Origin of the sequence: Pseudomonas sp. NPDC087346 (genome assembly GCF_044744235.1) — a bacterium.
Classification (GTDB): domain Bacteria; phylum Pseudomonadota; class Gammaproteobacteria; order Pseudomonadales; family Pseudomonadaceae; genus Aquipseudomonas.
In genome coordinates, this window is record NZ_JBIUXX010000002.1 from 61,863 (window position 1) to 119,533 (window position 57,671).

General features: G+C 60.3%; 21 protein-coding genes (1 of these 21 only partly in view). 11 read left to right on the forward strand and 10 right to left on the reverse strand.

The window, feature by feature from the left end; genetic code table 11:
- Positions 1-101: 101 nt before the first annotated feature.
- Positions 102-2,366 (reverse strand): catalase/peroxidase HPI, encoded by a 2,265-nt coding sequence (katG, locus tag ACIOZM_RS01695; protein WP_401208770.1) that lies wholly within the window; start codon positions 2,364-2,366, stop codon positions 102-104.
- A 277-nt stretch (positions 2,367-2,643) separates the two neighbouring features.
- Between katG and ACIOZM_RS01700 the strand changes: the two genes are divergently transcribed.
- The gene (locus tag ACIOZM_RS01700; RefSeq protein ID WP_401208773.1) at positions 2,644-3,060 is read left to right on the forward strand and encodes a hypothetical protein; all 417 of its coding nucleotides are present in this window, start codon (positions 2,644-2,646) and stop codon (positions 3,058-3,060) included.
- 343 nt (positions 3,061-3,403) lie between these two features.
- Positions 3,404-3,526, forward strand: a complete 123-nt coding sequence (locus ACIOZM_RS01705; protein WP_401208776.1) for a hypothetical protein — start codon at positions 3,404-3,406, stop codon at positions 3,524-3,526.
- Positions 3,527-3,582: 56 nt separating this feature from the next.
- Here ACIOZM_RS01705 and ACIOZM_RS01710 read toward each other — a convergent pair whose 3' ends face one another.
- From ACIOZM_RS01710 to ACIOZM_RS01745, 8 genes are all read right to left on the reverse strand, one after another.
- Positions 3,583-5,814, reverse strand: coding sequence for an LTA synthase family protein (locus tag ACIOZM_RS01710; RefSeq protein WP_401208778.1), 2,232 nt, complete (start codon positions 5,812-5,814; stop codon positions 3,583-3,585).
- 206 nt (positions 5,815-6,020) lie between these two features.
- The gene (locus ACIOZM_RS01715; RefSeq protein ID WP_401208781.1) at positions 6,021-6,527 is read right to left on the reverse strand and encodes a hypothetical protein; all 507 of its coding nucleotides are present in this window, start codon (positions 6,525-6,527) and stop codon (positions 6,021-6,023) included.
- Between the two features lie 120 nt (positions 6,528-6,647).
- Positions 6,648-6,845, reverse strand: a complete 198-nt coding sequence (locus ACIOZM_RS01720) for a helix-turn-helix transcriptional regulator (RefSeq protein ID WP_401208783.1) — start codon at positions 6,843-6,845, stop codon at positions 6,648-6,650.
- Positions 6,842-7,219 carry a hypothetical protein gene (locus ACIOZM_RS01725; RefSeq protein WP_401208786.1) on the reverse strand — a complete coding sequence of 126 codons (378 nt, stop codon included), beginning with the start codon at positions 7,217-7,219 and terminating at the stop codon, positions 6,842-6,844. Before ACIOZM_RS01725 ends, ACIOZM_RS01720 begins: the two co-directional genes overlap by 4 nt.
- A 153-nt stretch (positions 7,220-7,372) precedes the next feature.
- Positions 7,373-7,852, reverse strand: a complete 480-nt coding sequence (locus tag ACIOZM_RS01730) for a copper chaperone PCu(A)C (RefSeq protein ID WP_401208788.1) — start codon at positions 7,850-7,852, stop codon at positions 7,373-7,375.
- A complete protein-coding gene (locus tag ACIOZM_RS01735; RefSeq protein ID WP_401208791.1) occupies positions 7,852-8,457 on the reverse strand; it encodes an SCO family protein in 606 nt (201 codons plus the stop codon). The genes ACIOZM_RS01730 and ACIOZM_RS01735 overlap by 1 nt, the downstream gene beginning before the upstream one ends.
- Before the next feature lie 157 nt (positions 8,458-8,614).
- On the reverse strand, positions 8,615-10,027 hold the full coding sequence (locus ACIOZM_RS01740; RefSeq protein ID WP_401208794.1) for an efflux transporter outer membrane subunit: 1,413 nt from the start codon (positions 10,025-10,027) through the stop codon (positions 8,615-8,617).
- A gap of 76 nt (positions 10,028-10,103) precedes the next feature.
- Complete coding sequence (locus ACIOZM_RS01745) at positions 10,104-10,898, reverse strand: helix-turn-helix transcriptional regulator (RefSeq protein WP_401208796.1); 795 nt, start codon at positions 10,896-10,898, stop codon at positions 10,104-10,106.
- A gap of 477 nt (positions 10,899-11,375) precedes the next feature.
- On the opposite strand from ACIOZM_RS01745, the gene ACIOZM_RS01750 reads away from it, so the two are divergent.
- From ACIOZM_RS01750 to ACIOZM_RS01770, 5 genes are all read left to right on the forward strand, one after another.
- Positions 11,376-17,789: an amino acid adenylation domain-containing protein gene (locus ACIOZM_RS01750; RefSeq protein ID WP_401208799.1), complete on the forward strand. Its 6,414-nt coding sequence runs from the start codon at positions 11,376-11,378 to the stop codon at positions 17,787-17,789.
- A 161-nt stretch (positions 17,790-17,950) separates the two neighbouring features.
- Complete coding sequence (locus tag ACIOZM_RS01755; RefSeq protein WP_401208800.1) at positions 17,951-30,973, forward strand: amino acid adenylation domain-containing protein; 13,023 nt, start codon at positions 17,951-17,953, stop codon at positions 30,971-30,973.
- Positions 30,970-48,807 carry a non-ribosomal peptide synthase/polyketide synthase gene (locus ACIOZM_RS01760; protein ID WP_401208802.1) on the forward strand — a complete coding sequence of 5,946 codons (17,838 nt, stop codon included), beginning with the start codon at positions 30,970-30,972 and terminating at the stop codon, positions 48,805-48,807. The genes ACIOZM_RS01755 and ACIOZM_RS01760 overlap by 4 nt, the downstream gene beginning before the upstream one ends.
- 66 nt (positions 48,808-48,873) lie before the next feature.
- Positions 48,874-50,022 carry a macrolide transporter subunit MacA gene (gene macA / locus ACIOZM_RS01765; protein ID WP_401208805.1) on the forward strand — a complete coding sequence of 383 codons (1,149 nt, stop codon included), beginning with the start codon at positions 48,874-48,876 and terminating at the stop codon, positions 50,020-50,022.
- 2 nt (positions 50,023-50,024) lie between these two features.
- Positions 50,025-51,983 carry a MacB family efflux pump subunit gene (locus ACIOZM_RS01770; RefSeq protein WP_401208807.1) on the forward strand — a complete coding sequence of 653 codons (1,959 nt, stop codon included), beginning with the start codon at positions 50,025-50,027 and terminating at the stop codon, positions 51,981-51,983.
- A gap of 546 nt (positions 51,984-52,529) precedes the next feature.
- On the opposite strand, the gene ACIOZM_RS01775 is transcribed toward ACIOZM_RS01770, so the two are convergent.
- Positions 52,530-53,297: a helix-turn-helix transcriptional regulator gene (locus ACIOZM_RS01775; RefSeq protein ID WP_401208810.1), complete on the reverse strand. Its 768-nt coding sequence runs from the start codon at positions 53,295-53,297 to the stop codon at positions 52,530-52,532.
- A gap of 251 nt (positions 53,298-53,548) precedes the next feature.
- On the opposite strand from ACIOZM_RS01775, the gene ACIOZM_RS01780 reads away from it, so the two are divergent.
- The 4 genes from ACIOZM_RS01780 to ACIOZM_RS01795 form a co-directional block, all read left to right on the forward strand.
- Entirely contained in the window at positions 53,549-54,484 is a 936-nt protein-coding gene (locus tag ACIOZM_RS01780; RefSeq protein WP_401208813.1) for a Gfo/Idh/MocA family protein, read from the forward strand.
- A gap of 686 nt (positions 54,485-55,170) precedes the next feature.
- Positions 55,171-56,202 (forward strand): isopenicillin N synthase family dioxygenase, encoded by a 1,032-nt coding sequence (locus ACIOZM_RS01785; RefSeq protein ID WP_401208816.1) that lies wholly within the window; start codon positions 55,171-55,173, stop codon positions 56,200-56,202.
- Between the two features lie 27 nt (positions 56,203-56,229).
- On the forward strand, positions 56,230-57,039 hold the full coding sequence (locus ACIOZM_RS01790) for a MetQ/NlpA family ABC transporter substrate-binding protein (RefSeq protein ID WP_401208819.1): 810 nt from the start codon (positions 56,230-56,232) through the stop codon (positions 57,037-57,039).
- Positions 57,036-57,671 carry the 5' portion of a methionine ABC transporter ATP-binding protein gene (locus ACIOZM_RS01795; RefSeq protein WP_401208821.1) on the forward strand. Its footprint extends 165 nt past the window's final position, so 636 of the gene's 801 nt are visible here — the first part of the coding sequence; it begins with the start codon at positions 57,036-57,038; its stop codon lies beyond the right edge, outside the window. The genes ACIOZM_RS01790 and ACIOZM_RS01795 overlap by 4 nt, the downstream gene beginning before the upstream one ends.

Below are 57,671 nucleotides of genomic sequence, written 5' to 3' on the forward strand. Positions count from 1 at the left end.
TTTAAAAAATCTTGTTGCAGCGGCGCCCCGTTGATTTTTTTTTATTTTTATTTAAATAAAAAAAGATCGCAGCGTGCCGCAGCTCCTACAGTTGTTTTGCTTTACTTCAGGTCGAACCGGTCCAGGTTCATTACTTTCGTCCACGCGGCGACGAAGTCCTTCACGAACTGTTCCTTCGCATCAGAACTGGCATACACCTCGGCCACGGCCCTTAGTTGCGCGTTGGAACCGAACACCAGATCAACCCGTGTCGCCGTCCATTTTGTGTTACCGGTTTTACGGTCACGCCCCTCGAACTCGTCTGCATCCCTTGTAGTCGGTTTCCACTCCACACCCATGTCCAGCAGATTGGTGAAGAAGTCATTGGTCAGCGCTTCAGTCTGGCTGGTGAACACGCCGTGGCGGGTTTGCCCGACGTTGGTGTTCAACACGCGCAGGCCACCTAGCAGCACGGTCATTTCCGGAGCGGTGAGGGTCAGCAGTTGTGCCTTGTCGATCAATAGCGCCTCGGCGGAAACCGTGTATTTGCCTTTGCTGTAGTTGCGGAAGCCGTCGGCGATGGGTTCGAGGAAGCCGAACGACTCGACATCGGTCTGCTCTTGCGTCGCATCGGCACGCCCTGGTGAAAACGGCACCGTCACCGAATGCCCGGCATTTTTCGCTGCCTGTTCAACCCCGGCGTTGCCCGCGAGCACGATCAGGTCGGCCAGCGAGACTTTCTTGCCGCCACTGTTGAACTCGTTCTGGATGCCTTCCAGTGCTGTCAGCACTTTAGCCAGTTGCTCAGGCTGGTTGGCTTCCCAGGATTTCTGCGGTGCCAGACGCAGACGTCCGCCATTGGCGCCGCCGCGTTTGTCGGAGCCACGGAAAGTCGAGGCTGCCGCCCAGGCAGTGGATACCAGCTGCGATACCGACAACCCCGAGGCAAGGATTTTGCTCTTCAGCGCCGCAGCGTCGTTGGCGTCGATCAGCGGGTGGCTGACGTCGGGGATCGGGTCTTGCCACAGCAATTCTTCGTTCGGCAGCTCCGGTCCGAGATAACGCGACAAAGGCCCCATGTCACGGTGGATCAGTTTGTACCAGGCGCGGGCGAAGGCATCGGCGAGTTGATCGGGATTGGCCAGAAAGCGCCGTGAGATCTGTTCATAGGCCGGATCAAAACGTAGCGCCAGATCGGAGGTAAGCATGGTCGGTGAGAGTTTTTTGCTCGGATCGTGAGCATGCGGAACGGTGCCGGCGCCGCCGCCGTTTTTCGGTATCCATTGATGCGCACCGGCCGGGCTCTTGGTCAGTTCCCACTCGAAGCCGAACAGGTTTTCCAGGTAGTTGTTGCTCCACCGGGTTGGTGTGGTGGTCCAGGTCACTTCCAGGCCGCTGGTAATGGTGTCAGCACCTTTACCGGTACCGAAGGCGTTTCTCCAGCCCAGGCCTTGTTCTTCGAGGCCGGCAGCTTCCGGCTCAGGGCCGACATTATCGGCAGGGCCGGCGCCGTGGGTTTTGCCAAAAGCGTGGCCGCCAGCGATCAGCGCCACGGTTTCTTCATCGTTCATCGCCATGCGGCCAAAGGTTTCGCGGATGTCCTTGGCGGAGGCGACCGGGTCCGGGTGGCCTTCAGGGCCTTCCGGGTTCACATAAATCAGGCCCATCTGCACGGCGGCGAGCGGGTTTTCCAGATTGCGTTCGCCGTTGTCGGTGCGGCTCTGTTCATGGCCGTGCTCTGCGGGTTCGGCCACCAGTGTGCCGTCGCCGGGGTCCTGCATGATTTTCTGTTCTTTGCCGTAACGGGTCTCGCCACCCAGCCATTCGGTTTCCGAGCCCCAGTAGACATCTTCATCCGGTTCCCAGACATCGGCGCGACCGCCGGAGAAACCGAAGGTCTTGAAGCCCATCGACTCCAGCGCCACGTTGCCGGTGAGGACAATCAGGTCGGCCCAGGAAATATTGCGCCCGTATTTCTGTTTGATCGGCCACAGCAGGCGCCGGGCCTTGTCGAGGCTGACGTTGTCCGGCCAGCTATTGAGCGGGGCAAAACGTTGCTGGCCGGAGCCGGCGCCACCACGACCATCGCCAGTGCGGTAAGTCCCGGCGCTGTGCCAGGCCATACGAATGAAGAGGGGGCCGTAGTGGCCGAAGTCTGCCGGCCACCAGTCCTGCGACTGGGTCATCAGCGCGGTGATGTCCTGTTTCAGCGCCTGGAAGTCGAGGCTCTTGAAGGCTTTGGCGTAGTCGAAGTCCTTGCCCAGCGGATCGGACTTGGGCGAATGCTGGCTGAGGATCTTCAGATTGAGTTGATTCGGCCACCAGTCGCGGTTCGTCGTGCCGCCACCGGCAGCATGATTGAACGGGCATTTCGATTCATTTGCCATGTTCGGGTCCTTATCAGGTCTGTGCGGCCGGCTCGTGCCGACTTCGGACTTGTAAGGCTAGACCCGACTTGGCAAGTCAGCTAATAGGCCGACTATTGGGCGCTGATAGAGGCAGTCTTTTCCTGATGTTATCGCTTTAGGAATTAAAAAGAAGTTTTTTACCGCTACAGGATCTAAAAAACTGTCACTTATGACAGTTGGTGTTACTCGGTTATTAGCTTAATTTTACAACGCTGTTATCAGGAAACTAATTGAATTTAACTTTGGAGTATTGATTATGGAAATGCAAGAATTCTTGGAGCTTGCAAGAAATGATGAGACCACTGGAACCTTTACCGCTGAGGTTGATGGGCGTCAATTTCTTGATGCCACAACCGTCACTTTTTACCACCACGAAAAAGCCTTCATTGTTCACGCTAGTGATAACACTGGAGGCGGGGTTGTTTTTGATTTTCCCGCTGACACAGTCGGTGACGAAACTCACACCGTACACTTCCCTGCGAGTATGCTATTGCTTAAATGGTACGCCAAATTCAAGCCTGAACATGAGGACTACTCTGAGATTAATGACTTGCGGGCAGGCTCCGCAAAATTTTATCTTAGCGATGATAGAAAACATGTTTATGGGGAAATTGATTTTGTTCTGTGGCGTGAACGACGAGTGACAGGGAAGTTTGATCTTGTCAGGAAATGATCCAGTGTCGAGGTTTTGTTATATTCCGTTTTTTACGGGGTGAACTTCCTAGCTGCAGTCTTGGCTTGTTATCAGGATTACTGGTTGATGAGTTGGCAGGAAAGTTGTGGGCTGTCGAAGCTCAACCGCTGCTTCAGCGGTTGAGCGGCCGAACGTGTGGTCAGGTGCTCGGCCGGGACGAGCCTTTGGGCGTTTCCAGATATTCCAAGGGGCTCGGGCTTCGGTTGTCGGGTTCTAATCAATCTAAAAAACTGTCATGCATGTCAGTGGCGACAGGTGTTGTGTTCGCCTGGTTTGCATGGGCAGGTGCGTACTTTTCTCAGCAAAAAAAGGAAGAAGAATCATGTCAATTGAAACGGTTCATCATGGTTCGGATGTTCATCGAGCGGGAGTAAAAAGAACTGTTGATTTTGGTTTGAGCGAAGGCAGGAAAGTAACAGGCTCTTTTGATATCAAGAAAAATTAGTCAGTAACAAACTGAATAAGGACGTAACTGTTGAATACGTCCTCATCATAAAAAGCTCAACTTGACTGAGCGGTGTCGTCATCCGGCACCTCATCCAGCAGACCTTCCTGCCCCGGCAGTTCAGTAATCACGCTGAAATCCGTCACCTCAACTGCGCCCAGCCCATACCCCAGCAAGTGGAAGGAAAAGGCTTTGCGCTGTTGCGGGTTGTCGAAGCTGAAATCCATCTCCAGCGGCTGATCGGCCGTTGCGACCATTTCCGTCGGCAGACCGAGTTGCACGTCCTGCTCGAACTCCTTGGCCTTGAGCTGGATGTACGCGGCTTGTTGCGGATCGACCGAGCGCACAGTCAGGCGCACGCGGGTATGCGAGCCCTTGGGCATTTCCAGATACTGCGCACCGATCAGGTTGTCGGCCCAGTCATCCTTGATCTGCGCTTGCAGCGGGATGATGTTGGTGCTGCCGAACTGGTATTGATGATTCAGCGGCGAGCGCAGCAGCGACAGATCCAGCGCATTGGCGCGGGCGGCGATCTGCCGGGCGCGCTGGCCGGTGACATTGCCTTTGTAGGTCGCGCTTTCGGCGATGAATCCTTCGCTGGCGTAATAACGGCAGCGACGCGGCATGTCGCACTCGGCGAGGATGCCCCGGCCATCGTGATAGCGCAGCTTGCCGTTGGTGTACGACATGATCTCGCGGCCCGAGTCGTAATCGCGAAACAGCGAACGGCCACTGAGCGCGGAGGGCACCGGCAAGTCGAAGTAGTCGAGGATCGACGCGCTCAGATCGACGTGGCCGTAGACCCCGGCGTTCAAACGCGGCAATTGTTCCTGCTCGGGCGCCAGCGTCAAATTGAAACCCCAGGAGGAAGCGAGGCGCACGCCGTCGATGCCGTGTGATTCGTCTGAGGTGATCACCACCAGTGTGTCTTTGAGTACGCCTTGACGCTCAAGTCCACTGAGGAATTGGTCCAGCGCATCGTCCAGGTAACCGACTGCCGCCTGTTTCGGCGTTTCGTAACGTTCCAGATAATCTTCCGGCGCCGAGTACGGCTGGTGCGTGCCGACGGTCAGCAGAGTCAGCATCCATGGCTGCTTGTGCTTTTTCAGTTGGCCGACATAGTCCAGCGCACCTTCGAAGAACGCCTTGTCATCCTTGCCCCACGGGAATTCCAGATAGTTGGCGTTGGTGAACCATTCCAGGCCATGGGTCGCATCAAAACCGATGTGCGGCATGATCTTGTCTTTGGCCATGAAACGCAGGCCGGCACCTTGCAGGTAGTGCGTGGCGAAACCGTTTTTGCGCAATTGCGCCGGCAGACAAGCCTGATTGCGTTCGTGCTGGGTCAGCATCTCCACGCCTTTGGGCGTGCCGTTGTTCAGTTTGTCGTAATCGCCGCAAAGCATCGCGTACAGACCGCGGATGGTCTGGTGGGTATGCAGCACGTAATCCGGGGTATTCATGCCGCGCTCGGCCCAACGGCTGAGGTTGGGCATCAGGTTTTCCTGATAATGGCTGCCGATGGCCTCCCGATTGGCGCCGATGTACGCGCCGGGAATGCCTTCAAGGGTGATGATCAACACATTGCGCGCCTGGCCCGGTGCGGCCAGCAGTTTGTGTCCGCTCAGGTCGACATCGGTCAGGCCGGCCATGGCTGGCGCTTCTTCGACGACGTCGCCATCAAGCCATTCCTCGGCTTGCATCTGCATATCGGCGACCTGAGTCGCCAGCAACTGATGCGGCAAGTTGTACAGACGCCATGCATCGGCGTCGTTCGGCCAGAGGTTTTGCCCGCCCCAGTGCGCGACAAACAGTACAACCGGTACGCTCCAGGCTGCGCGGGGCAGGGCCGGGACGGGTTGGGTGCGGTTGGCGAAACGGGTCAGCAGCCACAACATCAGTGACAGCAGCAAGGCAATGGCCAGCGCCGGATGGGCAAAGCCGCCTCCGGTCGAATTCTCCACAAACTGCGGGTCAATCAGGTAATGCAGATCGGAAGGGTTTGGCAACCTGCCAACGGCGCTCACCAATTCTGCCGTCGCCACCGCCAACAGGCCCCAGAACAACAGCACCGGCAGCGCCAGCCACAGTGGGCGACGATGCAAAAGCACCACCAGTGCCGAACCAATAGCCAGATCCGACACATAACCCAGTGGCGACGACCAGCCGAGTACCGCGCGCAGGCAAACGGGTACGATCAACACCAGGAAAATCAGGGAAAAGAGGCGGGCATGAGGATGCCGCAACGCGTGTAAAAGAACGCTCACAAAAAAAGACCTTCCAGCCATTAAAACGTCATAAAAGTGTGCGCGATGATACCAAGGCTGGGCTGTCTGATCGCCCTTTTAAACACATAGCTGCTCTGGTATCGGCTTCGTGGGCAGATTGGCTGAGAGCGGGGCTGGTACTCGTGTCAGGCGTAATGTGGCGGGGCGGCGGGGTCATCCCGCCGGGGGATTTATTGTTTCAGGCTGTTTAAAGGTCCGTGCTGCAATCAACGCTTGCGCGACAACACCTGACGCACACGCTCTCTGGACATCGCCGAATCATTGGTTTGGGGTTGTTGCCGAGGTTTGTCTGGATTGGCGGCCAATTGTTTCTTGCGCTTGGCAATCTGTCGCCACTGATAGCCGAAATAACCGGCGGCGACGAAGAAACCCAACGCACCTGAAAGTAAACCGACGACATTCCACAGCACGAAAGTGATCAGCAACGTTTTCCAGTTGAACGGCGACAGAGGCAACGGCTTCGCAGGTTTGGCGTGTTCTTCCGGTACTTGTTCCGCGATGGGTTGCGCCTGATGCACGGCATTCAGATCGAAGCGCAGTGCGACGTTCATGCCGGGCATTTGCACATCGAGCCGGTTACCATCGACCGAATGCACGCGAATCTCGCGATCAATGACCGACACCGAACTGAAACTGATCTGGGTTTCGGTACGGCTATCGCCGTTCACGACGGTGAACACGGTGGGTTGATCGCCATTGTTGACGTCGCGCATGTCGATTCCTTGAGTAAATGCCTGACGCCGCTCCGACGTGCAGAAAAAATCCGTAAGCGGCAAATGCTACTGAGTGACCACCACCCTGTCCAGAAAGCTGCAGTCCAAAGGGACAGAGATTCAGCCCAGCCCATCATCAAAAATCCTCTCAATCGACAACTCAAACGCCCGGGCAATCTGAAAAGCCAGCGGCAGGCTTGGGTCGTAGCGTTCGTTTTCGATGGCATTGATCGTCTGGCGCGACACGTTCAGGCGTTCGGCCAGATCGACTTGCGACCACTTACGCTCGGCGCGCAGTTCCTTGAGGCGGTTTTTCATTGGTAGCGACGCTTGGCGATGTTCAGGCCGATCATCCACATCAGGCCCATCACCGGCCACACCCACAACCACGGGACGTGCGGGGCGGCGTTGACGCTTTCGAGAAAACCGTAGCTGAAGGTCAGCAATGCTGAAGCGGCAAAGGCAAAGCCGAGGGCTTCGTACTGAATACGCAGGTACATTTCGTCCAGGCGACGCATGTCGCGCACGATGGCCCAGCAGAACAGGCAAACCGGAATCATCGGCGTCAGCACAATCAGCGTGCGCAGAAAGATGTTGGCATCCGGCAGATACTGCAACGCGAACTGCGAGGCCAGTAGCACCAACATGTACAGCGCCATTGCGGCGGCCATTTCGCGATTGAAATTCTTCATTCTTTACTTCCTATGTAAAAGACGCTTTACATAGTCGTTTAAGCGTCTGCGCATGTAAAGCAAGCTTTCCATTTTTTTTGCTGCCCGAAAACGCAACGGGGCGGCATGATCACCGATCATGCCGCCCCGCAGGTATTACCGATCAGTCAGCGATCAATGCATTTTGCTGTGATCATGACCTTCCATGTTGGTCAGCGAGCGCACGGCTGCCTTCACTTCAATGGTCTGTTTCTCGCCCTTGGCGTCTTCCACGGTCAGGGTCAGCGGCACGCTTTCGCCTTCTTTCAGTTGACCGGTCAGGCCCATCAGCATCACGTGATAGCCGTTCGGATCGAAGCTGACAGCCTTGCCGGCCGGCAGGTCCACGGATTTAACCGGGCCCATGCTCATCACTTCGTTCTTCATGGTCATTTCGTGGATCTGTACGTCCTTGGCCACTGGCGAGGCAACGCTGAGCAGTTTGCTGTCGCTGTCGGCGGTGACGGTCATGAACGCGCCGCTGGCGGACTGGGCTGGCACGGTGGCACGGACCCAGGCGTCGTCGACTTTGGTCTGCGCCGATACCTGGAACGCCAGGCCCAGCAGCGACAGGCCGAACACGGCGCGTTTGATGTTGTTCAGAACGGGGTGCATCAGCAAACCTCCATAACAGTAAGCAAATCTTCCGTGCATTCTTCTGCCGAAAGCGATGTGGACAGACCCATGCGCAACCCACCACGGGAGTCGTAGACGTAACTGGTGGAGGTGTGGGAGATGGTGTAGGTGTCGCCGGCCGGGACTTTCTCGTAGAACACGTCGAATTCCTTGGCCGTGGCCTTGGTTTCTTCGAGTGTGCCGTACAGCGCGACGAAGCTCGGGTCGAAGGCTTTCATGTAGGCATCGAGGATTTGCGGCGTGTCGCGTTCAGGGTCGAGGGTGATGAAAATCACCTGAAGGCGGTCGCCGTCCTTGCCCATCAGCTTCTTGATTTTCGCCGCGCGGGCGAGGGTGGTCGGACAGACCGCCGGGCATTGAGTGAAGCCGAAGAAGATCATCGGCATCATGCCGCGAAAGCTCGACAGCGACATGGTCTCGCCGTCAGTGTTCTTCAGTTTGAAGGTGCGTCCGAGGATCTTGTCGCTGAGATCCTTGCCGTACTTGTACGACAGTTCGCCGCGGGTGTCGCAGCCGGCGAGCAGGCCGAGCCCGAGCACACCCATTCCTGCAAGCACCTTGCGGCGAGTCAACAAAGCCGTCATCTGATACCGCCCTTTGGAGCCCGTCAGTCGGCAGGACTGGCGGGCGGGTTAACCGTAAAAGCGGCGCATGATACCAAACTGAACCGGCGAGTCGGTTTTCGATCGGCTGACAGGGTGTCGCAGGGCGACAAAAGGTGTAAGAAAAAGTGACGAGGAATCACAGAGCTTTTGCTTCTGCGGCACTCCAGCCCCCGCCCAGCGCGGTGTACAGGTTCACTTCGGCGACCAGTTGCGCCAGCCGGTCAGTGATCAGGCCCTGTTGCGAGCTAAACAGCGAACGTTGGGCGTCGAGGAACACCAGACTGCTGTCGACGCCGCTCTGATAACGGTGTTGCGCCATGTCGTAATAGTCCTGCGTGGCTTGCACCAGATCGCGCTGCGCCTGCAGTTGTTGCTGATAGGTGCTGCGCGCCGCCAGTCCGTCGGAGACTTCCTGAAACGCCGTCTGAATCGATTTTTCGTAATCGGCGACCAGAATGTCTTTCTGCAACTTCGAATAATCCAGACTCGCCCGCAGGCTGCCGGCATTGAAAATCGGCAGGTTGATTTGCGGCTGGAAGGTCCACGCGCCGGAGCCACCCTTGAACAGCCCGGACAGATCGCGGCTGGAGGTGCCGGCATTGGCGGTCAGGCTGACACTGGGGAAAAACGCCGCCCGCGCCGCGCCGATGTTGGCGTTGGCGGCCTTGAGTTTGTATTCGGCTTCGAGAATGTCCGGACGCCGTTGCAGCAGATCCGACGGCAGCCCGGCCGGTACTTGTTGCACCAGATCGCTGGCCAGCGGGCGCCCCGGCAGAGCCTCGGAAACCGGCGCACCGACCAACAAGGTCAGGCCGTTGAGATCCTGCGCGACCTGGCGCTGATAGCGGGCGAGGCTGGCGCGCGTGCTGTCGACACTGGTCTGCGCCTGAATCTGATCCAGCGCCGACGACTTGCCGGCCTCGCGGTTGCGCGTGGTCAGGTGCAGGCTGCGTTCGTCGGCGCTGAGGGTCTGGCGGGTCAGTTCGAGTAGCTCCTGATCGGCGCGCCAGGTCAGGTAGGCATTGGCGACGTTGGCCACCAGACTCAACTCGGCGCTGCGCCGGGCCTCTTCGGTCGACAGCCAGGTCAGCAGCGCCTGCTCGCTGAGGCTGCGTACCCGACCGAAAAAATCCAGCTCATAAGCGCTGACGCCAAGGTTGACCCCATAAGTCGAGTTGATCATCGCTTTGCTGCGGGTCACGCTGGCCGGCATCCGTTGACGCGATTCGCTGGCATTGGCGGACACGGCGGGCAGCAGATCGGCACGCTGGATGCGGTATTGCGCCTGAAACGCCTCGACATTCAACGCCGCCACACGCAAGTCGCGATTGTTCACCAGTGCACTTTCGATCAACTGTTGCAGCGCCGGATCGTTGAACAGCGTGCGCCAGTCTGCGCTCATGGTCGCGGCCTGGCTCGGCGCCGGGTAAACCGAGCCATGCGGATACTGCGCGGCACTCGGAGAGGCGGGGCGCTGGTACTCGGGAATCAGGGAGCAACCGCCTAATAGCACTGCCATGGACAGAAGAGACATACGCAAGGCGGGCATCAACGACCTCGTTAATAAAGAAGGGCCTGATGTCACTCAGGAGCTTGCAACAAGTTATTTGTGTGTTCCAGCCGGTTCAGGCGCCGGCCATCCATTTCGCCAGACCGTGCCGGCCACTGACTCCGAGCTTGGCGGTCGCGCGTTTGAGGTAGGTCTCGATCGAGCTATTCTTCACCCGCAGTTTCAATGCCATTTGCGGCACTGTGCCGCCCGTCAGCAAACCGAGGCAGACTTCCTTTTCCCGCGCCGATAAAACAATTCCACCCAACGCCAGGCGTTCATCAAACACCTGCTGCAACGGTGCCTGCTCCATATCTGTCGAAAGCGGGCGCGGTTGTCTGGCATCGGTTTGCCGGCTGATCTGCGCATGCCGTTCGATCAGCGGCAGCAGGGTGTCGGAGAGGCTTTTGAGGAACGACAACTCCGGCAAGGAAAACACCCGATGCGTATGAGGTCGGTAAAACGAGATAACGCAGCGACGGTTCGAGGTGCGCGACACCAGATTGCATTGATGGGCGCTGTGCAGCGGGTGTCGGGGCCGGGGTGGGGCTTTGAGTTGAATCAGCAGCGAGTCATTCATCTCGATCATTTTTTCCAGCAGCGGATGATCGTCAGGACGCTCCAGCGGATTGGGCGGCGGAAAGGCCTGCGGTAGACCGGCGCTGCCCAGCGGTTTGATCTCGACGACGCTGGCCTGCCGTTCGTCCAGCGTCCACTCGCTGAGATCGACGCGGTTGACCGGCACCAGCGTGTCGACCAACTGGAACATGTTGGAGGCGAAATGATCGTCGCCAGTGCTTGCGATCAATTCCCCGAGTTGCCAGTAAAAGTGCGGGTTTTCCATGTTGCGAATGCTGCCGGTCAGATTCATGTCCTTGTCATCCTTGATTTAGAGTCTTCGCCGAGTCGTCCGCCGTATATGCAAAAGCCGCTCACGCAACCATTTCTCCTTGAACAGGTTTGGAGCGGGATTTAAGCCTATGGATTTGTCCTGCGTCTGTAGGGGAAATCAGGGACACAAAGTGCCAGCATTTCTGAAAGTTGGCGCTGGGATATTGGCGGGGTTTATTAAACAAACAGCGTCACGCATGACTGAGTGGTCACGCCGAAGCCCCGTAAACCGGGAATTGATGTTCTTCGAGTGTTCAACACGCGGGTAAATGGCGGCGCTGGCGTGTGGCGTATTTCCTACAAACTTTTCAGATTTTCCTCTCCGAACTTTTAGATCTGGCCCGCAAGGTTCAGGTTGGTGACGTGTGCGAGCACGTGGGTTGTCCGGGTTTCAGGTGTCACGTCGGCAAAGGGGCCGATGCTTGAATACCCGCCAAAACCACATGAGAAGGATCTTATGCAGCCTACTTCTGCGAACGCGGCGGGCGAACTGTCCGTGACTTCCGAGACGTTCCCCCTGACCGCCGCCCAACGCGATATCTGGTTTGATCAATTGAGCAAGGGCGACTCACCCTTGTACAACATTGGTGGTTATGTCGAGCTAAAGGGTGCGTTGGACGCGGAAACGATGGCCGCAGCACTCGAAATTCTGGTGGCCAGGCACGATGCGTTGCGCACGGTGCTGTTGCCTGGTGCCGGCGCGGATGGCTTGCCGTTGCAGCGGTTTGCCGAGTCACTGCCGGTGTTGATGCCGTATTACGATTTTTCCACCTACGCCAATCCCCAGGCAGCAGCTCAGACACTGGTCGAACAGCAGATGGCGCAGGCGTATGCGCTGGAGGGGCAACCGCTGTTCCGTTTTTGCCTGATCCGGCTCAGTCACCAACGTTACTGGCTTGCCGCTCAGGCCCATCACCTGATCATCGATGGCTGGGGTTTCGGCCTGCTGTTCAAGGCTGTGGGGGAGATTTACAGCGCGCTCGGCGAGGGACAGCCGCCGGAGCGGTCGGCGCCGTCCTATGTCGATTTCATCGATGATGGTCAGCGTTACCGCGACTCGCCGCGTTATGCGCAGGACCGGGCGTACTGGCTGGACAAATACCGCAGCGTGCCTGAACCCTTGCTGACCGCGCGCTATCGGGTGAACACCGAGCAGGATGTGGCACCGAGTCGCGTGCATATCCAGGCGTTTCCCGCGATGTTGCATGAGCGCATGAAACACGCTGCCAGTGAGCTTCGCGGCTCGGCGTTCCATGTGCTGCTGGCGGCGCTGCATGTGTATTTCAGCCGAACCTTGCAGCGTGACGAATGGATCGTCGGCTTGCCGATTCTCAATCGCTCCGGGGCCCGCTTCAAGACCATGTTTGGCTTGTTTACTCAGGTCAGCGCGATGCACATGCGCTATGGCCGCAGCGTGTCGTTCGCGGAGCTGATCAAGGCCATCGGCGATGACTTGAAGCAGGATTTTCGTCATCAACGGTATCCCCTGAGCGAGATGAACCGGGCGCTCGGGCTATTGGGCGAAGGTCGTTCGCAGCTGTTCGAACTGTCGGTCTCTTATGAGCAGGACGACCATGACTATCGCTACGGCGAGGCGCCCGGGCATGTGGTCAAAGTCTCCAATCAACATGAAGCGACCCCGCTGGCGATTCATTTGCGCAGCAATCGATTCAATGACAAGGCATGGCTGCATCTGGTCTATTCCCCGGAGTATTTCGAGGCAAACGAAGTCGAAGCGTTCGTCCAGCGTTTGCTGTTGATACTCGAGCAGGGCCTGGAAAACATCGATTTGCCAGTGGCCGATTTCAGCGTTGGCACTCCGGCAGAGGCCGCGCTGTTGCAGCAGTGGAATGCCACCCGCGTCGATTATCCGCAGGGGCAGACGATTCATCAGCGTATCGAAGTCCAGGCGTGCGAGCGGCCGGATGCAGTGGCGGCGATCTCTCAGGGGCGACGGCTGACCTATGCCGAGTTGAATCGGCAAGCCAACGCCTTGGCGCATCATCTGATCGGTCTTGGTGTGCGCCCGGATGATCGCGTGGCCATCGTCGCCCGTCGCGGGCTGGAGACGCTGGTCGGGCTGTTGGCGATTCTCAAGGCCGGCGCCGGTTATGTGCCGATTGACCCGGCGCACCCGGCCGAACGCTTGAGCTATCTGCTCGGCGACAGCGCGCCAGTGGCGGTGCTGACGCAAAGCGCTGTACGCGGGCAGTTGCCGTCGCTGCAAGTGCCCGTGATCGAACTGGATCAGCGCACATCGCCGACGACTGATTTCGGTAATCCGCAAGTACCCGGACTGACAGCGTCGAATCTGGCTTATGTGATTTACACCTCAGGCTCCACCGGTTTGCCCAAGGGCGTAATGGTTGAGCACCGCACGCTGTGCAACCTCGTCGATTGGCACTGCGATGCTTTCGATCTGCGCGCCGGCTCGCAGACTTCAAGCCTCGCCGGATTCGGTTTCGATGCCATGGCCTGGGAAGTCTGGCCAGCGCTGTGCGTGGGCGCCACGTTGCATTTGGCGCCCGCCAGTGACGGTAACGAAGATGTCGATGCGCTACTCGACTGGTGGCGCGCGCAGCCGCTTGAGGTGAGTTTTCTGCCGACGCCGATTGCCGAATATGCCTTCAGCAAGAACCTTGAGCATCCGACCCTGCGCACGCTGTTGATTGGCGGTGATCGCTTGCGCCAGTTCACCCGCGCGCAGTCTTTTCAGGTGATCAATAACTATGGCCCGACCGAGGCCACAGTCGTTGCCACTTCAGGGAAAATCGAAGCGGGGCAAGCGCTGCACATTGGCAAACCGGTGAGCAATGCCACGCTGTATTTGCTCGACGAGCAACAACAACCGCTGCCGCCAGGCGTTACCGGCGAGTTGTACGTCGGTGGTGCCGGTGTCGCCCGTGGGTATTTGAACCAGGCCGAACTGAGCGCCGAACGCTTCCTGCGCGATCCGTTCAGCGATGAGCCGAACGCCCGCATGTACCGCACCGGTGACCTTGCGCGCTGGCGTGTCGACGGCAATCTGGAATATCTGGGGCGCAATGACGATCAGGTGAAGATTCGCGGTGTGCGTGTCGAATTGGGCGAGATTGAAACGGCGATCAGTAGCCATGACGCGGTGCAGGAGGCCGTGGTGCTGGTGCGTGACGGGCAACTGCTGGCCTGGTTCACCGAGTCCGAACCGCTGGACATCAACCAATTGCACGCGCACCTGCAAAGCCGTCTGCCCAGCTCCATGCTGCCGGGCGCTTATGTGCGCCTGGCGAGTCTGCCGCTGACCGCCAACGGCAAACTTGACCGCAAAGCCTTGCCAGCGCCGGGTCCGGAAGCGCTGATCCGCCGAGTCTATGAAGCGCCGCAGGGCGACGTTGAAACCGCGCTGGCGCAGATTTGGGCAGAGGTGCTGCAGGTTGAACGGGTCGGTCGCCACGATCATTTTTTTGAACTCGGCGGGCATTCATTGCTGGCGGTGATCCTGATCGAACGCATGCGCCAGATCGATCTGAGCAGCGACGTGCGCGTGCTGTTCAGTCAGCCAACTCTGGCAGCGCAAGCCGCTGCGGTGGGCACCGGGCGCGAAGTCGAAGTCCCGGCCAATCTCATCCCGCCCGATTGCACGCACATCACCCCGGAGCTTTTGCCGCTGGTGCAACTGCCGCAAACGGACATCGATCAAATCGTCGCCACAGTGCCGGGCGGGGCCGCCAATGTGCAGGATATTTATCCGCTGGCGCCGTTGCAGGAAGGCATTCTTTATCACCACATCACCGCCGCGCAGGGTGATCCGTACCTGCTGCAATCGCATCTGGCGTTCGACAGTGTCGAGCGCGTTGAAGCCTTCGCCGAGGCTTTGCGAAAGGTCATGGCACGCCACGATATTCTGCGCACCGCAGTGGTTTGGGAAGGGTTGGTGACGCCGGTTCAGGTGGTCTGGCGCGACTCCATATTGCCGGTGCAGGAAGTCCAACTCGATCCGGCTCGGGGGGCAATCATCGATCAATTGCATGAGCGTTTCGACGCCCGGCGCTATCGCCTCGACGTCAGTCAGGCACCGCTGATTCGTCTGGTGTATGCGCGTGATCCGGCGCTCGGTCGAGTGGTCGGGATTTTGCTGTTCCATCACCTGGCCATGGACCACATCGCGCTGGAAGGCATGCGCAGCGAGATGCTGGCCAGCCTGTCGGGGCAGGCCGAACCGCTGGCGGCGCCTGTGCCGTATCGCAACTATGTGGCGCAGACGCGTCTGGGTGTCAGCGAGCAGGAACACGAGGTTTTCTTTCGCCAGATGCTCGCTGATATCGACCAGCCGACCTTGCCGTTCGGCTTGCAGGAAGTGCAGGGCGATGGTCGCGGTATCGAAGAGGCGCAGCAAACGCTGGACGGCGATCTGTATCAGCGTTTGCGCAGTCAGGCGCGGCAGTCTGGGGTCAGTGTCGCGAGCCTGATTCACCTTGCGTGGGCGCGGGTTTTGGCGGTGACGTCGGGGCAGGATCGCGTGGTATTCGGCACTGTGCTGATGGGCCGCATGCAAGGGGGCGAGGGTGCCGACCGCGCCTTGGGCGTATTCATCAACACCTTGCCGCTGCGTATTGATGTCGATGCCGGTGTGCTCGCTGCCGTTCAGGCGACGCATACGCGGCTGACGGCATTGCTCGGGCATGAACACGCTTCGCTGGCGCTTGCTCAGCGTTGCAGCGGTGTTGCGGCACCGTCGCCGTTGTTCAGTGCACTGCTCAACTATCGACACACTGCCGAGACTGAATTGCTTGAACCTTCCCGTCACGCCCGCCACGGCATCGAGACGCTGGCCAACGAAGAACGTACCAATTACCCGCTGACCTTGAGTGTGGATGATCTCGGAAACGGCATGCGGATCACCGCGAGGACCTTGTCGGGTATCGGCGCAAAGCGGATTTGCGGTTACGTACAAGCGGCACTGAGCGGCTTGGTGCAGGCGCTCGAAAGCGCGCCGCAACAGCCCTTGAATGGTTTGCCGATCCTGCAAGACGCAGAGTTGCAAAAACTCTTGGTCGAGTTCAACGTCACGGAAGTTGATTGTCTTCTGCAACAGCCAATTCAGGCGTTGTTCGAAGCTCAAGTCCGGAGCAAGCCAGACGCCATAGCCTTACAGGCAGACGGGCGCAGCCTGAGCTACCGCGAACTCAATGAGCGCGCCAATCAACTGGCTCATCACCTGCGCGATCTCGGCGTACAGCCGGATTCGCGGGTGGCGATCTGCGTCGAACGCGGGCTGGATCTGGTGATCGGTTTGCTCGGCATCTTGAAGGCCGGTGGCGCCTATGTGCCACTGGACCCCGACTATCCGCCGGAGCGTTTGCATTTCATGTTGCAGGACAGCGCTCCGCTGGCGGTGCTGGTGCATGCCGCCAGCCGAAACCTGCTTGGTGATCTCGACCTGCCGTTGATTGAACTCGACCGTTGCACCTGGCGCGAACAAGCCAAAAGCAACCCGCAAGTGCCCGGTCTGAGCGCTTCGAATCTGGCTTACATGATCTATACCTCCGGCTCTACCGGTAAGCCAAAAGGCGTGATGATCGAGCACCGCAGCGCCTGCAACATGGTGCATTGGGGTTCACAAATTTCTGCGCCCACCCAGCACGGCGCGCTGCTGCAAAAAGCGCCATACAGTTTCGACAGTTCGGTCTGGGAGATCTTCTGGCCACTGTGCTCCGGCCTGCGTCTGGTGTTGGCGCGCGCGGACGGCAATCGCGATTCAGCCTATGTGACGCAAGTGATTCGCGAGCGGCAGATCACCGTGGTGAAGTTCGTCCCGGCGCTGCTGCAGCAGTTCATCGAAGAGGACGACGTTGATCAGTGCACCAGCCTGACCGATGTGCTCAACGGCGGTGGCGAGCTGAGCGTCGCGCTGGCCCGGCGTGTTCGCGAGCGCCTGCCTTGGGTGCGATTGCATAACGTCTATGGTCCGACCGAAACCACCGTCGACAGCAGCGGCTGGACGCTGGAGCCGCACATGCCGGTGCCGCAGAGTGTGATCCCGATCGGCAAGGCGCTGTGCAATACCCGGTTGTACGTCCTCGACAAGCACGATCAGCCAGTGCCGCTCGGCGTCAGTGGGCAGTTGCACATCGGCGGCGTCGGTGTTGCGCGCGGTTATCACGGTCTGCCCGAGATGCAGGCCGAGCGCTTCATCGACAGCCCGTTTGTAGCGGGTGATCGCCTGTACCGCACTGGCGATCTGGTGCGCTACGACGCCAATGGCAACTTGCAGTTTTTGGGGCGCAACGACTTTCAGGTCAAGTTGCGTGGCCTGCGACTTGAGCCGGGGGAAATCGAAGCGCGGCTGATCGAACATCCGGCCGTGCGTGAAGCGCTGGTGCTGGTGCGCGATGAACGCCTGGTCGCCTGGTACACCGTGCGCGCCGGAATTGCCGCCCCGAGCCTTGAAGTTTTGCGGGCGCATGTACTGGAACGTTTGCCGGAGTACATGGTGCCCGGTGCGTTTGTGCTGCTGGACGCGTTGCCGTTGACCCCCAACGACAAGGTTGACCGCAAAGCCTTGCCGGCACCGGGGGCCGACGCCGTGCTCAACCGGCCATATCAGGCGCCCGAAGGGCAGGTTGAAAGCGCACTGGCGCAGATCTGGGCCGAGGTGCTCAAGGTCGATCAGGTCGGGCGTCACGACAATTTCTTCGAACTTGGCGGGCACTCGTTGCTGGCAGTCAGTCTGGTAGCGCGGATGCGTCAGGCCGGACTGCACGCCGACGCTCGCTCACTGTTCAGTCAGCCGACGCTGGCGGCACTGGCGGCCAACACCCGCAATCAGGCGCAGAAGATCGACATTCCGGCGACCACCATCCCCACCCTGAACCGCAAACGAAGGCTCTGACATCCAAATCCTGTGGGAGCGGTGCTCAAGCCAATGGCTTGTCCCCGCTTCCCATGTCAGACACCCACGCTCCGATGTTTTAGTTTTTCCGGGCTGCGCGCAACTCGCACGGATTCGCTGCTGCGCGCTCCTTTTTTTTAGTATTTACAGCAGGTTATCCCATGCATTTCAGCGAACTGATGGCTGTTATTTCCACTCACGCGATCCGCCTTCAACAGGAAGATGAAGACCTGGTCATTCTTGGTGGCGACGATGCCCTGGATGATGCGTTGTGGGACAGCCTGGCCGAGCACAAGGCGCAATTGCTGGAACTGGTTGCCAGCCACGGTGGCGACTGGCTGAGCCCGGCCTTTCGGATCACACCGGACATGCTGCCGCTGGTAAATCTCGATCAACCGACCATCGACCGTATCGTTGCCGGTGTGCCCGGTGGCGCCGCCAACGTGCAGGATATTTATCCGTTGGCACCGCTGCAGGAAGGCATGCTTTATCTGCACCTGTCTGCGCCCGCAGGCGATGCCTATGTCTCACAGGCGCGCTTCACCTTCGACAGTCGCGAACGGCTGGAGGCGTTCGCCGAAGCGCTGCAATGGATGACTGGACGGCATGACATTCTGCGCACGTCGTTTATCTGGGAACGGCTGGACGAACCGCTGCAAGTGGTTCAGCGCCATGCAACGCTGGTCTGCGAAGAGATCGAATTCAGCGACACCAGGAATGTGCTGGAGCAACTGCTGGAGCGTCACGATCCACGTTTCTTCCGCCTAGACATCCAGCAGGCGCCACTGTTGCGTCTGGTCTATGCGCAAGATCCAGCCAATGGTCGAATAGTCGGGTTGATGCTGTTTCACCACTTGATCATGGATCACGTCGCCGTCAACGTGGTGCGCCGGGAGATTCAGGCCTGGTTGTCGGGCGAGGCGGCGCAGGTCGGGCCGGCGGTGCCGTATCGCGATCACTTGGCGCGGGCGCGTATGGGCCAGGACGAACAGGCTCAGGAAGCGTTCTTCCGCGAGATGCTGGCCGACATCGACCAGCCGACCTTGCCCTGCGGTTTGCTGGAAGTACAGGCTGACGGTCAAGGCATCGAAGAAGTCTCGCGGATGCTCGACAGCGATTTGAGCCGAACACTGCGCGAGCAGGCGCGCAGACTTAACATCAGTGTGGCGAGTGTGATGCACCTGGCGCTGGGCCGGGTGCTTGGCCAGTTGTCGGGCCGTACGGCGGTGGTGTTTGGCACCGTGTTGCTGGGACGAATGGAGGCCGGCGAGGGCGGCGAGCAGGCACTGGGGATGTTCATCAACACCTTGCCGGTGCGCGTCGATGTCGGTGACGCAGGCGTTCAATCTGCTGTGCTGGCAACTCATCGACGTCTGACTGCCTTGCTTGCCCATGAGCAAACTTCGCTGGCACTGGCTCAGCGTTGCAGTGCGGTGGCAGTGCCGACGCCCTTGTTCAATACGATACTCAACTATCGCCACAGCTCCATCGAAGAAGTCGCTGAAGTCGTCGACCTTGCTCCCGGCGTGCAGGTGTTGGGCGCCCGCGAGCGCACCAACTATCCGTTGACGGTCAACGTGGATGATCTTGGCGAGGATCTGCGCATCACCGCTCTGGCGCAGGCAGCTCTCGGTGCCGAGCGTATCGCCGGCTATCTGCACACAGTGCTGGAAAACCTCGTGCAAGCACTGCAAACGGCGCCGGACTCGCCGCTGCATAGCGTCGACATTCTGCCGGCGGCGGAGCGCGAACACTGGCTGCGAGGTATCAACTCGACGCCCGCGCCATCCATCGATACGTCATTGATGCATCAACAGTTCGAAGCCCACGCGCAAGCACGGCCCGACGCTCCCGCGCTGATTTTCGAAGACCGCACCCTCAGCTATGGCGAACTCAACCGCCGCGCCAACCAGCTCGCGCATCACTTGCTGGCACTCGGTATTCGTCCGGATCAGCGCGTGGCCATCTGCGTCGAACGTGGCCCGCAAATGATCATCGGCCTGTTGGGCGTGCTCAAGGCTGGCGCCGGTTATGTACCGATCGATCCCGCGTATCCGCTAGAGCGTATTGCCTTCACCCTGCAAGACAGCGCACCCGTAGCGGTGCTGATGCAGGCGAACACAGAAGATCGCGTCGCCGCACTCGCTGTGCCGAAAATCGACCTCGACAGCGCTCACTTGCAGGCCGAACTCAGCAGCAATCCGCAGATTCCTGAACTGACACCGCAACATCTCGCGTATGTGATCTACACCTCGGGTTCCACGGGTTTGCCCAAAGGCGTGATGGTTGAACACCGCAACGTCGCACGGCTGTTCTCGGCCACCGATGACTGGTTCAACTTCAACCCGCAGGACGTGGGGGCGCTGTTCCATTCCTTTGCGTTCGACTTTTCGGTGTGGGAAATCTGGGGCGCGCTGGCGTTTGGCGGGCAATTGTTGCTGGTGCCAAAAGCGGTAAGCCGCTCGCCAGACGATTGCTACGCATTGCTTTGCCGCGCAGGCGTGACGGTGCTCAACCAGACCCCGAGCGCGTTCCGCCAACTGATCGCCGCACAGGGTCGCAGCCCGTTGCAGCACTCGTTGCGCGAAGTGATTTTCGGTGGCGAAGCGCTGGAGCCCGGCCTGCTCAAGCCCTGGTATGCGCGGGTCGGCAATGCCGGTACGCGATTGGTGAACATGTACGGCATCACCGAAACCACGGTTCACGTGACCTATCGACCGCTTGAGGCAGCGGATGCGCAACTGGTCGGTGTCAGTCCGATTGGCGTACGCATTCCCGACCTGCAACTTTACGTGCTCGATGCACAACGTGAACCGCTGCCGGCCGGCGTGATTGGCGAGTTGTACGTCGGTGGTGCCGGGGTTGCACGGGGCTACCTCAATCGCGAGGAGCTGACCGCCGAGCGTTTTATCCGCGACCCGTTCAATGAACGCAGTGATGCGCGTCTGTACAAGACCGGCGACCTCGCGCGTTGGGGCGCTGACGGTAGTCTCGAATACCTGGGGCGCAACGACGATCAGGTGAAAATCCGTGGTTTCCGTATCGAACTCGGCGAGATCGAAGCGCGCCTGTCTGCCTGTGAAGGCGTGCGCGAAGCCGTGGTCATTGCCCGCGAAGACAGCCCCGGTGATCAGCGTCTGGTCGCGTATTGGCTGGCAGCTGAAGACGCAGAACCAAGCGCTGCGCAATTGCGCGAGCATCTGCTGACGCATCTGGCCGAGTACATGCTGCCGAGCGCGTTTGTGCTTCTCGATGCACTGCCGCTGACCGCCAACGGCAAACTCGACCGCAAGGCCTTGCCACAACCCGACAGCGCAGCCTTCGCCCTGCGTGGTTTCGAGGCCCCGCTGGGCGAGGTTGAAATGCTGATTGCGGGTCTATGGCAGACCTTGCTGGGAATTGAACAGGTCGGCCGTCACGACAACTTCTTCGAACTGGGCGGCCATTCGCTGTTGGCAGTGAAACTGATCGAGCGCATGCGTCAGCGCGAGTTGCACTGCGATGTGCGGGTGCTTTTCGGACAGCCAACCGTGGCTGCATTGGCGGCGACGTTGAGCCGCGGGAAAACCATCGTTGTCCCGGACAACCTGATCGAGCCGGGCTGCACGCGCATTACCCCGGACATGCTGCCACTGGCGGCGCTGGATCAAACTGCTATCGACCGTATCGTGGCGACAGTGCCCGGCGGCGTCGGCAATGTGCAGGACATCTATGCTCTGGCGCCGTTGCAGGCCGGGATTCTCTATCACCACCTGGCCACCGATGCCGGTGATCCGTACGTGTTGCAGGCGCAATTCGCTTTTGCAGGGCTGGCGCAGATCAAAGCCTTCGTCCGTGCGATGAACGCGGTGATCGCCCGTCACGACATTTTGCGCACCAGCGTCCTGTGGGAAGGCCTCGAAAAACCGGTGCAAGTCGTCTGGCGCCAGGCCCCGCTGGCACTGGAGCGGGTTGATGCCGATCTGTTGGAAGGCGACGTATTGCAGCAATTGCAGGCGCTTTTCGACCCGCGACATTATCGGCTGGACCTCACGCGCGCACCGCTGATGCGCTTTGCCTACACCGAGGACGCGGCGCAAGGACGCTGGGTCGCCATTCTGCTGCTGCATCACATTGTTCTCGACCACACCGCGCTGGAAGTGCTGGTGGCTGAGCTGAGTGACGCCTTGCACGCGCAACCGAGCGATCTGCCGGCCCCGGTGCAATACCGAAATTACGTGGCACAGGCACAGCTCGGCGTGAGTGCCGAAGCCCACGAAGCATTCTTTCGCGACATGCTCGGCGATATCGACGAACCGACCCTGGCGTTCGGTTTGCAGGATGTGCATGGCGACGGCAGTTCGATTGTCGACAGCCATTTGCAGTTGGACACGGCGATTGCAAAACGTCTGCGCCTCCAGGCTCGGCAGCTCGGAATCAGTGTCGCGAGCCTGGTGCATCAGGCCTGGGGGCAGGTGCTGGCACAGGTTTGCGGACGCGAAGAGGTGGTGTTCGGTACGGTGCTGTTGGGCCGCATGCAGGGCGGCGAGGGCGCTGATCGGGCGCTGGGGATGTTCATCAACACCTTGCCACTGCGTGTCAGTGCCGGGGCGATGCCCGTGCGCGAAGGCGTGCGCGTCACCCATGAACGACTTGCGCAATTGCTCGGGCACGAGCAGGCCTCGCTGGCGCTGGCCCAGCGGTGCAGCGGGGTTTCGGGTGAATTGCCACTGTTCAGCACGTTGCTCAATTATCGCCACAGTGCAACGGAGTCGGCCGACGTGGCGTGGGACGGCATTCAGGTACTCAGCTCTCGCGAGCGCAGCAATTATCCGTTGGTGGTCAGTGTCGATGACCTCGGTGAAGCATTTCGCCTGAGCGTACAAGCGTTACCGCAGATCGATGGTCCTAGGGTTTGTGGCTACCTGCAAACAGCGCTGGAAAGCCTGGTGACGGCACTCGAGCAAAACCCGCAGACACCGCTGCATCAGCTGTCGATTCTGTCGCCGAGCGAGCGGCAACGGGTGTTGGTCGGCTTCAATATCACCGGCCGCGACTACCCGTGCGCGCAGACGGTTCAGCGCTTGTTCGAAGCGCAGGCGGCGGCGCGTCCCGATGCGCTGGCGGTGGTGCAGGGCGATCGGCAACTGAGTTACGGCGAACTCAATCTGCGCGCCAATCGCCTGGCTCAGCATTTGATCGGGCTGGGCGTGCAGCCCGATGATCGTGTCGCGCTGTGCTTGCGGCGTGGCCCGCAGATGCTGGTGGCGCTGTTGGCGATTCTCAAGGCCGGTGCCGGTTATGTACCGGTTGACCCGGCGTATCCGCTGGAACGCATCGCCTATCTACTGCAAGACAGCGACCCGGTGGCGGTGCTGACGCAATCTTCGACCCGCGATCTGGTCGGCGCGCTGCCCGTCATCGATCTGGACATCGGCGGCTGGCATCACCTGCCCGACGTCAACCCGCAGTTACCGTCGCTGACACCGGCCAATCTGGCGTATGTGATCTACACGTCTGGCTCCACTGGGCAGCCGAAAGGGGTGATGGTCGAGCACGCGACTCTGGAAAACCTTGTGCACTGGCACGCCGAGGCGTTTGATCTGCACGTCGGCAGCCACACCGCCAGTATGGCCGGGTTCGGTTTCGATGCGATGGCGTGGGAGGTCTGGCCGGCGCTGTGCTCCGGTGCGATCTTGCATCTGCCGCCAGAGTCGATTCGCAATGAGCACCTTGATGAGCTGCTCGACTGGTGGCGTGCGCAACCGTTGCAGGTGTGCTTCCTGCCGACGCCGGTGGCCGAGCATGCATTCACGCGCGAGCTGCAACATCCGACGTTGCGAACCTTACTGATCGGCGGCGACCGCTTGCGTCAGTTCAGCCGCAACCAGACGTTCGAGGTGATCAACAATTACGGCCCGACCGAGGCCACGGTGGTGGCCACCTCCGGTCGTGTCGAGGCCGGGCAGCCTTTGCATATCGGGCGGCCAATTGCCAACGCCAACGTCTATCTGCTGGATGCCCGGCGACAACCGGTACCGGTCGGCGTTGCCGGTGAGTTGTACGTCGGCGGTGCAGGTGTGGCACGGGGCTATTTGAACCGCCCTGAACTCACCGCCGAATACTTTGTTGATGACCCGTTCAGCAATGACCCGCAGGCACGCCTGTATCGCACCGGAGATCTGGCACGCTGGCTGGCAGACGGCAACATCGAATACCTGGGGCGCAATGACGACCAGATCAAACTGCGCGGGGTGCGCATCGAGCCGGGTGAAATCGAAGCCGTGCTTGGCAGTCACTCGGCGGTACAGGATGCGGTGGTGCTGGTGCGTGAAGGACGCTTGCTGGCGTGGTTTACCGAACGCTCGGCGGTGGACATCGAAGATCTGCGCAGTCACCTGCAAGCGCATTTGCCTGACGCTCTGGTGCCGGCAGCTTACGTGCTTCTGGAAAGTCTGCCGCTGACCGCCAATGGCAAAATCGACCGCAAAGCCTTGCCGGAACCGGATCAGAGCGCGTGGCTCAGCCGTGAATACCAGGCGCCGCAAGGTGTGGTTGAAAGTGCGTTGGCACAAATCTGGGCCGATGTGCTGAAAGTCGAACAAGTCGGTCGTCACGATCACTTTTTCGAGCTGGGCGGGCATTCGTTGCTGGCTGTGAGCCTGATCGAACGCATGCGCCAGATCGGCCTTAATGCCGATGTACGGGTGCTGTTCAATCAGCCGACCCTGGCGGCGCTGGCCAGTGCTGTGGGTAGCGGTCGCGAAGTCGCCGTGCCGGTCAACCGCATCCCCGAAGCCTGCGCGTTCATCACCCCGGACATGCTGACCCTGACTGAACTCGATCAGGACAGCATTGAGCGGATCGTCGCCACGGTGCCGGGCGGCGCGCTCAATGTGCAAGATATCTATCCATTGGCGCCGTTGCAGGAAGGCATTCTCTATCACCATCTGAGTGCCGCGCAGGGTGATCCTTACCTTCTGCAATCACGACTGGCATTCGACAGCGTCGAGCGCCTGCGCAATTTTGCCGACAACCTGCAGCGAGTCATCGCCCGCCACGACATTCTGCGCACCAGCGTGGTCTGGGAAGGTCTGCCGAGCCCGCAACAAGTGGTATGGCGCCAGGCACAACTGGTGGTGCAGAAGGTGCCGCTGGACTCGGCGGACGGCGATATTCTCGAGCAGTTGCACCAGCGTTTCGACGCCCGTCATTACCGGCTTGACCTGCATCAGGCGCCGCTGATGCGCATCGTCTATGCCGAGGACCCTGCGCAGCAACGGGTAGTGGCGATTGTGTTGTTCCAGCATTTGATCCTCGATCACACCGCGATGGACGTGGTAGGGCAGGAAATGCGTGCGTTCATGTTCGATCAGACCGACTCCCTCACGCCCCCGATGCCTTACCGCAACTATGTGGCGCAGGCCCGTCTGGGCGCTGCCGAGCAAGAGCATGAAGCGTTTTTCCGCGAGATGCTCGGGGATATCGAAGAGCCGACCTTGCCGTTCGGTTTGCAGGATGTACAGGGCGATGGCGGCGATATCGAGCAAGCGTTGCAAGCGGTCGATAGCGGATTGAATGTGCGCTTGCGCGATCAGGCACGGCAGATGGGGGTCAGCTCCGCGAGCCTGATGCATCTCGCTTGGGCGCAGGTGCTGGGCGCGCTGTCCGGGCGCAACGAAGTGGTGTTCGGCACCGTGCTGATGGGACGTCTGCAGGGCGGCGAGGGTGCGGATCGAGCGTTGGGCGTATTCATCAATACCTTGCCGCTGCGGGTCGATACCGGCGCAGGCGTGCGCGCCGCAGTGAAAACCACCCATGCGCGGCTGACAGCGCTGTTGGCGCATGAGCATGCCTCGCTGGCCTTGGCGCAGCGTTGCAGTGCAATCCCCGGCTCGGCACCGTTGTTCAGCGCGTTGCTCAATTACCGGCACACGGCTGCCGAAGCGCAGCCGCGTGATGGTCAGGGCATATGGGCAGGCGTGCGCCTGCTCGGTGGCGAAGAGCGCAGCAACTATCCGCTGACCCTGAGTGTCGACGACCTCGGTGACAGCTTCGCCCTGACGGTGCTGGCGGACACCCGGATCGGCGCGCATCGCATTTGCGAATACATGCACACTGCGCTGGAGCATCTGGTGCAGGCATTGGAATTGACGCCGCAAGCGCCACTCAACGGCTTGCCGATTCTTCCTGTTCTGGAGCAGGAGCGTTTGCTGGTCGGTTTCAACCAGCATTTGGCGGCGTACCCTCGCGGCGCGACGATCCATGCGCTGGTGGAGGCGCAAGCCGAGCGTCATCCGCAGGCGCTGGCGGTGATTCAGGGCGACCAGCAACTGACTTATTTTCAGCTCAATCAACGGGCCAATCGTCTGGCTCATCACTTGCTCAGTCTGGGTGTGCAGCCGGATCAGCGAATTGCCGTGTGCCTGCGTCGCAGCCCGCAAATGCTCGTGGCGTTACTGGCAATCCTCAAGGCCGGCGCCGGTTACGTGCCGGTCGATCCGGCCTATCCGTCGGCGCGCATCGCCTATCTGTTGCAGGACAGCGATCCGGTGGTGGTACTGGCGCAGGACTCGACTCGCGATCTATTGGGCGCGGTGCCTGTGATCAATCTGGATCACGAGTCCTGGCAGCACCTGTCCGACACCAATCCGCAACTGCCGACGTTGACCCCGTCACACCTGGCCTACGTGATCTACACCTCGGGCTCGACCGGTGAGCCCAAAGGCGTGATGGTTGAACACGCGACTCTGGAAAACCTTGTGCACTGGCACGCCGAGTCGTTCGATCTGCACACCGGTAGCCACACCGCCAGCGTTGCCGGCTTCGGTTTTGATGCGATGGCGTGGGAAGTCTGGCCGGCCTTGTGCGTCGGTGCGACCCTGCACCTGCCACCGCAATCGATCGGCAACGAGCATCTCGATGAGCTGCTTGACTGGTGGGCCGCGCAGCCGTTGCAAGTGAGCTTCCTGCCAACTCCGGTGGCCGAATATGCGTTCAGCCGCAAGCTGCATCACCCGACGCTGCGCACGTTGCTGATCGGCGGTGATCGCTTGCGTCAGTTCAATCACAACCAGACCTATCAGGTGATTAACAACTATGGCCCGACCGAGGCCACAGTGGTTGCCACCTCCGGCCCGGTCGAGGCCGGACAGTTGCTGCACATTGGTCGGCCGATAGCCAACGCCAGGATCTACCTGCTCGATGAGCAGCTACGTCCGGTGCCGGTCGGCGTACCCGGCGAGTTGTATGTCGGTGGCGCGGGTGTGGCGCGGGGTTACCTGAACCGGCCGCAACTGACCGCCGAACGCTTTCTCGAAGACCCGTTCAGTGACGAACCACAAGCGCGAATGTACCGCACCGGCGACCTCGCACGCTGGTTGGCTGACGGCAATATCGAATACCTGGGGCGTAACGACGATCAGGTGAAGCTGCGCGGTGTGCGCGTGGAACTCGGTGAAATCGAAGCGGCGCTGGCCAGTCATCCGGCGGTACAGGATGCCGTGGTGCTGGTGCGCGAAGAACGTTTGATCGCCTGGTTTACCGAGCGTAGTGCGCTGGATATCGAAGACTTGCGCTCGCATTTGCAGGCCCGCTTGCCGCAGGCACTGGTGCCAGCGGCGTACGTTCAACTCCAGTCGCTGCCACTGACCGCCAACGGCAAACTCGACCGCAAGGCCTTGCCTGACCCGGATCAGGACGCCTGGCTCAGCCACGAATACGCCGCGCCGCTGGGCGCGGTGGAAATCGCGCTGGCGCAGATCTGGTCCGAGGTATTGCGGGTCGAACAAGTCGGTCGTCACGACAACTTCTTTGAGCTGGGCGGCCATTCGTTGCTGGCGGTGAGCCTGATCGAACGGATGCGTCAGCTCGGTTTGAGCACCGACGTGCGAGTGCTGTTCAGCCAGCCGACGCTGGCGGCACTGGCTGCGGCAGTCGGCAGCGGGCGCGAAGTCGAAGTGCCGGCCAATGGTATTCCTGCGGGTTGTACGCAGATCACGCCGGACATGTTGACGCTGGTGCAACTGGATCAACCGACCATCGAGCGCATAGTCGCCACGGTGCCGGGTGGCGCTGCCAATGTGCAGGATATCTATCCATTGGCGCCGTTGCAGGAAGGCATTCTTTATCACCACTTGAGTGCGGCGCAGGGCGATCCCTATCTGCTGCAATCGCGCCTGGCGTTCGACAATATCGAACGTCTTCAAGCCTTCGCCGCCGCGTTGCGTCAGGTCATGCAGCGTCACGACATCCTGCGTACAGGCGTGGTCTGGGAAGGTTTGACCACACCTGTGCAAGTGGTCTGGCGTGAAGCTGATTTGCCGTTGCAAGAGGCAGTGCTGAGCCCGGCGTCCGGGGATGTCTTGACTCAGTTGTATGCGCGCTTCGACGCACGACATTTCCGGATTGATCTCAGCCAGGCACCGCTGATTCGACTGGTGTATGCGCGTGACCCGGTCAACCACCGGGTGGCCGCCATGCTGTTGTTCCATCACATCGCGCTGGATCACACCGCACTGGATGTCGTTCGCCAGGAAATGCAGGCGATCCTGCTCGGTCAGAACCAGCCACTGTTGGCCGCCGTGCCCTATCGCAATTACGTGGCGCAGACGCGTCTGGGCGTCAGCGAGCAGGAGCACGAGGCGTATTTCCGTGAAATGCTCGGCGATGTCGATGAGCCGACGCTGCCGTTCGGCCTGATCGATGTGCGCGGTGACGGGCATGACATTGAGGAAGTCCGCCAGCCAGTGCCCGAGGCGCTGGCACGGCGTTTACGAGGACATGCGCGGCAAATGGGCGTCAGCGTGGCCAGTCTGTTCCATCTGGCCTGGGCGCAAGTGCTGGCGGCAACGTCCGGTCAGGATCGGGTGGTATTCGGCACCGTGCTGTTGGGCCGGATGCAGGGTGGGACAGGTGCTGATCGCGGTTTAGGGATGTTCATCAACACCTTGCCGCTGCGTGTGGATCTGGGCGAAACCCACGTGCGCGCCGGGGTAAAAGCCACGCATGCACGACTGACCGAACTGCTCGGCCATGAACATGCTTCGCTGGCTCTGGCGCAACGTTGCAGCGGCGTGACCGCGCCGTCGCCGTTGTTCAGCGCGATGCTCAATTACCGCCACGGCGACAGCGAGGAGCAACAGCAGAGCAATCGTCTGGCGTGGGAAGGCATCGAGAATCTTTCCAGCGAAGAACGCACCAACTATCCGCTGAGCCTGAACGTCGATGATTTGGCCAGCAGCTTTCACCTTACCGCGATGACACCTGCCAGCATTGGCGCGGTGCGGGTTTGTGGCTATATGCAGAGCGCGCTGTCGGCGTTGGCCGATGCACTGGAGCAGACGCCGCATCTGCCGTTGAATCGCCTGTCGATATTGCAGGAGCAGGAACGCCACAAGTTGCTGTTCGAGCTGAATGCCACTGACGTCGAATACGACCTGAATCAGACGATTCACGGATTGTTCGAGGCGCAAGTCCGGCGTACGCCTCAGGCTGTTGCGGTTGTAGCGAACGGGCAGCCACTGACCTACACAGCTTTGAATGAGCGGGCGAATCGTCTGGCTCATCATTTGCGCGCACAGGGTGTAACCGCCGATTCGCGAGTGGCGATCTGCGTTGAGCGCGGTCTGCAAATGGTCGTCGGCCTGCTGGCAATCATCAAGGCTGGCGGCGCTTATGTGCCGCTTGACCCGGCTTATCCGCAGGAACGAATCGCCTACATGCTGGCGGACAGCGCGCCGGCGGCCGTACTGGTGCAAGGGTCGACACGTGAATTGCTCGGCGATATTGCAGTGCCGGTGATCGATCTTGATCAAGAGACCTGGCAGTCGCTGCCTGCCGATAATCCGCAGGTTCCGGAATTGAGCCCGCAGACGCCGGTGTATGTGATCTACACCTCCGGCTCCACCGGTCAACCCAAAGGCGTGATCAACGAGCATGCCGGGGTGGTCAACCGCTTGCTGTGGATGCAGGAGGCTTATGGCCTGACCGCCGCCGACAGCGTGTTGCAAAAAACCCCATTCAGTTTCGACGTGTCGGTCTGGGAGTTTTTCTGGCCACTGATGACCGGTGCGCGTCTGGTCATGGCGCGCCCGGGCGGACACAAAGAGCCGCTGTATCTGAGCGAAGTGATCGCAGCCGAAAACATCACCACGCTGCACTTTGTACCGTCGATGCTCGACGTTTTCCTTGCCCACGGCGACAGTCAGCAGTGCGGTACGCTGCGTCAGGTGATGTGCAGTGGTGAAGCCTTGCCGGGTTCTTTGGTTCGGCGCTTCAAGCAGCAACTGCCGGGCAGCGAGCTGCATAACCTGTACGGTCCGACCGAAGCAGCGGTGGACGTCACGGCCTGGCATTGCGCCGGATCGGTAGAGCAAACCGCCGACAACACACCGATTGGCAGACCGATTGCCAACACCCGGATGTACATCCTCGATGCGCAACAACAACCGGTGCCACAAGGGGTGATCGGTGAGCTGTACATCGGCGGCGTGCAGGTGGCTCGTGGTTACCTGAACCGTCCAGAGCTGAGCGCCGAACGCTTCCTCAACGACCCGTTCAATACGCAGCCGAATGCGCGGATGTACCGCACCGGCGACGTCGCGCGCTATCTGGCCGACGGCAATATCGAGTATCTGGGGCGCAACGACGATCAGGTGAAAGTCCGTGGCTTGCGCATCGAACTCGGCGAGATTCAGGCGCGTTTGACGCAAATCGACGGCGTGCAGGAAGCCGTGGTGCTGGCCCGTGAAGACGTGCCGGGCGACAAGCGCCTGGTCGCGTACTACACCGGCCAGCAAGTCCCTGTAGATGAGTTGCGCAGTCATTTGCTCCAGCATCTGCCGGATTACATGGTGCCTGCGGTATTCGTCCGTCTCGACAACCTGCCGCTCAGTCCGAACGGCAAACTGGATCGCAAGGCCTTGCCCGCGCCGGACCAGTCTGCAATCAACAGCCGCGAATACGAAGCGCCGATGGGGGATGTGGAAATCACCCTCGCACGGCTGTGGGCGGAATTGCTCAATGTCGAACGGGTAGGGCGTCACGACCATTTCTTCGAGTTGGGTGGTCACTCATTACTGGCGGTCAGTTTGATCGGCCGGTTACGTCAGGAAGGCATGGAAGCCGATGTCAGGTCGTTGTTCGAGCAACCGACGCTGGCCGGCTACGCCGCAATTACCGAAAGAATGGAGATCGTCCTGTGAACGTGATCGAACTGTTGGCGACACTGAAGGCAAAAGATATCCAGCTGGCGGTCGCGGACGACCAATTGCGGGTCAACGGCAACAAGCAGGCATTGAACGATCCGGCGTTGTTGGCGCTGTTGCGCGAACATAAACCGGCGCTGATCGAACTGATCAAGGCCGGGCAATATTCGCCAGTCAAGAATGGCCAGGTCGAGGTGCCGGCCAACGGGATAATCCCCGGCACTACGCACATTACCCCGGCCATGCTGACCCTCGTTGAACTGGACCAGGCCACCATCGAACGTATCGTCGCCGATGTGCCGGGTTGTGCCGCCAATGTGCAGGATATTTATCCGCTGGCACCGTTGCAGGAAGGCATTCTCTATCACCATGCCAGCGGCGGTGAGGGCGACCCCTACGTCATGCAGTCGCACTTTGCATTCGCCAGTCATGAGCGTTTCCAGGCATTCGCTCAAGCCTTGCAAACCGTGATCGATCGCCATGACATTCTGCGCACCGCTGTGATCTGGGAAGGGCTGGATGCGCCGTTGCAGGTGGTTTGGCGTCAGGCAACGCTGCCGGTGGAAGAAGTCTCGCTACCCGATGCGGACACTGATGTTCTGGCGCATCTGCTGGAACGCTTCGACATCCGCCACTTTCGACTGGATGTCAGCCGCGCGCCGTTATTGCGTCTGGCGTATGCCTGGGACGAGGCGGGGCAACGTCTGATCGCCACGCTGCTGTTTCACCACATGGCGCTGGACCACTCGGCGCTGGATGTCGTGCGCCATGAAATGCTCGCCTGTCTGACCGGGCAAAGTGAGTTGCTGGGGCGACCAGTGCCGTTTCGCAATTACGTGGCGCAGGCGCGGCTGGGCATTAGCGAAGCTGAGCACGAGACGTTCTTTCGCGACATGCTCAGCGACATCGATGAGCCGACATTGCCGTTCGGCTTGCAGGATGTACAGGGCGACGGCGGCGACATCGCCGAGGTCAGTTTGCCGGTCGAAGCGCTGCTCGGGCAGCGTTTACGCACCCAGGCCCGTCTGCTTGGCGTGAGCACCGCCAGTCTGTTTCACCTCGGCTGGGCGCAGGTATTGGCGGTGCTGACCGGTAAGCAGAGCGTCGTGTTCGGCACAGTCTTGATGGGGCGCATGCAAGGGGCCGAGGCGGTTGAACGGGCGCTGGGGATTTTCATCAACACTTTGCCGCTGCGGGTGGATATCGATGGGCAGGGCGTGCGCGCCGCTGTCAATGCAACCCATGCGCGGCTGACCGCTTTGATGCGCCACGAGCACGCACCGCTGGCGCTGGCGCAACGCTGCAGCAACGTGGTGGCGCCGACTCCGCTGTTCAGCGCGCTGCTCAATTATCGACACAGCCACAACGCCTCAGCGGCGAGTGCCGAAACGGTCGCGGCGTGGCAAGGCATCAGCAATTTGCGCTCCGAGGAACGCACCAACTACCCGCTGACCCTGAGCGTCGATGATCTGGGCGATGCTTTTCGCCTGACGTTGCTGGCGACCACACAAATCGAGCCGCAGCGGGTCTGTCATTACCTGCATTGCGCGCTGGAAAGTCTGGTTCAGGCGCTGGAACAGGCGCCGGATTCACCTCTCGACCAATTGCCGATTCTGCCGGCGACCGAGCGCGAACAAGTGTTGCGCGGTTTCAATGCCACGCAGGTGGATTACCCGAACTCACTGACGATTCATCAGCGCGTCGAGGCTCAGGTGGCTGAACGGCCCGAGGCACTGGCAGCGACCTTTGCCGGCGAGCAGTTGACCTATGCCGAGCTGAATCGGCGTGCCAATGCACTGGCGCATCATTTGATTGAATCGGGGCTCAAGCTTGACGACCGCGTGGCCATCGTCGCCCGACGCGGGCTGGATACGCTGGTGGGGCTGGTGGCGATTCTCAAGGCTGGCGGCGGTTACGTGCCGATCGATCCGGCGCATCCGGCCGAGCGCTTGAATTATCTGCTTGAAGATAGCGCCCCGGTGGCGGTGTTGATTCAAAACGATCTGCGCGGGCGCCTGCCGAATCTGAACGTCCCGGTGATCGACCTTGATCCGCGCACCTGGCCACTCGGTGCCTCACTCGATCCGCAAGTGTCAGGCCTGACCACCGGGCACCTGGCCTACGTCATCTACACCTCTGGTTCGACGGGGCAACCCAAAGGGGTGATGGTCGAGCACCACACGCTTTCCAATCTGGTCGACTGGCACTGTCAGGCCTTCGATCTGTGCGCCGGGCGCCACACTTCAAGCCTTGCCGGGTTCGGCTTCGACGCCATGGCCTGGGAAGTCTGGCCGGCGTTGTGTGCAGGTGCGACCCTGCATCTGGCACCGGTTCACGATGGCAACGAAGACATCGATGCACTGCTCGAATGGTGGCGTGCGCAACCGCTGGACGTGAGTTTTCTGCCAACGCCGATTGCCGAATATGCCTTCAGCCAGAATCTTGAACACCCGACCTTGCGCACGCTGCTGATCGGCGGTGACCGCCTGCGGCAGTTCAGCCGCAACCAGCATTTCGAGGTGATCAACAACTATGGCCCGACCGAGGCTACCGTGGTTGCCACGTCGGGCCGGGTCGAGGCGGGCGAGGTGCTGCACATCGGCAAACCGCTGACCAACGCCTCGGTGTATATCCTTGATCAGCTGCAACGTCCGCTGCCGATCGGTGTTACCGGTGAACTCTACGTCGGTGGCGCCGGCGTTGCCCGAGGTTACCTGAATCGGCCTGAACTGACGGCCGAGCGCTTTCTGCGCGATCCTTTCAGCAACACCGCGAGCGCGCGTATGTACCGCACTGGTGACCTTGCGCGCTGGCGCGAGGACGGCACCGTCGAGTATCTCGGTCGTAATGACGATCAGGTGAAAATCCGTGGCGTGCGGATCGAGCTCGGTGAAATCGAAACGCGCCTGAACCAATTGCCGGGTATCCAGGAAGCCGTTCTGCTGGCCCGCGAGGACGAGCCCGGTCAGCCGCGACTGGTGGCGTACTTCACCGGGCAGGCCCAGGTCGAACCGCTGGCCGTGGGCGAACTGCGTGCGCATCTGCTGGCGCATTTGCCCGAGTACATGGTGCCGGCAGCCTTCGTCAAACTCGAGGTTTTGCCGCTGACCGCCAATGGCAAGGTCGACCGCAAGGCATTGCCGAAACCGGATCGTGCGGCGCTGTTCACCCGCGAATATCAGGCGCCACAGGGCGCGCTGGAAACTACATTGGCGCAGATCTGGGCCGACGTGCTGCAAGTCGAACAGGTCGGGCGCCAGGATCATTTCTTCGAACTTGGCGGCCATTCGCTGCTGGCGATGCGCATGGTGTCACAGGTGCGTCAGCGTCTCGGCGTCGAGTTGGCACTGGGTGACCTGTTCGCCAATGCTGAACTGGCTGCCGTCGCTGCGGTGCTGAGTGACGCCGGTCGCTGCACTCAGCCAGAGATTTTGCCGGTGCCGCGTGACGGCGCATTGCCGTTGTCTTTTGCCCAGCAGCGCCTATGGTTTTTGGCGCAGATGGAAGGGGCCAACACCGCTTACAACATCCCGATTGCCCTGCGTCTACGCGGGCGCCTCGACGCTAATGCATTGCAACAGGCATTGGCGAGGATCGTCGCCCGTCACGAAACCCTGCGCAGCCGCTTCGCGCAATTCGACGACGAAGCGCAGGTGCTGATTGCGCCTGTCGACAGCGGTCTACTGCTGCGCGTTGAAGATCTGCGCAAGCATCCGCAGCCCGACGAAGCCTTGCAGGCACTGATCCAGGGTGAAGCCTCGGGGCCGTTCGACTTGCAGGACGATCCGTTGATTCGTGGACGTCTGGTGCGTTTGGCCGACGATCACCATGTTCTGCTGCTGACCCTGCATCACATCATCTCTGACGGTTGGTCGATGGGCGTGCTGACCCGCGAGTTGATGGCGCTGTATCAAGCGTTCAGCCATGGCGAGGCCGATCCGCTGCCAGCGCTGACGCTGCAATACACCGACTACGCGGTGTGGCAACGACGCTGGCTCAGCGGTGAAGTGCTGCAACGGCAAAGTGAATACTGGCAGCAGACTCTGGCCGGAGCGCCGGCGTTGCTGATGTTGCCGACCGATCGTCCGCGTCCGGCGCAGCAGGACTACGCCGGCAGCAGTGTCGAGGTGGTATTGGATGAACGCCTGAGCGCCGGGCTCAAGGCGCTGTGTCAGCGCCATGGCGTAACTCTGTATATGACGCTGATCAGTGCCTGGGCCATGCTGCTTGCGCGGTTGTCGGGTCAGCCGGATGTGGTGATCGGCTCGCCGGTGGCCAACCGCACCCGCGCCGAGATCGAAGGGTTGATCGGCATGTTCGTCAACACCCTGGCCTTGCGCATCGACACCTCGGGCGAGCTGAGCGTCGAGGCGCTGCTGGCGCGGGTCAAGGCGCGCACGCTGGAGGCGCAGACTCACCAGGATCTGCCATTCGAGCAGGTCGTGGAAATCACCCGACCGCTGCGCAGCATGGCGCACAGCCCGCTGTTTCAGGCGATGTTCAGTTGGGACAGCAGCCATGGCCCAGGTTTGAGCCTTGGCGATTTGACCCTGGAAGGGGTCGCCGAGCCGAGCCACTTTGCCAAGTTCGATCTGTCGCTGACGTTGGCCGAAGCGCGAGACTCGATTCGCGGCTCGCTTGAATACGCCACAGCGTTGTTCGATGAATCAACGGTGCAGCGTTATGTCGGCTACTTCCAGCGGCTGTTGCAAGCGATGGTCAGCAATGATCACGCGGTGCTGGAGCAAACGGAAATACTGGCGGACGAGGAGCGTCAGCATTTACTGCTGGACTTCAATGCAACTGACGTCGAATTCGATTTTGAGCAGACCATTCATGGCTTGTTCGAGGCGCAGGTTCTGCGCACTCCGCAGGCGGACGCCGTGGTCGCGGGCGAGCAGCGCCTGAGCTATGCGGAATTGAACCGCCGGGCCAATCAGTTGGCCTATCATCTGCGTGAGCAAGGCGTGGGACTGGATTGCCCTGTTGCGATTTGCGTCGAGCGCGGAGTCGATCTGGTTGTCGGTCTGCTTGGCATTCTCAAGGCGGGCGGCGCCTATGTGCCGCTGGACCCGATGTATCCGGCGCAACGCCTGGCCTACATGCTTGCGGACAGTGCGCCGGTGGCGGTGCTGGTGCACGCCGCGACTCGCGGTTTGCTGGACGCATCCGCCACAACATTGATCGACTTCGATGATTGCGTCTGGCAAGACCAGCCTCGGAGCAATCCGCAGGTGCCCGGCCTGAGCGCCGAAAATCTGGCCTACGTGATCTATACCTCAGGCTCCACGGGCACCCCCAAAGGGGTGATGGTCGAACACCGCAGCCTGAGCAATTTACTGCACTGGAGCACGCAGCTTTGTCCGCTTGCGCTGGGTACGGCGTTGTTGCAGAAGACCCCGTTCAGTTTCGATGCGTCGGTGTGGGAGCTGTTCTGGCCATTGACCGCCGGGTTGCGACTGGTGTTGGCCAACCCTGACGCACATCGCGATCCGGCCAGTCTGGCGCGGCTTATCGATGAACAACAGATCGGTGTCATTCAGTTCGTTCCAGCGTTGCTGCAACAATTTCTCGAACTGGACGGGGTGAGCGATTGCCGCAGTCTCACCGACGTCTTTTGTGGTGGCGGTGAGCTGACGGCTGCGCTGGTACAGCGTGTGCGGGAGCGCTTGCCGCACGTGCGACTGCACAATGTTTATGGCCCGACCGAGGCCACGGTCGACAGCACGGTATGGACACTGGAACCGCAATCGCCGGTGCCCCAAATTGCGCCGCCGATTGGCAAGCCGGTCAGCAATACTCGCCTGTACATTCTCGATACCCACCAGCAGCCGGTGCCTCACGGCGTGATCGGCGAGTTGTACGTCAGTGGCGTGCAGGTGGCCCGTGGTTACCTGAACCGGCCCGAGCTGACGGCCGAGCGCTTTCTCAAAGACCCGTTCAGTGACCAGATCCATGCACGGATGTACCGCACTGGCGATGTCGGGCGTTATCTGGCGGACGGCAATATCGAGTATCTGGGCCGCAATGACGATCAGGTAAAAATCCGTGGTCTGCGCATCGAACTCGGTGAGATTCAGGCGCACCTGGCGCGCATCGAACCGGTGCAGGAAGCCGTGGTGCTGGCCCGCGAAGACGTCCCGGGCGATCAGCGTCTGGTGGCGTATTACACCGGCGATCCGCTGGATATCGACGTGCTGCGCAGTCGGTTACTTGAGCACTTGCCGGACTACATGGTCCCGGCGCTGTTTGTGCATCTGCAGGATTTGCCTCTGACCCCGAACGGCAAAATAGACCGCAAGGCCTTGCCCGCGCCGGATCAATCGACACTCGCCACCCGTGAATACGTAGCCCCGGTCGGCGATGTCGAAATCACGCTGGCGCAGTTCTGGGCCGAGTTGCTCAACGTCGAGCGGGTAGGGCGCAACGACCATTTCTTCGAACTGGGCGGGCATTCATTGATGGCGGTCAACCTGGTCGCACGCATGCGTCGTGCAGGGCTGACGGCCGATATCCGCGTGCTGTTCGGTCAACCGACACTGGCCGCTCTGGCCGCGGCGGTGGGCGGTGAGCCTGAAACGGAAGTTTCGCGCAATTTGATCTCGCCTGACTGCACACGCATCACCCCTGAGTTGCTGCCGCTGGTGGCACTTGAGCAGGCAGCCATCGACCGGATCGTCGCCAGCATTCCCGGCGGCGCGGCCAATGTGCAGGATATTTATCCGCTGGCGCCGTTGCAGGCCGGCATTCTGTTCCATCACCTCTCGGCGCCGGCGGGTGATCCGTATGTGTTGCAAGCGCAGTTTGCCTTTGCCGATGAGCAACGGCTGAACGCTTTTGCCCAGGCCTTGCAAAAGGTCATTGAGCGACATGACATCCTGCGTACCTCGCTGTTCTGGGACGGTCTGGATGAACCAGTGCAAGTCGTCTGGCGCCAAGCTGCGCTGGTCTGCGAAGCCGTGCCGCTGGATGCGCAGAGTGATGATGCGTTGGCGCGGTTGCGTCAGCGGTTCGACAGTGGTGTGTATCGCATGGCCATCGACCAGGCGCCGCTGATGCGCGTGGTGCACGCCCGGGATACGCTCAATCAGCGCGTGGTGGCGTTGCTGCTGTTCCATCACCTGGTGATGGACCACGTTGCCCTGCAAGTGCTGCAACAGGAAATGCAGGCGGTTCTGCTTGGCGAGTCGCAGCGTCTGGCCGAGCCGGTGCCGTACCGTAACTATGTCGCGCATACCCGCTCAGGCCTGAGTGAACAAGCGCATCAAACATTCTTCCGCGAGATGCTTGGCGATGTCTGCGAGCCTACCTTGCCCTACGGCCTGAACTCGACGCATGAAGGGCCAGCCGAGCAGGCACAACTCACGTTGCCAAGCCCTTTGAGTCACAGCATACGCAGCCAGGCCAGGCGCTTGGGGGTAAGCGCCGCAAGCCTGATGCACCTGGCCTGGGCGCAAGTTCTGGGGCAACTGTCGAGCCGCGAGGATGTGGTGTTTGGCACCGTGATGCTCGGGCGATTGCAGGGCGGTGAAGGCTCGGAGCGGGCATTGGGTGTATTCATCAATACCTTGCCGCTGCGCATCGATCTGCGCGGGCACAGCGTGAAAGGCGCGGCACTGGCCACGCATCAACGCTTGAGTGAGTTGCTGCAGCATGAACACGTACAGTTGGCGCAGATTCAGCAGTGCAGCGCGATGGCCGCCGGCACGCCGCTGTTCAGCACGCTGTTCAATTATCGCCACAGCACACCGGCGGGTCCGGTATCTGCCGAGGTTGAAGCCGCCTGGCACGGTATGCAGTTGCTGGAAGCCGAAGAACACACCAATTATCGCCTGACCCTCAGTGTCGACGACCTCGGCCAAGGCTTCAGTCTGACGGCACTGGCCGGTGCCGGAATTGATGCACGGCGAATCTGCGATTACCTGCAAGCTGCATTGTCTTCGTTACTAAACGCTCTGGATCAAGAGCCACATCAGGGCTTTGGTCGGCTGTCGATCCTCCCGGTTGAGGAACACCAGCGCTTGTTGGTCGCATTCAACGCAACTCGCGCGGCTTATTCGACAGCGCTGACGATTGTCCAGCGCTTCGAACGGCAGGTGGCCGAGCGGCCCGGCGCGCTGGCAGCGGTGGCTGGCGGCGCTCGGCTGACGTACGCCGAACTCAACCGCCGAGCCAACGCGCTGGCGCATCATCTGATCGCATCGGGTGTGCGGCCCGACGACCGCGTTGCCATCGTCGCGCGACGTGGCCTGGACACGCTGGTCGGACTGGTCGCGATTCTCAAGGCAGGTGCCGGTTATGTGCCGATTGATCCGGCGCATCCGCTCGAGCGCTTGAGCTACTTGCTCGACGACAGTGCTCCGTCCCTCGTCCTGACTCAAAGCGATCTGCGTGCACGTTTACCGGAACTGGCCGTGCCGGTGATTGATCTGGATCTCGGTGCATGGCCCTCGCAGTTCACTCATAACCCTTGGTTGCCGGCTCTGACGACACGGCATCTGGCTTACGTGATCTACACCTCGGGCTCCACCGGCCTGCCGAAAGGCGTAATGGTCGAACACCACACGCTGGCCAATCTGGTGGACTGGCACTGCGAGGCGTTTGATTTGCAGGCCGGACGTCACACCTCAAGCCTGGCCGGGTTCGGCTTCGATGCCATGGCGTGGGAAGTCTGGCCGGCGTTGTGTGCGGGGGCGACCCTGCACTTGGCGCCGGTTCATGAGGGCAGCGAAGACATCGATGCGCTGCTTGAATGGTGGCGTGCGCAGCCGCTGGACGTGAGCTTTCTGCCAACGCCGATTGCCGAATATGCCTTCAGCCAGAACCTTGGGCACCCGACCCTGCGCACACTTTTGATCGGCGGTGATCGCCTGCGTCAGTTCAGTCGTGATCAGTCTTTCGAGGTGATCAACAACTACGGCCCGACCGAGGCCACCGTGGTCGCCACGGCTGGACGCATCGCGGCGGGCGAGATGTTGCACATTGGGCGACCGGTGGCGAACGGCTCTGTTTACCTGCTCGATGAACAGCAGCGCCCGGTGCCGATGGGTGTCCCGGGTGAGCTGTACGTTGGCGGTGCGGGTGTGGCCCGAGGTTATCTGAACCGTGCAGAACTGACGGCTGAACGTTTTCTGCGCGACCCGTTCAGCAACCTGCCAGATGCGCGGATGTACCGCACCGGAGACCTCGCTCGCTGGCTCGAAGACGGCACGCTCGACTATCTCGGTCGCAACGACGATCAAGTGAAAATCCGTGGCATGCGGATCGAACTCGGTGAAATCGAAACACGCCTCAACCAATTGTCGGGCGTTCAGGACGCCGTGTTGCTGGCCCGTGAGGACGAACCTGGTCAGCCGCGACTGGTGGCGTACTTCACCGAGCAAGCGCACGTCGAGCCGCTGCTGGTGGGCGAGTTACGTGCGCAACTGCTGGCCCGATTGCCTGAGTACATGGTGCCGGTGGCCTACGTCAGACTCGACGCCTTGCCGCTGACCGCCAATGGCAAGGTCGACCGCAAGGCTTTGCCCGCGCCCGACTTTACGGCGCTGTTTACCCGGGAATATCAGGCCCCGCAAGGCGAGCTGGAAATCGCCCTGGCAGAGGTTTGGGCCGACGTTCTGCAAGTCGAACGGGTCGGGCGCCAGGATCACTTCTTCGAACTTGGCGGCCACTCGCTGTTGGCGATGCGCATGGTGGCGCAGGTTCGCCAGCGGTTGGGGCTGGAGCTGGTGCTGAGCGAGTTGTTCGCCAACCCTGAACTCGCTGCGGTCGCCGATCAGTTGAGCCGTGCCGCAGGCAGCACGCTGCCGGATATTCTGCCGGCGCCGCGTGATACCGCGCTGCCGCTATCGTTTGCCCAGCAACGCCTGTGGTTTCTGGCACAGATGGAGGGTGGCAATTCGGCCTACAACATCCCGATTGGCCTGCGCTTGCGCGGTCGACTCGATGAAGAAGCATTGCAACAGGCACTGGCCCGAATTGTTGCTCGTCACGAAACCTTGCGCAGCCGCTTCATACGGGTCAACGACGAAGCGCAGGTGCTGATTGTGCCAGCCGACAACGACCGGTTGCTGCAGCTCGAAGATTTGCGCCGGAACCCTCAGGCTGACGAGGCCTTGCAGGCGCTGATCGAGGAGGAAAACTCGACAGCTTTCGATTTGCAGAACGATCAACTGATTCGCGGGCGACTGGTACGTCTGGCGGACGATGAGCATGTCATGTTGCTGACGGTGCACCACATCATCGCTGACGGCTGGTCGATGGGCGTGTTGACCAGCGAACTGATGGCGCTGTATCAGGCGTTCCGTCAAAACGCGGAAAATCCGCTGCCGCCGCTGGCCCTGCAATACACCGACTACGCAGTGTGGCAACGGCGCTGGCTGAGCGGCGAGGTGTTGCAGCGTCAGAGTGAATACTGGCAACAGACGCTGGCCGATGCACCGGCCTTGCTGTTACTGCCGACCGACCGTCCGCGCCCGGCGCAGCAGGACTATAGCGGCAGCAACGTTGACGTGGTGCTGGACGAAAACCTCAGTGCCGGGCTCAAGACGCTTTGCCAGCGTCACGGTGTAACGCCGTACATGGCAATGTTGAGTGCCTGGGCGATGCTGATGAGTCGCTTGTCCGGCCAGTCGGATGTGCTGATCGGCTCGCCGGTGGCCAATCGCACCCGAGCCGAGGTCGAAGGCTTGATCGGCATGTTCGTCAACACGCTGGCCATGCGCATCGACACTTCCGGCGAGCTGAACGTCGAAGCGTTACTCGCGCAGGTCAAGGTCCGCACACTGGAGGCGCAGGCCCATCAGGATCTGCCATTTGAACAGGTGGTAGAAATCACCCGGCCGGTGCGCAGCCTGGCGCACAGTCCGTTGTTTCAGACGACGTTGAGCTGGGACAGCAGCGTAGGCCCGAATCTGCGTCTGGGCGACCTGGTGCTCGAAGGTCTCGCCGCCACAGGCCAGATCGCCAAGTTCGACCTGACGTTGACGCTGGGTGAGGTGCAGGGGGGCATTCGCGGTTCGCTGAACTACGCCACGGCGTTGTTCGATGAATCGACCGTCCGACGTTATATCGGCTACTTCCAGCAGCTGTTGCGGGCGATGGTCGGCAATGACCAGACGGTGCTGGAACAAGTGCAGCTTTTAGCAGAGGAAGAGCGGCAACGCCTGCTGTTCGATTTCAACGCCACCGAGCGCGAGTATCCGCAGGCGCTGACGGTGCATGCGCTTTTCGAGCAGCAGGCAGCCACGCGACCACAGGCCGTGGCGGCGCGGCATGGTTCGCATTCGTTGAGTTATGAAGAACTCAACGTTCGCGCCAATCGTCTCGCCCATTACCTTATCGGCCAGAACGTGCAGCCGGGCGATCAGGTGGCGATCCTGCTGCCACGTTCGCTGGATCTGCTGGTCGCGCAACTGGCGATTGCCAAATGCGCGGCGGCCTACGTGCCGCTGGATATCAATGCCCCCGCCGAACGTCAGGCGTTCATGGTGCAGGACTGCCAGGCAGTGGCGTTGCTGACGCTCGGCGCCGAGGCTATCGAATATGCCGTACGCCGCATCGATCTGGATGTTTTGCTGCTGGACGGTCAGCCGACGCACAACCCGGGCCTGGCGCAGTCCTCGCAGTCGCTGGCGTACGTCATGTACACCTCAGGTTCCACAGGCCTGCCCAAAGGTGTGATGGTGCCGCATCGTGCCATCGGCAGATTGGTGATCAACAACGGTTACGCCGATTTCAATGCGCAGGACCGGGTGGTGTTCGCCTCGAATCCCGCGTTCGATGCCAGCACCATGGACATTTGGGGGCCGTTGCTCAACGGCGGACAGGTGGTGGTCATCGATCATGCCACGTTGCTTGATCCACAAGCATTCGGTCGCGAACTGAACGCCTCGGGGGCGACGGTGCTGTTCGTCACCACGGCGTTGTTCAATCAGTACGTGCAATTGATTCCGCAGGCGCTCAAAGGCCTGCGCATTCTGCTGTGTGGTGGCGAGCGGGGTGATCCGGCGGCGTTCCGTCGACTGTTGGCCGAGGCGCCACAACTGCGGATCGTGCATTGCTACGGGCCGACTGAAACCACCACGTACGCCACGACTTTCGAAGTCCAGGCCGTGGCCGCAGACGCCGACAGCGTGCCGATTGGCGGACCGATCTCCAACACTCAGGTGTACGTGCTCGACGGGTACCAACAACCGGTGCCGATGGGCGTGACCGGCGAGCTGTACATCGGCGGGCAGGGCGTGGCGCTGGGTTACTTGAACCGACCGGAACTGACCGCCGAAAAATTCCTTCGCGATCCGTTCAGCACCAGGCCCGATGCGCTGCTCTATCGCACCGGGGATCTCGCACGCTGGCAAGCACCGGGGCAGTTGGAGTGCATTGGACGCAATGACGATCAGGTGAAGATTCGCGGCTTCCGGATTGAACTGGGAGAAATCGAAAACCGCCTGCTGGGCTGTCCGGGCATCAAGGAAGCGGTAGTGCTGGCGCGACGTGACGGGCAGGAAACCATGCGTCTGGTGGCTTACTACACCGCGCACGCTGATCTGGACATCGCCAGCCTGCACGGACAATTGCAGGCACGCCTGCCGGAGTACATGGTGCCGTCAGCCTGGGTACAGCTCGACATTTTGCCGTTGAACAACAATGGCAAGGTCGATCGCAAGGCGCTACCGGCACCCGCGCAGGACGCGCTGCTGAGCCGGGCTTATGAAGCTCCGCTCGGTGCGCTCGAAGAAAATCTCGCACGAGTGTGGGCCGAGGTGCTGCAAGTCGAACAGATCGGACGTCGCGACAGCTTCTTCGAACTGGGCGGCCACTCATTGCTGGCGATGCGAATGTTGTCCCAGGTCCGCCAACAGCTCGGGCTGGAACTGACTCTCGGCGATCTGTTTGCCAACCCGGAACTGGCGGCCGTCGCCGATGTGCTGAGCCGGGCAGGCCGTAGCACGCTGCCAGACATTTTGCCGGCGGCGCGCGACGAACTGCTGCCATTGTCGTTCGCCCAGCAACGCTTGTGGTTTCTGTCGCAGATGGATGGCGGCAACACGGCTTACAACATCCCGCTCGGTCTGCGATTACGCGGTCGACTCGATGAAAGTGCTCTGCAGCGGAGCTTGGCGCGAATCGTCAGTCGTCACGAAACCTTGCGCAGCCGTTTCGCCGAGTCCAACGACCAAGCTCAGGTGTTGATCATGCCAGACGTACCCGCTTCGTTACTGCGGGTCGAGGATTTGCGTCAGCACCCGCAAGCCGAGGAGGTCTTGCAAAAACTGATTGCTGACGAAGCTTCTGCAGCGTTCAACTTGCAGCACGATGCATTGATTCGGGGGCGACTGGTGCGTTTGGCCGACGATCATCATGTGCTGTTGCTGACGCTGCACCACATCATCTCCGATGGCTGGTCGATGGGCGTGCTGACTCGCGAACTGATGTCGCTGTATCAGGCGTTCAGTCATGACCAGGTCGATCCGCTGCCGCCATTGGCGCTGCAATATACCGATTACGCGGTGTGGCAACGGCGCTGGCTGGCCGGTGACGTGTTGCAACGCCAAAGTGAATATTGGCAACAGGCGCTGGCCGATGCGCCAGCCTTGCTGGTGTTGCCAACGGATCGTCCGCGTCCGGCGCAGCAGGACTACAGCGGCGGCAGCGTCGATGTGCTGCTGGATGAGCGCCTGAGTGCCGGGCTTAAAACGTTGTGTCAGCGACATAGCGTAACGCCGTACATGGTGATTCTGAGTGCGTGGGCGATGCTGCTCGGTCGCCTGTCGGGTCAGACCGATGTAGTAATCGGTTCGCCGGTCGCCAACCGCAGCCGGGCGGAGACCGAAGGGTTGATCGGCATGTTCGTCAACACTTTGGCATTGCGCATCGAAACCGGCGGGGCGTTGAGTGGTGCAGCGCTGCTGGCGCAGGTCAAGGCGCGCACGCTGGAAGCGCAAGCGCATCAGGATCTGCCATTCGAACAGGTGGTGGAAATCACCCGGCCGGCTCGCAGCCTGTCCCATAGCCCGTTATTCCAGACCATGCTGAGCTGGGACAGCAGCGTGGCACCGGAGCTGAGTTTGGGCGAACTGACCCTTGAAGCTGTAGTCGGCGCTAGCCATTTCGTGAAGTTTGACCTGTCGCTGAGTCTGGGCGAAACCCGCGAAGGGGTTCGCGGTGCTTTGAACTACGCGACGGCGTTGTTCGATGAAGCAACGGTGCAACGGTTTGTCGGTTACTTCCAGCGGCTGCTCGAAGTGTTGATCAGCGATGATCAAGCGGTGCTGGAACAGGTCGAGATGCTTTCGCAGGGCGAGCGGCAGCGTTTGCTTTATGCGTTCAACGCAACCGATGTCGCGTGTGATCTGCAGCCAACCATTCACGCCATGATCGAAGCGCAAGTGTCGCGCACACCGCAGGCAGATGCCGTGGTGGCAGGTGAACAGCGCCTGACATACGCCGAGCTGAACACACGGGCGAACCGTCTGGCCCATCACTTGCGTCAGAACGGCGTGGTCGCGGATTCGCGGGTGGCGATTTGCGTCGAACGCGGACCGGACCTGGTGGTGGGGCTGCTGGGCATTCTCAAGGCGGGCGGCGCATATGTGCCGTTGGACCCGGCTTATCCTGCGGAGCGCCTGGCCTACATGCTCAAGGACAGCGCTCCGGTGGCCGTACTGATGCAGGGTGCGACTCGAAGTCTGTTCGACGACCCCGATCTGACACTGATCGACTTTGACGCCTGCACCTGGCAGGACCAATCCGAGAGCAACCCGCAGGTGCCCGATCTTAGCGCTTCGAATCTGGCGTACATGATCTACACCTCGGGTTCTACCGGCCTGCCAAAAGGGGTGATGCTGGAACATCGTGGGCTGTGCAATCTGGTGCATTGGAGTTCGCAGGTTTGCCCGCCGACAGCGCAGAGTGCGCTGCTGCAAAAAACGCCAGTGAGTTTCGACGCTTCGGTGTGGGAGCTTTTCTGGCCGCTGAGCGCCGGTCTGCGACTGGTATTGGCTCGCCCCGATGGTCATCGTGATCCGGCCGGCCTGGCGCAACTGATCCGTGAACAGCGGATCACGGTTATCCAGTTCGTGCCGGCGCTGCTGCAACAGTTCCTCGAAGTGGAGGATGTAGCTGAGTGCCGTAGCCTCACCGACATTTTCTGTGGCGGTGGCGAACTGACTGCTGCGCTGGTCCGAGCTGTGCGTCAGCATTTGCCGTGGGTACGTTTGCACAACGTCTACGGCCCGACCGAGGCCACGGTCGACAGCACGGTGTGGACGCTGGAACCGCACATGCCGGTCCCGACATCCGAATTGCCGATCGGCAAAGCCATTGGCAATACCCGGTTGTATGTGCTCGATGCGCATGACCAGCCGGTGCCGTTCGGTGTCGGCGGCGAGTTGCACATCGGTGGTGTCGGGGTTGCCCGGGGGTATCTGGGCTTGCCACAAACGCAGGCCGAGCGCTTTGTCGACAGCCCGTTTGTGCCCGGTGATCGCCTGTACCGGACCGGCGATCTGGTGCGTTACGGCGCCGATGGCAACCTGCAATTCCTCGGGCGTAACGACTTCCAGATCAAGTTGCATGGCCTGCGTCTGGAGCCTGGGGAAATCGAAGCCCGGTTGATCGAGCATCCGCTCGTTCGTGAAGCGCTGGTGCTGGTGCGCGCTGAGCGGCTGGTTGCCTATTGCACCTTGCGCGAAGGCACTGCACCGACCGTTGAAGCCTTGCGAGCGCATGTATTGCAGCGGTTGCCGGCGTACATGGTGCCCGCAGCCTTCGTCATTCTCGATGTGTTGCCGCTGACTCCCAACGGCAAAATCGACCGCAAGGCATTGCCAAAAGTCGCAGATGAAGCCGTGTTCAGCCATGTTTTCGAGGCGCCAGAAGGTGAGATTGAAACTGCACTGGCGCGGATCTGGAGCGAAGTGCTTGACGTTGAACAGATCGGACGCCACGACAATTTCTTCGAATCGGGCGGGCATTCACTGCTGGCGATTCGACTGGTCAATCTGATGCGGCGTGCGGGGTTGCAATTGACATTGGCCGAGCTGTTTCAACACCCGAGCGTTGCATCTGTCGGCACACTCCTGAGCCAGCGCAGCGAAGTTCCCGAACAACCGGAAGGGTTGGTCGTGGTGCGTGCCAGTGGTCACGGCACGCCGCTATTTCTGTTGCATGAATTCAGCGGCAGGGACGTGTATTTCCCGACGTTGGGCATGCACATCGAGGGTGATTTTCCGATTTACGGATTGCCCGGCATCGCGCTTGGGCAACCGCAACTGCGCACCTTCGAATGTCTGGCAACACGACTCGTCGGGATCATCCGCTCAGTACAGCCGCATGGGCCTTATCGTCTTGCGGGATGGTCATTTGGCGGACTGCTGGCCTATGAGGTCACCCAGCAACTGCTGGGTATGGACGAGGCGGTGGCTTTTGTCGGGATGATCGACACTTATGCGCCGAATTCCGCCAGCCAAAACAAAGCGCAATGGACCCGCGAGCACTCGCACAACCATCAGTTGCTGGATCACTGCCGTGCTCGCTCGATGATGCTTGGTGCAGACAGCCATGAAGCGCTGGCGGGTGTGGCATTGTTGTCGGCTGAAGTCGAGCGAATCGAGTTCGACGAGCTGTTCAAACGCTGTCAGGAGCAGGATTTGCCCGACCCGGAATTGTCTGCGCTGACGTCGGCGCAGGCATGGCATTACTTTGATCGTGAAGCCGCCCATGGGCAGGCGTTGGCGCATTACCGGGTCAGCCCGAGTCGTCAGCCGATTCATCTGTTCCGCGCTCAGGAACTCATGCAAGGACAGTCAACGCCTGACCCGACGAGGGGCTGGAGCGAAAAGTTGTCCGGCGTAACATTGCATTGCATCGATGTGCCCGGTGATCACCGGACGATGATGAAAACCCCGCATATCCAGGCACTCGGGCAAGCGCTCAGCCAGGCACTGGAAACCGCGACGGCGCCTGAACCGGAGTTGTATCAGCCATTGCTGACCATTCAAACCGGATACGCCGGGCATGCACCGATCTACTGTGTGCCTGGCGCCGGTGACAGCGTGACGGGGTTCATTCACCTGACCGAAGCGCTGGGCCCCGAGTGGCCGATTATCGGCTTGCAACCTCGTGGCCTCGACGGTGCGGGCGTGCCACACAGTCAGGTGGAAGCCGCTGCGGCGTTTTATCTGAAGGCCATCGAGCAGGTTTATCCGCAAGGGCCAGTGCATTTGATTGGCCACTCCTTCGGCGGTTGGGTCGCGCACGCCATGGCCGCGCAATTGCAAGCGGCCGGGCGCGTGGTGGCTTCGTTGACATTGATCGACAGCGAGTCGCCCGGCGGTAATGGCACGGCTGGCAAACCTTACACGCCGACGGCCGCGTTACAGCGACTGATCGAGACGCTGCAGTTGTCCAGCGGCAAATCGCTGGGCATTGACCCACTGACGTTCGCCGAGGCTGACGACGTAACGCAAATGCACTTGCTGCACGCGGGAATGGTGCGTGCCGGCGTGCTTTCGCACCGCGCTGCGCCGCAGGCCATGCATGGCCCGGTGCGCACCTTTGCCACGGCATTGCGCACGGTTTATCAACCGAGTCAGGCCTATAACGGGCCAGTGCGGCTGGCACTGGTCGATGACCCGACACTGGACGCGGCGGGCAACGAGCGTGAACAAGCGGCCATGCTGGAAGGCTGGCAGCGTCAGGTCAGGGATCTGGCGGTGTGGTATGGGCCGGGCAACCATTTCACGATTCTCAAGGCTCCGAATGTCTTCAGTCTCGCAGCGTGGTGGCATGACGGTTTGTCGGTGACGGCGGGCGAAGTGTTGTCCTGAAGCTTGCTTTTCAATTGCAACCCGGTCGCTGGCCGGGTTTGTCCCTGAACGGATTTGTGGTCATTTATGGAAAAGCTGAAGTTGCGCAAAATCGTTATGGGAGTGGCGCTGGTAGCGGTGGCCGGGCTGGTGTTCTACACCGTGCAGGCGCCGGCCGAAGCGCCGAAATACCTGACCGCGCCGGTCGAGCGCGCAGATATCGAAAATACCGTGCTGGCTGCCGGTTTGCTCGAAGGCATCAAGCAGGTCGACGTCGGTGCGCAGGTGTCGGGGCAATTGAAGTCGCTCAAGGTCAAGGTCGGCGACAAAGTGAAGAAGGGTCAGTGGCTGGCGGAAATCGATCCGCTGGTGCTGCAAAACACTCTGCGTCAGGCGCAGGTCGATGAGGAAAACCTGCAAGCCCAGCGCCGGGCGACACAGGCCCAGCTCAAGCAGACCAAAGCCATCTACGAGCGCTACAAGAACTTGCAGGAGGACGCGTCGATCTCCCGGCAGGACTTCGAAACCGCGGAGTCGAACTACGAAGTGCAGCAAGCCAACCTGTTGTCGCTGGATGCGCAGATCAAGAGCGCACACATCCAGATCGACACCGCCAAGGTCAACCTGGCCTACACACGAATCGTCGCGCCGATCGATGGTGATGTGGTCGGCATTGTCACGCAGGAAGGCCAGACCGTGATCGCCAGCCAACTGGCCCCCGTCCTGCTGAAACTGGCAGACCTCGACACCATGACCATCAAGGCGCAGGTGTCCGAGGCTGACGTGATCCACATCGCGCCGGGGCAGCAGGTGTATTTCACCATCCTCGGTGAAGACAAACGCTACTACGGCAAGCTGCGCGGGACCGAGCCGGCACCACAAAACTTCCTCGAAACCGCGCCCGCCGGTACTCCGAAGCAAAATACGGCGGTGTTCTATAACGCGTTGTTCGATGTGCCTAATCTCGATCATCGCCTGCGCATTTCGATGACCGCCCAAGTGCGTATCGTGCTCGACACCGCCAAAGCCGTATTGACCGTCCCTGTTGCAGCGCTCGGGCCGCGCAATGCCGATGGCAGTTTTCCGGTGCGGGTGCTGGATGCCAAGGGCATCGCGCAATCGCGCAATGTGCAGACCGGGATCAACAACAACGTCAAAGTGCAGATCAACGACGGTTTGGTCGAAGGTGACCGGGTGGTGATCGGTGATGCATTGCCTGCCGTAGCGGGGGCTTGAGCATGACTGAACCGCTGCTGCAACTGACCGGCATTACCCGTAGTTTTACTGCCGGGGATCGCGAGTTTCTCGCGCTGAATAACATCAATCTGACGATCAATGCCGGGGAAATGGTGGCGATCATCGGCGCTTCCGGTTCCGGCAAATCGACGCTGATGAACATCCTCGGTTGCCTCGATTACGCCACGTCCGGCAGCTATAAAATCAACGGTCAGGAAACCCGCGACCTGGACGATCAGGCCCTCGCCGAGCTGCGTCGTGACTACTTCGGTTTTATCTTCCAGCGCTATCACTTGCTGCCGCACCTGAGTGCGATGCACAACGTCGAGATGCCGGCGATCTATGCCGGCACGCCGCCGCCTCAGCGCCACGCCCGTGCTCGCGAGTTGCTGGCGCGGCTGGGGCTGGAAGGTCATCTGAGCCATCGGCCGAGCCAGCTGTCTGGCGGCCAGCAGCAGCGGGTGAGTATCGCCCGGGCCTTGATGAACGGTGGTGAAGTGATCCTCGCCGACGAACCGACCGGTGCCCTCGACACCGCCAGCGGCAAAGAGGTGATGCGCATTCTGCTGGAGCTGCACGCCGCCGGGCACACGGTGATCCTGGTCACCCACGACCCGAAAGTTGCAGCCAATGCCGAGCGCATCATCGAGGTCAGCGACGGCGAAATCCTCAGTGACCGCGCCAACGTGCGCGACACCGCTCAACTGCCGGATGCTGACGATGTGCCGCGTAAACCGCCGGCAACTCGTCGATTGGTGGCCAGCCTCGGCTTGTTCAGGGAGGCCTTCAACATGGCTTGGGTGGCGCTGGTTTCGCACCGGATGCGCACGTTGCTGACCATGCTCGGGATTGTCATCGGCATCACTTCGGTGGTGTCGATCTCGGCCATCGGCGAGGGCGCCAAGAATTATGTGCTCAAGGACATTTCGGCGATTGGCAGCAACACCATCGATGTCTATTCCGGCAGCAGTTTCGGCGATAAACGTGCGTCATCCATCGAAACACTGGTACCCGCTGATGTCACGGCGCTGAATCAGTTGTATTACGTCGACAGCGCAACACCGATGGTCGGTCGTAGCATGTTGCTGCGCTATCGCAACATTGACATCGATGCACAGGTCAACGGCGTCAGCGATCAATACTTTCAAGTGCGCGGGATCAAGATGCAGGCGGGCATACCCTTCAGCGAAAGTGATACCCGGCGTCAGGCGCAGGTCGTGGTCATCGATCACAACACCGGTTTGCGGCTGTTCGGTGAAGGCGTCGATCCGCTGGGGCAGGTGATCCTGATCGGCAACCTGCCATGCACGGTGATCGGCGTGGCGGCAGAAAACAAAAACCTGTTTGCCTCGGGCAAGACATTGAACGTCTGGGTGCCTTACGAAACCGCTGCCGGACGGCTGCTGGGCCAGCGTTATCTGGACAGCATCAGTGTGCGGATCAAGGACGGCCAGCCGAGCAAACTGGTGGAAGAACACGTCACTCAGGTGCTGTTACAGCGACACGGGACCAAGGATTTCTTCACCAACAACCTCGACAGCGTCATGCAGACGGTGCAGAAAACCAGCCGTTCGCTGGCGTTACTGCTTTCGTTGATCGCGGTGATCTCGCTGGTGGTTGGCGGGATCGGGGTGATGAATATCATGCTGGTGTCGGTGACTGAACGGACGCGGGAAATCGGGATTCGCATGGCGGTCGGGGCGCGGCAGTCGGATATTCGTCAGCAGTTTCTGGTGGAGGCGGTGATGGTTTGCCTGCTCGGCGGCGCGATAGGGATTTCCCTGTCCTATGCCATCGGGCATCTGTTCACGCTGTTCATCAAGGAGTGGCAGATGGTGTTCTCGCTGACCTCGGTACTGACAGCGGTGATCTGCTCGACGCTGATCGGCATCGTCTTCGGCTTCGTCCCTGCGCGTAACGCCTCACGCCTCGATCCCATCGAAGCACTGGCCCGAGACTGAGAACCGACACATAACCCCTGTAGGAGCTGCGGCACGCTGCGATCTTTTGACTTTGCTTTTTAAAGACAAGATCAAAAGATCGCAGCGTGCCGCAGCTCCTACACGATTTCATTGTGGCGAGGGGATTTATCCCCGTTGGGCTGCGAAGCAGCCCCAAAACCTGACATCTGTATTTTTTCAGGTTCACCGAGTGCTCAGCTTCACGACTGCTGTGCAGCCGAACGGTGATAAATCCCCTCACCACAGATATTTTCGCAAGTCCGCATAGCCCCGTAGGAGCTGCGGCACGCTGCGATCTTTTGACTTTGTTTTCAAGATCAAAAGATCGCAGCGTGCCGCAGCTCCTACACGATTTTATTGTGGCGAGGGGATTTATCCCCGTTGGGCTGCGAAGCAGCCCCAAAACCTGACATCTGTTTTTTCAGGTTCACCGAGTGCTCAGGCTTCACGACTGCTGCGCAGCCGAACGGGGATAAATCCCCTCACCACAGATATTTTCGCGGGTACGCATAGCCCTGTAGAGGCCGTGCCACGCTGATTCCATTGTCAGGCAGCGCTTGAGGAGCCTGGCATTGCGACGCTGTCTTCCGGCAAATACATCCAGCGCATCAGCGAATGTCGTCCGCTGATCCCCAGTTTGATCGCCGCCCGCTTGAGATAGCTTTCCACGGTGTTGACCTTCAACTGCAACTGTTCGGCCAGTTCCGGCGCGGTGCGACCGGCGAGCAGGCCGATGCACACTTCGGTTTCGCGGTTCGACAGGCTCAGTTGCAGTTGCTGCAAGCGTTCGCTGAAGCGCTGGCGCAGGGTTTCCAGACCTTGTTGCGTGCCTGGCGCTATCTCGGGATGACTTTCGGTTTCGATGCTCGCCGGTTGCAGGGCGTTGATGTGGTTTTCCACCATCGGCATCAGCACGGGAGAGATGTCCTGCAAAAGACTGCGCTCGTGGGCAGAAAAGCGTTGCGACTGGTCGCTGCGGTACACCGAAATCACATAGCGATAGCCATCCTTGCGCCGGGTCAGGTGCAACTGCGAGGTATCGGCGGTTGTCGGTTCAGCCGCAATCGGCAGATCGCTGGCGGGTGCGGCGCTGTGCTCGGAGAACACGGTTTCGGCCATCAGCCCCGGTTCTTTGGTGGTTTTCAACTCGCTGCGACTGGATGTCAGGCCCACCGGGTCGACCCGCATCTGGCGGATGTGTGTGGCGTCGACCGCCAATTGGGTGAGGATCAGGTCATGCAGCATGCGCGGAAAGTGCCGGCTGCCGGTGCTGGCGATGACTTTGCCGATGTGCGGGAACAAGTGCGAATTCATATGCTTCATCCATGAGTTACGGGTGGAACAAACCTTCCTGCGGGGCCGTCGACGAAATCCTTGGGCGACGGCCAGACTCAGGAACTGGTTCCTATCCTAGTACAACGTGTGAGCTACGGTTTAATGAAGGCGCTATTAGCTCATAACAATGAATTCAACGCGCCACCTGCATGGGTCTGGAGCGCCAGCGAGGAAGCACGTACATTGGCCCATTCGCATGCCAAGACAAGAACAAAAAACAGGAGTCACTGATGCAACCGATCCGTCTCGGTCTGGTGGGTTACGGCAAGATTGCCCAGGATCAGCACGTTCCCGCCATCCACGCCAATCCGGCGTTCCACCTGGTGTCTGTCGCCACACAAGGCAAGCCTTGCGCCGGCGTGGAGAACTTTCAAAGTTTAGGCGAACTGCTTGAGCACGGCCCGCAGGTCGATGCGATTGCGTTCTGCACCCCGCCGCAAGGGCGTTTTGCGCTGGTGCAACAGGCGCTGGCCGCTGGCAAACACGTCTTGGTGGAAAAACCTCCCTGCGCCACTTTGGGCGAAGCGATGGCGTTGGTCAGTCAGGTCGCTGAACAAGGCGTCAGCGGTCTGTTCGCCTGGCATTCACGCTACGCGCCCGGCATCGCCGCCGCCCGTGACTGGCTGGCAACGCGCACCCTGCAAAGCGTACAGATCGACTGGAAGGAAGACGTGCGTAAATGGCACCCCGGCCAGACATGGATCTGGCAACCCGGCGGTCTGGGCGTCTTCGATCCGGGCATCAATGCTTTGTCGATTGCCACCCATCTGCTGGCGCTGCCGCTGTTTGTCGAGTCCGCCGAGCTGCGTGTTCCCGACAACTGCCAGTCGCCGATTGCCGCTTCGATCAAAATGTCTGACGCCAACCAGCTCGATATCTGCGCCGAATTCGATTTCGACCACGGTCACGATGAACTCTGGAGTATCGAAGTGCGCTGCGCCGAAGGCTCCCTGCGCCTCGATAACGGCGGCGCGCTGCTGAGCATCGATGGCGTGCGCCAGACGGTGTCGGAGGAGGGCGAGTACGCGGCGGTGTATCGGCACTTCCAGCAACTGATTAGCAACAAAACCAGCGATCTCGACCTTCAGCCGCTGCGCTTGGTAGCGGACAGCTTTTTTGTCGGCAGCCGGCTATCGGTCAAGCCGTTTTACGACAAAATGAGTTGAGAAATGCAATCCCTGTAGGAGCTGCGGCACGCTGCGATCTTTTGATCTGGCTTCAAAAAATCAAAAGATCGCAGCGTGCCGCAGCTCCTACATGGGGGTTGTGTATTTGCGGAAATCTCTGTGGTGAGGGGATTTATCCCCGTTCGGCTGCGCAGCAGTCGTGAAATCTGAGCACTCGGTGTACCTGAAGAATATAAGTGGCCGGTTTTGGGGCTGCTTAGCAACCCAAGGGGGATAAATCCCCTCACCACAATAGGATCGTGTGGGAGCTGGGATATTTAGATCTGGCTTCAAAAAATCAAAAGATCGCAGCGTGCCGCAGCTCCTACATGGGGTTTGTGTATTTGCGAAGATCTCTGTGGTGAGGGGATTTATCCCCGTTCGGCTGCGCAGCAGTCGTGAAATCTGAGCACTCGGTGTACCTGAAGAATATAAGTGGCCGGTTTTGGGGCTGCTTCGCAACCCAACGGGGATAAATCCCCTCGCCACGATAAGCTCGTGTGAGCTGCGGTGTTTCTTCAGACCTAAGCTAATGCAAAAAAGGTATTTGTTCGGCGTTTTTAAGATCGTTTAGTTTTGTCTCACGACGAATCAAACGCATCAAACCGATAGACCCCCGATTGCCATGACGGCACACGCTGAATCGATCAAAGGCTCTTCAGGTTTGGTTCACACGGGAGTGAATCATGCCGCATACCCTGGATATCACCGCGCTGCCGACGCTGGACCTTTCGCTGTTCGAAGGCACGGCGCAACAGCGTTATGAATTTCTTGAAAACCTGCGTCACGCCGCGCGTGACGTCGGGTTCTTTTATCTCACCGGCCATGGCATCGACAGTGCTTTGCTCAAGCAGGTGCAGGATCACGCCCGCCAGTTCTTTGCATTGCCCGAGGGCGAGAAAACCGCTGTCGGCATGATCAACTCGCCGCATTTTCGCGGTTACAACCGTGCGGCTTCCGAGATCACTCGCGGCAAACCTGATTTGCGCGAACAGTTCGATCTGGGCGCCGAGCGCGAAACGCTGCCATTGCAAGCAGACAGTCCGTTCTGGGCGCGCTTGCAGGGGCCTAATCAATGGCCAACCGCGCTACCTGAACTCAAACCGCTGCTGCTCGAATGGCAACAGGCGATGACGCGCATGTCCTTGCGGCTGCTGGGTGCCTTCGCCCAGGCGTTGTCGCTGCGGGCAGATGCGTTCGATCAGTTGTACGGCGACAAACCCAACGAACACATCAAGTTGATGCGCTATCCCGGCACAGCGACCGGCGACAGTAATCAAGGCGTCGGCGCGCACAAGGATTCCGGTTTCCTCAGTTTTCTGTTGCAAGACCAGCAGGCCGGTCTGCAAGTGGAGATCGAAGAGGGCCGCTGGATCGATGCCTTGCCCCGCGAGAACACGCTGGTGGTGAACATCGGCGAATTGCTCGAATTGGCGAGCAACGGTTATCTGCGTGCCACGGTGCATCGGGTGGTTTCGCCGCCCGTGGGCAGCGAGCGCCTGTCCATTGCGTTTTTCCTCGGTGCGCAACTGGATGCCGTGGTGCCGCTGTATCCGTTGCCAACCGCGCTGCTGCGCGAGGCCCGTGGGCCGGCGAGTGATCCGGACAATCCGCTGTTTCGCGATGTCGGCTGGAACTACCTCAAGGGTCGTCTGCGCTCGCATCCCGATGTTGCGCGGCGCTTCTATGCCGATGCGCTGCTGCCGCAATCCGCCTGACTCATCACTCGCTCAAGGACTTCGCACATGTTGAAAAAAACAGGTTTGACCCTGGCCGTCCTCGCTGCGCTGGTGACTGCCAACAGAGCTCAGGCGCTGGAGCCGCTGCGAGTTGCTGCTGACCCGGTGCCGCATGCGCAGATTCTGGCGTACATCCAGAAAATCGATCCGCAACTCAATCTCAAAGTCATCGAAATCCCCAACGGCGTGAACTCCAACGAGCTGCTCGCCCATGGTGATGTCGATGCCAATTACTTCCAGCATCTGCCGTACCTCAAATCCCAGGAACAGGCGCTCGGCGAAAAATTTGCCGTAGCCGCCACCGTGCATATCGAGCCGCTGGGCATCTATTCGCGCCGCCACAAAAGTTTTGCCGAGGTGCCGGAGAAAGGCACCGTGGCCGTGCCCAACAACGTCACCAATCTGAGTCGCGCGCTGTACCTGTTGCAGGACAACGGCCTGATCAAGCTCAAGCCCGGTTTCAACGACCCGGCAGCGGATCAGGCGACACCCAAAGACATCGCCGAAAACCCGAAACAGCTGAAAATCCTTGAAATCGAATCACCACAGATCCCGCGCGCGCTGGACGATGTCGATCTGGCGGTGATCAACGGCAACTACGCGCTGGACGCCGGACTGGTGCCGGCCAAGGATGCCTTGGGACTGGAGAAATCCGAGCACAATCCCTACGCCAACATTCTCGTGACCACGCCAAAACTGCAGGACGATCCGCGCATCCGCCAACTGGCCAAAGACCTGACCTCGCCGCAAGTGGCGAAGTACATCACTGACAACTTTTCCGGGTCGGTGATTCCGGTGGTGGACGGCAAGCCATGATCATCGTCGAGCAGTTGAGCAAGACTTACCCGACAGCAGTGGCACCAGCGCTGGATCAAGTGTCGCTGAACATTCCCGACGGTGCGGTCTACGGAATCATCGGGCGCAGCGGCGCGGGTAAATCGACGTTGCTGCGCTGCCTCAACCTGCTCGAACGGCCGGACAGCGGACGGATTCTGCTCGACGGTGTTGATCTGCTGAGCCTGTCTGACAGCGAACTGCGCCGCCAACGGCAACGCATCGGCATGATCTTTCAAGGCTTCAACTTGCTGCACTCGCGCAATGTGTTCGACAACATCGCGGTGCCACTGGAAATCGCCAAGGTTGCCAAGCCGCAGCGTCAGGCGCGGGTGCGGGAGCTGCTGAATCTGGTGGGTTTGAGCGACAAAGCCGAGGCGTTTCCCTCGCAATTGTCCGGTGGGCAGAAGCAGCGGGTGGGCATCGCCCGGGCGTTGGCGGCACGCCCGGCATATCTGCTGTCGGACGAAGCCACCAGTGCCCTCGACCCGGAAACCACGGCCTCGATTCTCGAACTGCTGCGCGACATCAATCGTCAGTTGGGCCTGACCATCGTGCTGATCACCCATGAACTGGAGGTGGTCAAATCGATCTGCGATCACGCGGCGTCAATG

Coding starts and splice junctions, on each gene's coding strand:
- ACIOZM_RS01700 (WP_401208773.1), top strand. CDS start 2,644: ATGGAAATGCAAGAATTCTTGGAGCTTGCAAGAAATGATGAGACCACT.
- ACIOZM_RS01725 (WP_401208786.1), bottom strand. CDS start 7,219: ATGAAGAATTTCAATCGCGAAATGGCCGCCGCAATGGCGCTGTACATG.
- ACIOZM_RS01780 (WP_401208813.1), top strand. CDS start 53,549: ATGCAACCGATCCGTCTCGGTCTGGTGGGTTACGGCAAGATTGCCCAG.
- ACIOZM_RS01750 (WP_401208799.1), top strand. CDS start 11,376: ATGCAGCCTACTTCTGCGAACGCGGCGGGCGAACTGTCCGTGACTTCC.
- ACIOZM_RS01745 (WP_401208796.1), bottom strand. CDS start 10,898: ATGAATCTGACCGGCAGCATTCGCAACATGGAAAACCCGCACTTTTAC.
- ACIOZM_RS01710 (WP_401208778.1), bottom strand. CDS start 5,814: ATGGCTGGAAGGTCTTTTTTTGTGAGCGTTCTTTTACACGCGTTGCGG.
- ACIOZM_RS01785 (WP_401208816.1), top strand. CDS start 55,171: ATGCCGCATACCCTGGATATCACCGCGCTGCCGACGCTGGACCTTTCG.
- ACIOZM_RS01705 (WP_401208776.1), top strand. CDS start 3,404: ATGTCAATTGAAACGGTTCATCATGGTTCGGATGTTCATCGAGCGGGA.
- ACIOZM_RS01770 (WP_401208807.1), top strand. CDS start 50,025: ATGACTGAACCGCTGCTGCAACTGACCGGCATTACCCGTAGTTTTACT.
- macA (WP_401208805.1), top strand. CDS start 48,874: ATGGAAAAGCTGAAGTTGCGCAAAATCGTTATGGGAGTGGCGCTGGTA.
- ACIOZM_RS01720 (WP_401208783.1), bottom strand. CDS start 6,845: ATGAAAAACCGCCTCAAGGAACTGCGCGCCGAGCGTAAGTGGTCGCAA.
- ACIOZM_RS01715 (WP_401208781.1), bottom strand. CDS start 6,527: ATGCGCGACGTCAACAATGGCGATCAACCCACCGTGTTCACCGTCGTG.
- ACIOZM_RS01735 (WP_401208791.1), bottom strand. CDS start 8,457: ATGACGGCTTTGTTGACTCGCCGCAAGGTGCTTGCAGGAATGGGTGTG.
- ACIOZM_RS01730 (WP_401208788.1), bottom strand. CDS start 7,852: ATGCACCCCGTTCTGAACAACATCAAACGCGCCGTGTTCGGCCTGTCG.
- ACIOZM_RS01755 (WP_401208800.1), top strand. CDS start 17,951: ATGCATTTCAGCGAACTGATGGCTGTTATTTCCACTCACGCGATCCGC.
- ACIOZM_RS01740 (WP_401208794.1), bottom strand. CDS start 10,027: ATGCCCGCCTTGCGTATGTCTCTTCTGTCCATGGCAGTGCTATTAGGC.
- ACIOZM_RS01790 (WP_401208819.1), top strand. CDS start 56,230: ATGTTGAAAAAAACAGGTTTGACCCTGGCCGTCCTCGCTGCGCTGGTG.
- katG (WP_401208770.1), bottom strand. CDS start 2,366: ATGGCAAATGAATCGAAATGCCCGTTCAATCATGCTGCCGGTGGCGGC.
- ACIOZM_RS01775 (WP_401208810.1), bottom strand. CDS start 53,297: ATGAATTCGCACTTGTTCCCGCACATCGGCAAAGTCATCGCCAGCACC.